This window comes from Bradyrhizobium sp. UFLA05-108, from assembly GCF_059803455.1.
Window position 1 is genome coordinate 1 of the sequence record NZ_JBANAZ010000032.1, and the last position, 57671, is coordinate 57671.

General features: G+C 63.3%; 50 protein-coding genes and 2 pseudogenes (1 of these 52 running past the window's edge). 18 read left to right on the top strand and 34 right to left on the bottom strand.

Going from position 1 to position 57671, the window contains the following annotated elements:
• The 3 genes from SO140_RS23070 to SO140_RS23080 all read right to left on the bottom strand — a co-directional run.
• Positions 1–333 (bottom strand): transporter substrate-binding protein (locus tag SO140_RS23070; RefSeq protein WP_498543169.1); only part of this gene is annotated, 333 nt, incomplete at its 3' end.
• A 31-nt stretch (positions 334–364) separates the two neighbouring features.
• Positions 365–1363, bottom strand: a complete 999-nt coding sequence (locus tag SO140_RS23075; RefSeq protein ID WP_449383879.1) for an acetamidase/formamidase family protein — start codon at positions 1361–1363, stop codon at positions 365–367.
• Positions 1364–1420: 57 nt separating this feature from the next.
• The gene (locus SO140_RS23080) at positions 1421–2938 is read right to left on the bottom strand and encodes an amidase (RefSeq protein ID WP_449383878.1); all 1518 of its coding nucleotides are present in this window, start codon (positions 2936–2938) and stop codon (positions 1421–1423) included.
• Positions 2939–3284: 346 nt separating this feature from the next.
• On the opposite strand from SO140_RS23080, the gene SO140_RS23085 reads away from it, so the two are divergent.
• Together SO140_RS23085 and SO140_RS23090 are read left to right on the top strand one after the other, a co-directional pair.
• The gene (locus SO140_RS23085; protein ID WP_449383877.1) at positions 3285–4466 is read left to right on the top strand and encodes a transporter substrate-binding domain-containing protein; all 1182 of its coding nucleotides are present in this window, start codon (positions 3285–3287) and stop codon (positions 4464–4466) included.
• 41 nt (positions 4467–4507) lie between these two features.
• Positions 4508–5062, top strand: a complete 555-nt coding sequence (locus SO140_RS23090) for an ANTAR domain-containing response regulator (protein ID WP_498541077.1) — start codon at positions 4508–4510, stop codon at positions 5060–5062.
• A 34-nt stretch (positions 5063–5096) separates the two neighbouring features.
• On the opposite strand, the gene SO140_RS23095 is transcribed toward SO140_RS23090, so the two are convergent.
• The 3 genes from SO140_RS23095 to SO140_RS23105 all read right to left on the bottom strand — a co-directional run bounded on the left by SO140_RS23095 (position 5097) and on the right by SO140_RS23105 (position 8980).
• The gene (locus SO140_RS23095) at positions 5097–6473 is read right to left on the bottom strand and encodes a CaiB/BaiF CoA transferase family protein (protein WP_449383875.1); all 1377 of its coding nucleotides are present in this window, start codon (positions 6471–6473) and stop codon (positions 5097–5099) included.
• Between the two features lie 580 nt (positions 6474–7053).
• Positions 7054–7932 (bottom strand): L,D-transpeptidase, encoded by an 879-nt coding sequence (locus tag SO140_RS23100; RefSeq protein WP_449383874.1) that lies wholly within the window; start codon positions 7930–7932, stop codon positions 7054–7056.
• 16 nt (positions 7933–7948) lie between these two features.
• Entirely contained in the window at positions 7949–8980 is a 1032-nt protein-coding gene (locus SO140_RS23105; RefSeq protein ID WP_449383873.1) for an amino acid ABC transporter substrate-binding protein, read from the bottom strand.
• A 1379-nt stretch (positions 8981–10359) separates the two neighbouring features.
• Here SO140_RS23105 and SO140_RS23110 point away from each other — a divergent pair.
• Positions 10360–10794 (top strand): hypothetical protein, encoded by a 435-nt coding sequence (locus SO140_RS23110; RefSeq protein WP_449383872.1) that lies wholly within the window; start codon positions 10360–10362, stop codon positions 10792–10794.
• A gap of 199 nt (positions 10795–10993) precedes the next feature.
• Here the strand turns inward: SO140_RS23110 and SO140_RS23115 are convergent, their stop codons facing one another.
• From SO140_RS23115 to SO140_RS23135, 5 genes are all read right to left on the bottom strand, one after another.
• Entirely contained in the window at positions 10994–11971 is a 978-nt protein-coding gene (locus SO140_RS23115) for a peptide ABC transporter ATP-binding protein (protein WP_449383871.1), read from the bottom strand.
• Positions 11968–13005: an ABC transporter ATP-binding protein gene (locus tag SO140_RS23120; RefSeq protein WP_449383881.1), complete on the bottom strand. Its 1038-nt coding sequence runs from the start codon at positions 13003–13005 to the stop codon at positions 11968–11970. Before SO140_RS23120 ends, SO140_RS23115 begins: the two co-directional genes overlap by 4 nt.
• A 28-nt stretch (positions 13006–13033) precedes the next feature.
• Positions 13034–13939 carry an ABC transporter permease subunit gene (locus SO140_RS23125; RefSeq protein ID WP_449383870.1) on the bottom strand — a complete coding sequence of 302 codons (906 nt, stop codon included), beginning with the start codon at positions 13937–13939 and terminating at the stop codon, positions 13034–13036.
• A complete protein-coding gene (locus tag SO140_RS23130) occupies positions 13936–14946 on the bottom strand; it encodes an ABC transporter permease subunit (protein WP_449383869.1) in 1011 nt (336 codons plus the stop codon). The genes SO140_RS23125 and SO140_RS23130 overlap by 4 nt, the downstream gene beginning before the upstream one ends.
• Positions 14947–15024: 78 nt before the next feature.
• On the bottom strand, positions 15025–16626 hold the full coding sequence (locus tag SO140_RS23135; protein ID WP_449383868.1) for an ABC transporter substrate-binding protein: 1602 nt from the start codon (positions 16624–16626) through the stop codon (positions 15025–15027).
• A 659-nt stretch (positions 16627–17285) separates the two neighbouring features.
• Here SO140_RS23135 and SO140_RS23140 point away from each other — a divergent pair.
• Both SO140_RS23140 and SO140_RS23145 read left to right on the top strand, forming a co-directional pair.
• On the top strand, positions 17286–18128 hold the full coding sequence (locus tag SO140_RS23140; protein ID WP_449383867.1) for a DUF1194 domain-containing protein: 843 nt from the start codon (positions 17286–17288) through the stop codon (positions 18126–18128).
• A 269-nt stretch (positions 18129–18397) separates the two neighbouring features.
• The gene (locus SO140_RS23145; protein ID WP_449383866.1) at positions 18398–18952 is read left to right on the top strand and encodes a thioredoxin family protein; all 555 of its coding nucleotides are present in this window, start codon (positions 18398–18400) and stop codon (positions 18950–18952) included.
• Between the two features lie 623 nt (positions 18953–19575).
• Here SO140_RS23145 and SO140_RS23150 read toward each other — a convergent pair.
• Together SO140_RS23150 and guaA are read right to left on the bottom strand one after the other, a co-directional pair.
• On the bottom strand, positions 19576–20625 hold the full coding sequence (locus SO140_RS23150; RefSeq protein ID WP_449383865.1) for a hypothetical protein: 1050 nt from the start codon (positions 20623–20625) through the stop codon (positions 19576–19578).
• A gap of 18 nt (positions 20626–20643) precedes the next feature.
• Positions 20644–22242: a glutamine-hydrolyzing GMP synthase gene (guaA, locus tag SO140_RS23155; protein WP_474797066.1), complete on the bottom strand. Its 1599-nt coding sequence runs from the start codon at positions 22240–22242 to the stop codon at positions 20644–20646.
• Positions 22243–22677: 435 nt separating this feature from the next.
• Here guaA and SO140_RS23160 point away from each other — a divergent pair, with 435 nt between their 5' ends.
• Positions 22678–22887 (top strand): cold-shock protein, encoded by a 210-nt coding sequence (locus SO140_RS23160; protein ID WP_027526965.1) that lies wholly within the window; start codon positions 22678–22680, stop codon positions 22885–22887.
• A gap of 341 nt (positions 22888–23228) precedes the next feature.
• On the opposite strand, the gene SO140_RS23165 is transcribed toward SO140_RS23160, so the two are convergent.
• Both SO140_RS23165 and SO140_RS23170 read right to left on the bottom strand, forming a co-directional pair.
• Positions 23229–24530, bottom strand: a complete 1302-nt coding sequence (locus tag SO140_RS23165) for an RsmB/NOP family class I SAM-dependent RNA methyltransferase (RefSeq protein ID WP_449382251.1) — start codon at positions 24528–24530, stop codon at positions 23229–23231.
• A 34-nt stretch (positions 24531–24564) separates the two neighbouring features.
• Complete coding sequence (locus SO140_RS23170) at positions 24565–24987, bottom strand: MAPEG family protein (protein WP_449382252.1); 423 nt, start codon at positions 24985–24987, stop codon at positions 24565–24567.
• Between the two features lie 200 nt (positions 24988–25187).
• Here SO140_RS23170 and SO140_RS23175 point away from each other — a divergent pair, with 200 nt between their 5' ends.
• From SO140_RS23175 to SO140_RS23185, 3 genes and pseudogenes are all read left to right on the top strand, one after another.
• Positions 25188–26036 (top strand): metallophosphoesterase family protein, encoded by an 849-nt coding sequence (locus SO140_RS23175; RefSeq protein WP_449382253.1) that lies wholly within the window; start codon positions 25188–25190, stop codon positions 26034–26036.
• 11 nt (positions 26037–26047) lie between these two features.
• A pseudogene (locus tag SO140_RS23180) lies at positions 26048–26239 on the top strand (transporter substrate-binding domain-containing protein); the annotation flags it as partial.
• Positions 26240–26298: 59 nt separating this feature from the next.
• A complete protein-coding gene (locus tag SO140_RS23185) occupies positions 26299–26643 on the top strand; it encodes a RidA family protein (RefSeq protein WP_284265801.1) in 345 nt (114 codons plus the stop codon).
• Between the two features lie 112 nt (positions 26644–26755).
• Here SO140_RS23185 and SO140_RS23190 read toward each other — a convergent pair whose 3' ends face one another.
• The 4 genes from SO140_RS23190 to SO140_RS23205 all read right to left on the bottom strand — a co-directional run bounded on the left by SO140_RS23190 (position 26756) and on the right by SO140_RS23205 (position 30431).
• Positions 26756–27196, bottom strand: coding sequence for a hypothetical protein (locus SO140_RS23190; protein ID WP_498543170.1), 441 nt, complete (start codon positions 27194–27196; stop codon positions 26756–26758).
• Positions 27193–28215 carry an NADPH-dependent curcumin/dihydrocurcumin reductase gene (gene curA, locus SO140_RS23195; protein WP_449382255.1) on the bottom strand — a complete coding sequence of 341 codons (1023 nt, stop codon included), beginning with the start codon at positions 28213–28215 and terminating at the stop codon, positions 27193–27195. The genes SO140_RS23190 and curA overlap by 4 nt, the downstream gene beginning before the upstream one ends.
• A 287-nt stretch (positions 28216–28502) precedes the next feature.
• The gene (guaB, locus tag SO140_RS23200; RefSeq protein ID WP_449382256.1) at positions 28503–29996 is read right to left on the bottom strand and encodes an IMP dehydrogenase; all 1494 of its coding nucleotides are present in this window, start codon (positions 29994–29996) and stop codon (positions 28503–28505) included.
• 186 nt (positions 29997–30182) lie between these two features.
• Entirely contained in the window at positions 30183–30431 is a 249-nt protein-coding gene (locus SO140_RS23205; RefSeq protein WP_449382257.1) for a hypothetical protein, read from the bottom strand.
• A gap of 162 nt (positions 30432–30593) precedes the next feature.
• On the opposite strand from SO140_RS23205, the gene SO140_RS23210 reads away from it, so the two are divergent.
• Positions 30594–32087, top strand: coding sequence for an MFS transporter (locus tag SO140_RS23210; RefSeq protein ID WP_449382258.1), 1494 nt, complete (start codon positions 30594–30596; stop codon positions 32085–32087).
• A gap of 410 nt (positions 32088–32497) precedes the next feature.
• Here the strand turns inward: SO140_RS23210 and SO140_RS23215 are convergent, their stop codons facing one another.
• The 4 genes from SO140_RS23215 to SO140_RS23230 all read right to left on the bottom strand — a co-directional run bounded on the left by SO140_RS23215 (position 32498) and on the right by SO140_RS23230 (position 35413).
• On the bottom strand, positions 32498–32959 hold the full coding sequence (locus tag SO140_RS23215) for a VOC family protein (protein WP_449382259.1): 462 nt from the start codon (positions 32957–32959) through the stop codon (positions 32498–32500).
• Positions 32960–33095: 136 nt separating this feature from the next.
• Entirely contained in the window at positions 33096–33506 is a 411-nt protein-coding gene (locus SO140_RS23220) for a GFA family protein (RefSeq protein ID WP_449382260.1), read from the bottom strand.
• 145 nt (positions 33507–33651) lie between these two features.
• Positions 33652–34332 (bottom strand): RlmE family RNA methyltransferase, encoded by a 681-nt coding sequence (locus SO140_RS23225; RefSeq protein ID WP_449382261.1) that lies wholly within the window; start codon positions 34330–34332, stop codon positions 33652–33654.
• Position 34333: 1 nt separating this feature from the next.
• Positions 34334–35413, bottom strand: coding sequence for a Ppx/GppA phosphatase family protein (locus SO140_RS23230; protein WP_449382262.1), 1080 nt, complete (start codon positions 35411–35413; stop codon positions 34334–34336).
• Between the two features lie 215 nt (positions 35414–35628).
• On the opposite strand from SO140_RS23230, the gene SO140_RS23235 reads away from it, so the two are divergent.
• Entirely contained in the window at positions 35629–37998 is a 2370-nt protein-coding gene (locus SO140_RS23235) for a xanthine dehydrogenase family protein molybdopterin-binding subunit (protein ID WP_449382263.1), read from the top strand.
• 167 nt (positions 37999–38165) lie between these two features.
• On the opposite strand, the gene SO140_RS23240 is transcribed toward SO140_RS23235, so the two are convergent.
• Positions 38166–38966 carry a hypothetical protein gene (locus SO140_RS23240; RefSeq protein WP_449382264.1) on the bottom strand — a complete coding sequence of 267 codons (801 nt, stop codon included), beginning with the start codon at positions 38964–38966 and terminating at the stop codon, positions 38166–38168.
• 103 nt (positions 38967–39069) lie between these two features.
• Here SO140_RS23240 and SO140_RS23245 point away from each other — a divergent pair, with 103 nt between their 5' ends.
• From SO140_RS23245 to SO140_RS23255, 3 genes are all read left to right on the top strand, one after another.
• Complete coding sequence (locus SO140_RS23245) at positions 39070–39567, top strand: YaiI/YqxD family protein (RefSeq protein WP_449382265.1); 498 nt, start codon at positions 39070–39072, stop codon at positions 39565–39567.
• Between the two features lie 2 nt (positions 39568–39569).
• A complete protein-coding gene (locus SO140_RS23250; RefSeq protein ID WP_449382266.1) occupies positions 39570–41381 on the top strand; it encodes an ABC-F family ATP-binding cassette domain-containing protein in 1812 nt (603 codons plus the stop codon).
• Positions 41382–41445: 64 nt separating this feature from the next.
• The gene (locus SO140_RS23255) at positions 41446–42525 is read left to right on the top strand and encodes a D-TA family PLP-dependent enzyme (RefSeq protein WP_474797063.1); all 1080 of its coding nucleotides are present in this window, start codon (positions 41446–41448) and stop codon (positions 42523–42525) included.
• 108 nt (positions 42526–42633) lie between these two features.
• Here the strand turns inward: SO140_RS23255 and SO140_RS23260 are convergent, their stop codons facing one another.
• From SO140_RS23260 to SO140_RS23295, 8 genes are all read right to left on the bottom strand, one after another.
• Entirely contained in the window at positions 42634–43854 is a 1221-nt protein-coding gene (locus tag SO140_RS23260; RefSeq protein WP_449382295.1) for a BaiN/RdsA family NAD(P)/FAD-dependent oxidoreductase, read from the bottom strand.
• Entirely contained in the window at positions 43851–44768 is a 918-nt protein-coding gene (locus SO140_RS23265; protein ID WP_449382268.1) for an SDR family NAD(P)-dependent oxidoreductase, read from the bottom strand. Before SO140_RS23265 ends, SO140_RS23260 begins: the two co-directional genes overlap by 4 nt.
• A gap of 119 nt (positions 44769–44887) precedes the next feature.
• Complete coding sequence (locus SO140_RS23270) at positions 44888–45367, bottom strand: MaoC family dehydratase (RefSeq protein WP_449382269.1); 480 nt, start codon at positions 45365–45367, stop codon at positions 44888–44890.
• 5 nt (positions 45368–45372) lie between these two features.
• Positions 45373–47088, bottom strand: coding sequence for an AMP-binding protein (locus SO140_RS23275; RefSeq protein ID WP_449382270.1), 1716 nt, complete (start codon positions 47086–47088; stop codon positions 45373–45375).
• Between the two features lie 132 nt (positions 47089–47220).
• Entirely contained in the window at positions 47221–48123 is a 903-nt protein-coding gene (mmsB, locus tag SO140_RS23280) for a 3-hydroxyisobutyrate dehydrogenase (protein WP_449382271.1), read from the bottom strand.
• Between the two features lie 13 nt (positions 48124–48136).
• Positions 48137–49207 (bottom strand): enoyl-CoA hydratase/isomerase family protein, encoded by a 1071-nt coding sequence (locus SO140_RS23285; protein WP_449382272.1) that lies wholly within the window; start codon positions 49205–49207, stop codon positions 48137–48139.
• The gene (locus tag SO140_RS23290) at positions 49204–50349 is read right to left on the bottom strand and encodes an isobutyryl-CoA dehydrogenase (RefSeq protein ID WP_449382296.1); all 1146 of its coding nucleotides are present in this window, start codon (positions 50347–50349) and stop codon (positions 49204–49206) included. Before SO140_RS23290 ends, SO140_RS23285 begins: the two co-directional genes overlap by 4 nt.
• A gap of 182 nt (positions 50350–50531) precedes the next feature.
• Positions 50532–52028: a CoA-acylating methylmalonate-semialdehyde dehydrogenase gene (locus SO140_RS23295; RefSeq protein WP_449382273.1), complete on the bottom strand. Its 1497-nt coding sequence runs from the start codon at positions 52026–52028 to the stop codon at positions 50532–50534.
• 102 nt (positions 52029–52130) lie between these two features.
• On the opposite strand from SO140_RS23295, the gene SO140_RS23300 reads away from it, so the two are divergent.
• Positions 52131–53039, top strand: a complete 909-nt coding sequence (locus tag SO140_RS23300; RefSeq protein WP_449382274.1) for a LysR family transcriptional regulator — start codon at positions 52131–52133, stop codon at positions 53037–53039.
• 144 nt (positions 53040–53183) lie between these two features.
• Here the strand turns inward: SO140_RS23300 and SO140_RS23305 are convergent, their stop codons facing one another.
• Positions 53184–53795: a TetR/AcrR family transcriptional regulator gene (locus SO140_RS23305; RefSeq protein ID WP_449382275.1), complete on the bottom strand. Its 612-nt coding sequence runs from the start codon at positions 53793–53795 to the stop codon at positions 53184–53186.
• A 59-nt stretch (positions 53796–53854) separates the two neighbouring features.
• Entirely contained in the window at positions 53855–54394 is a 540-nt protein-coding gene (locus tag SO140_RS23310; RefSeq protein ID WP_449382276.1) for a PaaI family thioesterase, read from the bottom strand.
• Between the two features lie 156 nt (positions 54395–54550).
• Here SO140_RS23310 and SO140_RS23315 point away from each other — a divergent pair, with 156 nt between their 5' ends.
• The 3 genes and pseudogenes from SO140_RS23315 to SO140_RS23325 all read left to right on the top strand — a co-directional run.
• Positions 54551–55321: an enoyl-CoA hydratase gene (locus SO140_RS23315; protein WP_498543171.1), complete on the top strand. Its 771-nt coding sequence runs from the start codon at positions 54551–54553 to the stop codon at positions 55319–55321.
• 307 nt (positions 55322–55628) lie between these two features.
• Positions 55629–56819: an acetyl-CoA C-acyltransferase gene (locus SO140_RS23320; protein ID WP_449382278.1), complete on the top strand. Its 1191-nt coding sequence runs from the start codon at positions 55629–55631 to the stop codon at positions 56817–56819.
• A gap of 110 nt (positions 56820–56929) precedes the next feature.
• Positions 56930–57671: pseudogene (locus tag SO140_RS23325) on the top strand (MFS transporter); it runs 423 nt beyond the window's last position.

Below are 57671 nucleotides of genomic sequence, written 5' to 3' on the forward strand. Positions count from 1 at the left end.
GCGCGAGGCCGAGGTGATGCCGCCATGGACGACCGCGACCTTGTCCTTCAGGGCCGCCTGCTGCGCGAACTGCGTGTAGAGCTGCATGTTCGACTGGGTGTCGTAGTTGATCAGCTTGAGCGGCCGGCTCAAGAGACCACCCGTTGCGTTGGCCTCCTCGATGGCAAGAGTCATCGCGTCGACCATCGGCTTGCCGTAGATGTCGAGGCCGCCGGAGAGATCGTGAATGCTGGCGACGTTGATCGGATCTTCCGCCCAAGCGCTGGAGGAAAACATCCCGGCGGCAGCGGTGGCCGCCGTACCCTGCAAGAACGTTCTGCGATTGAACCTCATAGCCCTAGTCCTCCTCGCGGTTGCCGCTGTTTCATGAAGTCAGGTATCTTTTCAGAATTGAGGCCCCCATCGTGTATTTCGGGTCGACCATGTTGCCGAGCCGGATGCGTCCGGCCTGGCTGAGCAGCATGTAGGCGTCGATCTCGTCGAAGCCGTAGTCGGCGCTCATCCAGCGAACCAACTCGCGATAGGCGATGCGCGCCGCATCCTCGAGCGGTCGGGCGCTGCCGATGGTCATGAGGAACTCCCGGGTCTCGAGCCGCGGCCACGCAAAGCTCCAGTCCTTGATGACGTCGATCTGCATCGTGACGGTGGCGCGCTGCTCGATCGCGACGCCCGACAATTCGCCGTCTCCCTGGGTGGCGTGGCAATCGCCGACATAGAGAAGACCACCTTTGACATGCACCGGGAAGTACAGGATAACGCCCGGAGCGACATCGGGCAGGTCCATATTGCCGCCGTGATAGTCCGGCTGCAGCGACGAGATTGCCTCGATCTCGGGCGATATCCCGATGGTGCCGATGAACGGTTGATAGGGCAGCGTGATCTTGTCGCTCCAGCGCACGCCGTCCTTGTCGACGTGCATGACCCTTACCCGCTCCGGCAAGGGCGGATTGAGCAATGCGGTTGAGGCAGTTCCGACAAGGCCGCCAAATTCCGGAATGATGCAGGTCTTGCCGGCCGGCTGCGCGCCGCGGGTCTCCACCGCATGAATATGCACGGCCAGGCAATCGCCCTTCCCGATGCCGTTGACGGCAATCGGGCCGCATTGAGGATTGAGGAAGGGAAACCGCAGCTTTGCGGTCGGACTGTCCTTCTCGCTGGTGATGACGCCGCCAAAGGCATCTTCGGTCTCGACGGCGACGACATCGCCGGGATCGATCGTCAGCGCCGGCTTTGCGTAAGGACCGTAAACGTAATGGAAAGGCCCCTGCTTTTCGATCGTGAGCTCGTGGCGTCGTCCCGCCCGGCCCTTGGCGAGGCCGCGCTTTGCCATGATGGAGGTCTCCAGCCAGGTTTCGTCGATCATTGCGCAATCCTCGGAGGCAATCGGCATGCAAGCACGCCAACGCCGGATTTGCCTGGTTCAGTTTAATTTCCACTCTCCGGCGGCTTCGATCGCCCGCGCCAGCCGTATCAGCGTCGCTTCCTCGAAGTGGCGCCCGACCAGCATCAGGCCGACCGGCAAACCATTGACGCGGCCGCATGGCACGGTGAAGGCAGGATGTCCGGAAACGTCGAACGAGCAGGTGTTGGCCTGCATGTTGAGGGCGACGTCGATCACGGTGTTGAGCGGCGCATCGGGCGGCGGGATCGGCGTCGCAGTAAATGGAATCGTCGGCATCGCCAGGGCGTCGAATTTTTGCAGCGCGTCATCGTAGGCCCGATGCAGCAAAGGCCGGAGATTTTGCGCCTTGGAATGATAGCGCCCGTGATAGTGGCGGTGCATATATTCGCCGAGCATCAGCACCAGCTTCACCGTCGGCGACACGTCATTGATCCGTGTTCCCATGCCGCGCGCAAGCGCCTCCTGCATCGAGACCGGATAATAGCCCTGGACGTTGTTGCCGACGCCGTAACCCTTCAGCATCATCTCGGCGGCGCCTTCCAGAATGACGCCGCTCCAGACATGCGGTCCATCGAGATGCCAGGGCACGGAGACTTCTTCGCTTGCGATGCCGGCTTTGCCTAGCGCCGCAATGGTTTGTCGCACCTTCTCGTTGACCGCCGGATCGCTCTCGGAATGGCCAAACCCCTCGCGCAGGACGCCGATGCGCAGCCCCCTCGCGGGATTGCCGAGCGCCGCCATATAGTCGCCGGTGCGCGCGGCAATGGTCCGTGTATCCCAGCCGTCATGACCGGCGATGACCGTCAGCAGGCGAGCGACGTCTTCGACCGAAGCGCACATCGGGCCGCAATGATCCACCGAGTAGCTGATCGGCATCGAGCCGGTGGTCGGCACCAGGCCCCAGGTCGGCTTCAGACCGTAAACGCCGCACCAGCTTGACGGCGTCCTGATCGAACCGCCCTGGTCGCCGCCGAGCGCCATCGGCACCTCACCCGATGCCACCAGCGCGGCACTGCCGCCAGAGGAGCCGCCGGCGCTGTGCGCAGGATTGTGCGGGTTACGGATCACGCCGCCGGCGCAGGTATGGCTCGCGCCTGAAAAGCAGAGATCCTCGCACGCAGCCTTGCCGGCGATCGTGCCACCGGCGTCGAGAATCCGCGTCACGACCGTGGCGTCGAGTTCGGGAACATAGCCTTCGAGCAACGCCGAGCCGTTCATCATCGGCACGCCGGCGACGCAGATATTGTCCTTGATCGCGATCTTTTTGCCGCTCAACAACCCCTCTGCGCCGGTACGGATGTTCGTCTTCCAATACCAGGCGCCGTAAGGATTTTCAGACGCCGCAGGCCGATAGCCCGGCGAGCGCGGCGCAATCGGCGCCAGCGCCGGAGGCACCAGCTCGTCCAGCCGGCCATAGGAAGCCAACGGTCCCTTGAAAGCCTGCTGAAATGCAGTGATCTCGTCAGTGGTGAGGACGAGGCCAAAGTCGGCGCCGAGATCCTCGATCTGCTCCAGCGTCGGAAGGCGAACGGCCATACTCCACCCTTCGGGTCGGGGAGACAAAATGAAAAAAGCCACCCGCGGCCCGAGAAGGGCCTCGAATGGCAACAGTGCCGATGCTATCAATGGTCGCGTAGGTTACGGTGCAGATCGAAACTTGGAGTCGTCACTCAGACGTCATCGGCTGCGCGAGAACTCTTTCGCAATGCACGCATTCACGTAGCAGTCATTGTGTCTTAGCGCCGCTGGCCTTGTCAATGCGAGGCCAGCACGTTTTTTATGCTGGTCGCATCAATGGCGTGCAGTGCTGATTGACGATGCAAGGAAGCAAGGCCTAGTTTCTTGCGACGAGATTGTTGCCGAACAGCGCCCTGGTTTCTCCATGAGCAAGCCGTCCATCCCTCTCGGCCTCGTATTCTCCCAGTCGGGACCCTATGCCATGATGGCGGGCGAAATGCGCAAAAGCGCAATGATGGCGGTCGACGAGATCAACCAGAGCGACGCCTTCGATTTCACGTTCACGCCGCACCTCCGCGATCCCTGCGGAGTCGTCGCCGAGTATCACACTGCGTGCGCCGATCTCATTCATGAGGAGCATGTCGGGCATATCGTCGGTTGTTACACATCGGCCTCACGCAAGCAGGTAATTCCGATCGTCGAACGGACCGAGCGGCTGCTCTGGCATCCGGCCCGCTACGAAGGATTCGAAAGCAGCGACAACGTCATCTATGTCGGCGCCGCGCCCAACCAGCATGTCGTGCCGCTGGTGCGCCACATGCTCGACCACATCTCCGCCGACGTATTCTGCATCGGGTCGAACTATATCTGGACCTGGGAAATGAACCGCGTCATCCGCGAAATCGTGACCAGCGCCGGCGGCCGCATCCTTGCCGAACGCCTGCTCGAACTCGGCGAGATCGCAGTGGACCACATCGTCACGGAGATCATCGACCGAAGACCGCCCGTCGTGTTCAATACGCTGGTCGGTGAATCCAGCTACGCGTTCATGCGTGTCCTCCATGCGGCGGCGACGCGTGCCGGCCTCTCGATCCCGATGCTGAGCTGCAGCCTGTGCGAGCCCGAACTCAAGCTGATCGGATCAGCGGCCTCGGTCGGGTGCATTACCTCATCAGCATATTTCGAGAGCATCGAGGGCGCCGAAAATTGCAGCTTTGTGGCGCGATGGAAGGCTCGTCATGGCGAAGACAGCAGCCTCTCGGTCGATGGACAGTCCACTTATGTCTGCGTCATGCTGCTTGCCCGCGCCATCCGCCGCGCGGGTTCGGCGGAGGTCGGCGCCGTGCGGCGCGCCGCGGCAAATCATCGCTACGATTCCCCGCAGGGTCCGGTTTGGGTGGATCCCGACAACAATCACTGCTTTCTCACGCCAAGGCTGGCACGCTCAATGCCTGGATGTCAGTTCAGTATCTTCTGGGAAGCCGATGCGCCTGAACGTCCGGATCCGTATCTTTCTAACCTGGACCTGAGCGCGTTCGGCAGGAGGTCGGGAAAGAGCAATGATGCGATAGCCAAGCGTTCGAACCATTTGCGTATCGTGAAATGACCAGACCATCCCCCTTTTCCGTCCGCGGCCGTCGCGCTCTCATGGTGATGAAAGATGAGCGCGAAATCCCGATCGTGCGTCGCCAGCTCAGCCGCCTCGGCATGACCATTTCCGAGCATGATCCGGCCGAGCCGCCGCCAATCCAGCCTTTCGACGTCATCCTGTTGGATGCAGACAGCATTCCCATCAAGTCTGACCACGCCACCCTGTGGAAGGGCAGCGTCCCGATCATAGCGCTGATCGGAACGGAAACGCCCAGTCGATTGAAGTGGCTGCTCGATCTGCGACCAGCCTCTTTTCTCGTCAAGCCGCTCCGCTCTGCCGGGCTTTACACCGCCCTGGTAATCGCGTTCGATTCAGCGCAGCGAAGACTGGAGCAAGTCGCGCACATCGAAAAGCTGGAGGATCGCATCAGGTCCCGGCGGGTTGTGTTCGCTGCCGTTCTGCAGGTCATGCGCGGTCACGACATGTCCGAGACGGAGGCGTTCGCGCTCATTCGGCAGACGGCAATGCGACATCGCACGACGATCGAGGTCTTGAGCGCGGAGATCCTCGCGGCTGGAGGAATGCCGAACCGGACTACGCGAACGGCATAGAATGGCACCAGGCTTCGCCCAAGGCTTCACGTTGCTACGGATTGGCCGGAGCAACCTGCGGCTCAGTGAATGGATCTGTGCGGTGCACTACCCCGTCGGCATACAATCCATCGATCTCCGCGTGCGATAGGCCCAGCATAATCGACAGAATATCGGTCGTATCGTCGCCGATCGACGGCGCGCCGCGCCAAATACGCCCTGGTGTCAGCGACATCTTCGGTACGACGCCGAAGACTCGGATCGGCACGCCCGACTGCCGGTCGAGCACCGGCACAGTCATATCGCGAGCCGCGTAGTGCTCGTCGCTGTATTGGTCGCGTACGTTGAACACGCGAGCGCAACCTATCTGGGCTGCGTTCAGCGCGGTCTCCACCTCAAGCGCCGTGTGTGCGGCACAATAGTCGCGCAGCCGTCGGTCGACCTCGCGCCCCTTCTCGGAGTTCACCGCCGCAGCATCCTTCGAGCATTCGTCGTAGCTGTATTCGACCGGGTCAAGACCGAGGAATTTGGGCACGCGCTTGTAGATCGCACCGCCGAGCGCCCCGATAAAGACCCAGCCGTCGCTGCATTTGAAAGTGTCGTAGGGTTGAAAACCCGCCGGCCGGTTGCCAGTATGCCCGTAGACCGTACCCTCACCGGTAAAAATCGGCAGCGTGTTGCCGTTGGTCTGCGCCACCGCTTCATACTGCGCGAGATCGATGACTTGACCTCGCCCGGTTTTCTTGACCTCCCAGAGCGCCATCATCGTCGCCGCCCAGCCGGTGAGCGCGGTCACATAGTCGCCGGTATAGGACTTCGCACGCTGCGGCGGACCGGCGGGGTCACCCGTCAAGTTCATCATGCCGCCATAGGCTTGCGCAATCGCGTCATAACCCGGTCGCCCGAGATAGTCTTGCTTTCCGTACTGACCATAGGTGCTGACCCGCACGATCACGAGGCTCGGGTTTACCGCGAGCGCCAACTCGTTGGTGATACTGTTGCGTTCGCATGTGCCAGGTGCCGAGGATTCCATCCATACGTCGGAAATCTTCCATAGCGCCATTAAGAGCTCTATGCCGCGCGCCTTTTTGAAGTCGAGCCCTAGCGACAATTTGTTCTTCGTGACTTCGGCCTCGTCACCGCCGTGGGGGCGCGGCCCCCGCTGCAATTGCGGCGCGGTAAAGCGAAACACGTCGCCTCCCGGCTTCTCGATGTGGATAACTTCAGCGCCGAACTCCGCGAGCTTGGTGCCAATATAGGGTTGAGCGATCAACTGCCCAGTGCCGACCGCGCGGATGCCCTCCAACGGCCCGAACGCTGGCGCGATGCACGGCGTCTTCGGTCGCTCCAGGCGCTTGATCCAAGTCGGGATAGAACCCCGAAGTTGCTCGATCTTACTCTCGTCGCGGATAATCCTTGGATCGTGAGGCATGCACACCCCCGTTGGTGAATGCACTGGTCAAACTTGGGTTCAAAGCGATTCTGGGCAGAGACAGGGAAAGCACGTGATCAATCTTCGCACGCTGAAGAATCAGTGAAATTTTTCGGACGTAACCCGTCAGTCGACGGCGTCCCGAATGCGGCTCCTTCGACGCAACATTATTGATTGCGGTTTTAGACGCAACATTATTGATCGCAGTTTTAAGTGTCCGGCGCCTCCGCCGCTTGCGCGACAGTGAAGGACACGACGGGCGTTGCGCGCCGATATGGCAATCTTGATGACATTCATACTCCCTTGGCAACTCGCGCCAAGAAGATGCGCCTACAAATTGGCGGTCAGAATGCGTCTAGGCAAGCCAAAAAGCTCTCTGCCACCTGCTGCGCGTGTGTCTCAACTGAATTCAAAGGATCAGGAAACGGAAGCGAGATATGTTATCGATGGCAGTCTGCTCAGACCTTGAAAGCAGACCATCGCTTTGCCAGGCCTGTTCCTGTGCCAACCAATGTGCCAGCGATCAAAAGGATGAAAGCCTAGCGGGAGGGAATTCGCGGAGCTTCCGAAATTCTCAAGTCTAGCTGACGAACACTACTCGCGTCTCCAGAGAAACGCGTCTGTATAGGTCCTCGACATCGTCGTTAACCAGCCGGATGCATCCGGAAGCGACGAGATGGCCAATGGTTTTCGGCGAATTCGTGCCGTGGATGAGCAGGCCAGGTTTGTCGAGCAACAGGGCACGTGCCCCCAGCGGACTGCCGGGTTGGCCGGCCGACGCAAGCGGCGCGTCTGTGCTCGCGCCTGAAGTCCTCCAGTCAGGCCATTCCATCTTGTGGATGATATGGAAGAAACTGCCTCCCCTGAGACATTCCTGCGCGACTCCGATGCCGTAGCGGCGCGCCGAGTTGTTCGAATCGATCAGATAAAGGAAGCGGTTTTCGCGGTCGATCACGATCGAACCTGGAACGACAGTGGTTCGATAGAAGACCACTTGCCGCTGAAGAGCAAACGGAAGACCTTCGCCCGTCGAGCCGCCATCGACGCCGGGCTTCAGGTCGGTCACGACGACGTCGTCGCCCACGCGCGCCACCTTCGATGATGCCGTCACTCCGGTTCTGGCCACGCCAGGGACCTTGCTTGGGACATATCCATACAACAAGGCTGCCGCGGCGATGACGACGACGAGAGCGGCGGTGCCGTAGGCTATCGGCTTCCAGCTTCTGTTCGTCGATAACACCTCGTTGATTTCAGCCGCAGACTTCGCTCCGTCGGCGACGAACTGGTCCTCAATCCGCCGGATGGCGTCCTCAAGTGCAGCCGCGTGCGATGCAGCAGCCTCGCGCGTCAGCCGCGATTTCCTAATGAGGCCGTAGGCATCCCTGTAGATCTCGTCGCGCGCCGCAGCATCCTTGCCTTCCACCGCCTTGGTCAGCAACGAGTAATAGTCCACGTCCATGGGGTAGCCTCTGAAACTATCTAACCGGAGGCGCGTACTGGATGCCGCCCTTCGTCCAAAGTGCATTCAGCCCGCGCGGGATGCTGAGCGGGGACTGAGTCCCAACGTTTCTCTCATAAATTTCTCCGTAGTTGCCTGTCGCGCGAAGGGCGCGCACGGCCCAGTCGTTCGAAAGGCCTAGTTGCTGGCCAAATTCACCCTCAATTCCGACTAGGCGTCGGACATTAGGATCAGAAGATTTCAACGCGTCGTCGATATTTGCCGACTTGACGCCGAGTTCCTCGGCGTTGATCAACGCATAAAGCGTCCACTTGACCAAGTTGAACCACTGGTCGTCACCCTGCCGCACGGCCGGTCCCAGCGGCTCCTTCGAAATTACTTCCGGTAGGATAACGTGGCTGTCGGGTGTCGCGAGCTTGAGCCGCTCGGCATACAGCTGCGAAACGTCGCTAGTCAGCACGTCGCATTTGCGGTCTTCGTAAGCTTTCCGACTTTCTTCCGCAGTACCAACAGCCAGGGTTTTGAGCGACATATCGTTGGCACGGAAATAGTCCACGAGGTTGAGTTCGCTCGTTGTGCCGGTCTGCGTGCAAACCGTCTTACCGCTAAGCTGAAGGGCTGTATCGACACCGCTCTCCCGACGCACCAGAAAGCCCTGTCCGTCGTAGTAGGCAACGCCAGCGAACATCAGACCGAGCGACGTTTCGCGCGACATCGTCCAGGTCGAATTGCGCGACAGCACGTCGATCTTGCCCGACTGCAGCGCAGGGAAGCGGGTCGCAGCGTCGAGTGGCGTGAACGTTACCTTGGCCGGGTCGCCAATGACTGAAGCTGCGATTGCCCGGCAGATATCGACATCCAGGCCAGTCCAATTGTTCTGGTCGTCCTGGCTCGAAAAGCCCAGCAATCCCTGCCCGACGCCGCAATTGAGCGTGCCGCGCTCTTGGATGGCCTTCAACGTCTGAGCGTTCCCGGGCGGGGTGTTTGTATTCAGTACGGCGATGATTGCCGCGGCCAGGACGACGGATCGGCTTGTGAATTTCGGCATTCCGGTTTTGCGATCTGGTAGGGCGCGAGTATCGGACGCTTTATACTAGTGACGCGGACGGATCTCTGAGGGTCATCGCTCAGTCTTTGCCGCGAACGAACGCAAGTCTTGATCTAGATCAAAGACGGCGCAAACGACGATCACCGTCCGTCCATCGCGCGATCGGACGTCCCTGATAGGCCGAGTCCCCACCTACCTATTCCTCCCGCTATCAAACCATTATGGACGAGGTTCCTGCCTCGCTAACGGGACCGAAAGCAGCCATGCGGCTTCGGGGCACTACGGAGCTTCTGCCAAGACCCGAACCACGTCCCGACTACTCCCGGAAACCGACATGGCAGCCGCGGTCTCCGTACGCGTTGGGAGCACCGCCGACGTTAACCCTGTCGGCAAATAGTCCGTACGTGGGTCGGCAGCCGCCGACAAGTTGCCTCATTGGTACGGAGACTTTTCACCGGCACTAACTCAGGTTAGAGGCGCATCATGCTGAGAATGGCGTCGTTGGGCCTCCTTATCCTGCTGGGTGTAGGAGTACTGTCAGCAATGGAGCTCAGAACTCCACCGCGGAGCGCAGTAGCGGTCGTCCAGCCCATTGCTATGCCAGCCATAGACATTTCCGATTCCCATAGTGCGTTGGCAAAAGCTGATCGCCTTGAAGTTGCCGCTGTGAACGCCGAGGTGCCAGCACAGGCTGCTTTGGTCGATGAACGCATTGCCCCGCCGAATGACCTCGGTATCCGTTCTTCGGAGCCTCCGAGGCCGGTCGCCCGTCGGCGGCACAATCCAGAATCGAAGAAGGTCGCAACCGCTGCACGACCCAAGTCGAAGCCAAGGGCAACCGCTGTCAGGCGAACTGCCATTTTGCAGCGTTCAAAGGCCGCCAGCGATACCGAGCCCTGTCGGCTCAACGCGTTTGGTGGCTTGCGCAAGGCTTTGAATTCAGCCGACTGCGAAATCTGATTCAGCGACTCATAAATCCTCGTCGAACGCCTTGCCTCCGCGCTGGCCAAGAAGCATCTGCGTCGTCTTGGGTATGTCCACGCTGCGTCTGGGTTGCCCCCGATAGCGGCATCGAAGGCGGACGACATCCCAGTTCGGCCTCATCCTTGCTGCAGACACGAGCCGTTTAATGCCGGGTTTGGGAGCGAGCTCTTTTTTGGACCGCTCAAGATACACATCTTACAAAGGAGCAGATCGGCCGGCCGGCACGCCCGTTAATTTGGTCCAGCGCTGGCTTGAGGCCTTCGGCGGCAAGGGCAAATCCTCGCGCGCCAGTGCGCCGGGCGCGACGCCTGCCGTCAGCCGAAATAGCTAATCGAACCGTCCAACGATAGCCATGAACGCCGGCGAACTTGGGTGGGCGAACCAACCGGACCACCATGTCCTCCAGCTCCAACGCCAGTATCGCCAAGAAAGCCCGAACCAAGGCTGAGGCGGATTTCGCCACTTGGCTCATGATGGCCAAGCTCGGTGGTTTCGATGACCTGCCGTCAAATGCCCAGAGCTTTCTGACCAGCTATCGAACCCGACTCGAGACGATGAGCGAGGCCGAGTCCACGGCGCTGGCTATTCGCGAGGTCTACAGCGCATATTACAGCGCAATGGGAGGCGTAGGTACGGCGCCCGAACCAAAGGCTCGGACGCCAACGACAGAGGGCAAAGTCGTGGGGTCCCAGAGACCGACTAAACAGCGGCCTGGCCTATCGGCTGCGCGTCACTCGACGAGGCCGATGACCCGAAAGTCCTTCCTGACGCTGCTGGTTTTCGCGAGCCTGGTGGCACTAATTGTCGTATTCAGTTTGCTGGCGCAGTAACACCACCCGCGGGCACGAAAGTTCCCGGACCGCCGCTTTGGCGCACCGGTGTTGCAACTTAGGCGGAGAAGACCGAGGCTGCTCAAGCTTGGCCCGCATCGCTTCCAGTCAGAGTCGGCAGCACCTACGAGTCTAGGTATTTCGTGCAACGAATCTAATACCGACCACCGTTTGGTGAGATGCCTTTGCGGACCGATCGTTAAGCCGCGTGAGCTTCCAGGAAGCGCTCGGCGTAATGGCAGGCGACGAGGCGGCCGTCAAGCGGGCGCAAGGGTGGACGCTGCGAGCGGCAGAGGTCGGTCGCATGGGGACAGCGGGTCGAGAAGACGCAGCCCTTTGGTGGTTCGAGCGGCGAAGGCACCTCGCCCTTCGGCACGACACGCTGGCGTTTGCGGCCAAGGCCCGGCGTCGCGTCGAGCAAGGCCTGAGCATAGGGGTGCAGCGGCCGCGCAAAGATGCGCTCTTTCGCTCCGTGCTCGACTGCGATTCCCAGATACATGATCATCACGTCATCTGCGATGTGACGCACCACGCCGAGATCGTGCGAGATGAAAAGATAGGCCAGCCCTAGTTCGCGCTGGAGATCGACCAGGAGGTTAATGACCTGCGCCTGCACCGACATGTCGAGCGCGGAGACCGGCTCGTCCGCAACCAGCAACTTCGGCCGCAACATCAAGGCGCGCGCGATCGCGATGCGCTGGCGCTGGCCGCCCGAGAACATGTGCGGATAGCGGCCGTATTGCTCCGGCCGCAGCCCTACCCTCGCCATCATGTCGAGCGCCTGCGCCCGCCGCTCCTGCTTCGAAAGCCTGGTGTTGATGATCAGCGGCTCTTCCAAGATCGCGCCGACGCGCTTACGCGGGTTGAGCGACCCATAGGGGTTTTGAAACACGATCTGCACGGCCCGGCGCAACGTCTTTGCGGCGCTGGCCGAGAGATTGATAGCATCCACCCCATCGAGCATCAGTGTGCCGGCGCTCGGCTTCTCGATGAGCGTCACGAGCCTTGCGAGCGTCGACTTGCCGCAACCGGACTCGCCGACGATCGCCAGCGTCTTGCCGGCCTCGAGCGCGAACGATACTCCGCCCACGGCCTGCAGATGCGCGCGGGGGCGGAACCAGCCCTGCTTCATCTCGTAACTGCGCTTGAGATCGGTGGCAGTGACAAGCGCTGTCATGACACGATCTCGCGCTTGAGGATCGCTGCCCCGCCGGCGTCGGCCCGATCGGCCGCGATGCGCTCATCCCGTGTCGGATCGCCGAGCGGATAATGACAACGGATCAGGCCGTCCATCCAGGGGCGCAGGTCGGGACGCGCCTTGTCGGCCAGCGGCGTTGCATAGGTGCAACGTGGATTGAACAGGCACCCCCGCGGCCGATCGTAAACCCCGGGCACAACGCCCGGAATGGTAGCGAGCCGTCCGCCATCGCTCGCCTCCGGGCGCGCCGCCAGCAAAGCGGCCGTGTAAGGATGCTGCGGCGACGCGAACAGGCCTTGTGTCGGGCGCTGCTCCATGATCTGCCCCGCATACATCACGGCGACGCGCTCGGTCGTGTCCGAGACTACGCCCATGTTGTGCGTGATGAGGATCAGCGCCATGCCGCGATCGCGTTGCAGGGACAGCAGAAGATCGAGGATCTGCGCCTGGATGGTGACATCGAGCGCTGTCGTCGGCTCGTCGGCGATCAGGAGCTTCGGATTGCAGGCGATCGCCATCGCGATCATGACGCGCTGGTTCATGCCGCCCGAGAGTTGGTGCGGATAGGCCGACAGCCGCTTCTCGGGAGACGGAATGCCGACTTGCTCGAGGAGTTCGACCACGCGCCGCCGCGCGGCCTTGCGATCCATCCCTTCGTGGATGTGTAATGTCTCGGCCAGCTGATAGCCTATCGTGAAGGACGGATTGAGCGATGTCGTCGGCTCCTGGAAGATCATCGCGACGTCCTTGCCGGTGAGCGCGCGGCGCTCGCGATCGGTCAAGGTCAGCAGATCCCGCCCCTCGAACCGCAGCCTGTCGGCCGCGACGCGCCCCGGGTATGGTACCAGTCCCATCACGGCCAACATGGTGACACTCTTGCCGGATCCGGATTCTCCGACGATCCCCAGCACCTCGCCTCTTTCCAGCTTGATGTCGATGCCATCTACAGCGCGCACCATCCCACTTTGCGATGGAAACGCGACCGATAGATTTTCAATCTCGAGGAGCGGCATCAGATCGTCTTTCAACAGTGATCATGCGCTATCGCTTGAGCTTGGGATCGAGCGCGTCACGCAGTCCGTCGCCGAGAAGGTTGAAGGCCAGCACGGTTACAAGGATCGCCAGACCTGGAAGCGTGACGACCCACCAGGCCCGCAGCACAAATTCGCGCGCATCCGCTAGCATGGTGCCCCATTCGGGCAAGGGCGGCTGCGCGCCCAGACCGAGAAAGCCGAGCGCGGCCGCGTCCAGGATCGCCGTCGAGATGCCGAGCGTCGCCTGGACAATCAGCGGCGCGATGCAGTTCGGCAACACCTCCTTGAACATTAAGCGGAGCCGTCCGGCGCCAGCGACTTTGGCCGCGGTGATGTAATCTTTCGAGACTTCGCTGATCACGGCAGCGCGCGCGATCCGCACATAGTGCGGCAGGAGCACGATCGCGACCGCAAGCATGGCATTCATCAGGCCGGGCTCAAGGATCGCGACGATCACGATCGCGAGCAAGAGGCTTGGCAGCGTCAACGTGATGTCCATCAGCCGCATGATCGCGATCTCGATGACGCCGCGAAAAAAACCCGCGACCAGCCCAAGGATCGTCCCGGCGACGACCGACAGCGTCACCACCGCGATTCCGATCAGAAGCGAAAGCCTTGCTCCGTGAATAAGACGGGAAAGAATATCGCGGCCGATCGCGTCGGTGCCGAGCGGATAGGCGATCGATCCACCCTGCTGCCAGAACGGAGGTTTCAGAAAGGCCGCATTGTTGGTGACGATCGGAGAATGCGGCGCAACGAAATCGGCGAACAGCGCAAGAAGGATCAGAACCACGATCACGGCGAGACCCGCCACGGCGCCGAAATTTGTCTTGAAATCGAACCAGAATTCCAACAGCGGATGCGGCGGAGCGCCGGCTGCGACGACGGGATTTTCGAGCGCTTCAGCGGTCATCTCGTGTACCGGATGCGGGGATTGATCAGCCCGTAGGTGACGTCGACCAGCAGATTGACGATCATGACGATCGCGCCGATCAACAGCGTGCCGCCCTGCAACACCGGATAGTCGCGGCGGTTGATACCCTCGATCAGCCATTTGCCCACGCCGGGCCATGAGAAGATGGTCTCCGTGAGGATCGCGCCCGTAAACAGGACACCGACCTGCAGCCCGATTACCGTCACCACCGGAATCAGTGCATTGCGCAGCGCATGGATCGCGATCACCCGGAAACGCGGCAGCCCCTTGGCGCGGGCGGTACGGATGTAATCTTCGCCCAGAACCTCCAGCATGGCGGACCGCGTCATGCGAGCTATCACGGCGAGCGGCACGGTGCCGAGCACGATCGTCGGCAGCACGAGATGTGACAAGGCCGAACGAAACGCGCCGAAATCGCCGTCCAGCAGCGTATCGATCAGCAGGAAACCGGTCACTGGTTCGACAAAGTACTGCACTGCGATCCGGCCCGACACGGGAGTCCATCCGAGCTGCACCGAGAAAAGCAGGATCAACAGCAATCCCCACCAGAAAATCGGCATCGAATACCCGGTGAGCGATATCCCCATCACGCCATGATCGAAGATGGAGTTGCGGCGAACCGCGGCGATGATGCCGGCCGGCAATCCGAGGCACAATGCAAACAGGATCGCGCAAACAGACAGCTCGATCGTAGCCGGAAACAGCATCCGAAATTCAGAGATCACCGGCTCATGGGTGACGATCGAGCGGCCGAGGTCGCCATGGGCCATCCGTGATAGATAGAGGCCGTACTGCACCAGCACGGGCCGATCGAAGCCGTAGTCAGCGCGCAATTGCGCGAGCCGGGCCGGATCGATGCCGTGTTCGCCCGCCATGGTCTCGATGGGGTCGCCGGGGATCAAGCGGATCAGCACGAACACAAGCAACGTGATCCCGATGAAGGTCGGAACCACGAGACTCAGCCGGGTAAGAGCGAACCGGAGCATGCCGTCCTCAGTCATCTCGAAGGAAGGAGAAGGGCAAGAAAAGCGGTGGAACGGCGAAGGCCCCCCCGCTCTGGTCTTCTACTCCTTGACGTCGACGCCATAGAAGTTGTGGCGTCCGAACGGCGACAGCTTGAAGTCGACAACCCTCTTACTGACGGGCTTCAACTGCACCGCGTGCGCGATAGTGAACCACGGAGCCTGTTCCTTGAAGATCACCTGGGCCTGCGCATACAACCTGGCCCGCTCGGCCTGATCGCTGACGGCCTTGGCCTTCACGACCAGATCGTCGAACGGCTTGTAGCAGAACTTGGCGATATTCGAGCCAGATGCCGATTGCGCCGAGTCGCAGCCCAGCAGTGTGTGCAGGAAGTTGTCAGGATCGCCGTTGTCGCCGGTCCAGCCCAGCATACCCATCTGGTGCTCGCCGGCCTGCATCCGCTTGCGGTATTCGCCCCATTCAAAGGACTTGATTTCGGCCTTGACGCCGATCTTGGCGAGGTCGGCCTGCATCAACTCCGCTATGCGCCTGGCGTTCGGATTGTAGGGGCGCTGCACCGGCATGGCCCACAGATCAGTTTCGAAACCATTGGGAAATCCTGCATCGGCCAGAAGCTTCTTGGCGGCCGCCGGATCATAGGGATCATCCTTGACGTCGTCGTTATACGACCACATCGAGGGCGGGATGGGATTTTTGGCCGCGATGCCGGTCGACAGATAGACGGCGTCGATGATCGCCTTCTTGTCGATCGCCATGCTAATGGCCTTGCGCACGCGCACGTCGTCAAACGGCTTCTTCTGAGTATTGAAGGCCAGATAGCCAACGTTCAGGCCCGGCTGTTCCAGCACCGTGGCGTTCGGATCCTTTTTGATCGCGTCGATGTCGGCCGGGTTCGGATAAGGCATCACGTCGCATTCGCCCTTCTGGAGCTTAGCCCAGCGAACGGATGCATCCGGCGTGATCGCGTAGACGAGGTCGTCGATCTTCGCCTTTCCGCCCCAATATCCAGGGAACGCCTTGTACCGGATCACGGCGTCCTTCTGATACTGCACCAGATAGAATGGTCCGGTGCCGATTGGATCCTGGTCGATCTTCTCGGGCGTGCCGGCCTTCAGCATTGCATCCGCATATTCCTTCGACTGGATGGCCGCGAAAGGCATCGCGAGGTCGGCGAGAAATGGTGCTTCCGGCTGATTGAGCGTCACCTTGATGGTGAAGTCGTCGACCTTCTCTACCGACTTCAACAATTTCGGCATCCCCATATCGCCGAAATACGAATGGTTCGGACTCGTCACCTTGAAGTACGGATTGTCCTCCTTCCATTGCCGCTCGATCGAAAATATGACGTCGTCGGCATTGAAGTCGCGCGTCGGCTTGAACGACCTGGACGTCGAATGCCACTTCACGCCCTTGCGCAGGTTGAAGGTATAGGTGGTGCCATCCGGCGAGATCGTCCATTTTTCCGCGAGGGCCGGCACCACTTGAGTGCCGCCGCGCTCGAACTCGACGATGCGATTGTAGATCGGCTCATTGCCGTCGAACGACGTGCCGGTGGTGTTGACGCCTGGATAGAAGTTTTCCGGACTGCCTTCCGAGCAGAAAACCAGGGTTTTGGCGGAAGCAGCCGAAGCAAACACAAGCGCCGAAGCGCAGACGGCGGCGAGCAGAATTGATCTGTCCACTGTTGGAACTCCAGGTGAATTCTTGGTCGCGGTCGATTCAGGCACAAAAGGCTGAACGAGCTTGCTATCGGGTACTGCCGCTGTCAATGCGTCCCGAGGTGATGCGCCACCGGACTCCGAAGCAGACGATGCTGCGGGGACGCGCGAATCCGGTCCGTAAAACCTCCCTCAGAATCTCCACTGATCTTCCCAGGCGGCAAAAGTCGATAGCGGTACAAAACGCCGATCACAACGCAAACACTCCGGAAGTAAGGGTCGTCGCCACATTCGCGCCTTTGCTTCCGATCCCGGTCAATGATCAGGAAAACCGTGGTTGGCTTGTGAGGTGATAGCTCGCACCGCTCACCAGACCACCTCGATCCGCTTTGCGCCAACAGCTTCACCTCTATTCGATCGACGGAATGGTGCGCAACCAGGCAACGAGGGCGTCGAGATCCTGCTCAGTCATCTTGCTAACTGGAATCTAGGAAAGCTCATCGGTGTCCGGACAGGCAAAGCCTTTGGGGTTGGCGCGATCCGGAAGCACGAGGCAGTTCCGGGCTTCTACTCATCGTCCTGAGAAGCCTCGACCGCTGCGAACGAGGACGACAATTGCTGTTTCCGCTTTTCGGAGCGTGTTTTGGGTGTCACCATGCTCGTGAAACGACGGGAGGGCCGCAATGCGCTGGTGTGTCTCGGTCGGGGCGGTGCTTGTTGCGGGGGCGATGGTCGGAGGTGACGTTGCTGGCATTGCCGCGCCGACCCCGAACTCTCGATTCGCCGACGCCAACCACAGTGTACAGCCCGTCAATGTCGAGCTCGTTATCGCCGTCGACGTCTCCTATTCGATGGATATGGACGAACTTGCCATTCAGCGCGAGGGCTATGCACAGGCCATCGTCTCGAAAGACTTCCTTCAGGCACTGAGGGCCGTTCCGGGCAGCAAGGTGGCCGTGACCTATTTCGAGTGGTCGATGTCAGGCGACGAGAAGATCATCGTTCCCTGGCGCATGATCGACGGCCCGGAATCGGCGGATGCAGTAGCCGCCGAGATCATGAAAACCCCGGTTCGCCGAGGTTCGAGTACCTCGATTTCCGGCGCGATTAATTTCGCGGTGCAGCTGTTCGAAGAGAGCCCCTATCGCGGGTTGCGGCGCGTCATCGATATTTCCGGCGATGGGCCGAACAACGATGGAGCGCCCGTAACCGGCGCGCGTGACGCTGCCCTGGAGAAAGGCATCATTATCAACGGCCTCCCGATCATGGTGAAAGAGCCATCGCTCTCGACGACCGATATCGAGAATCTCGATCTTTATTACGAGGACTGCGTGATCGGGGGGCCGGGCGCCTTCATCATGACGATCAAAGATCGCGAAAAATTCCAGGAAGCGATCCGGACCAAGCTTGTTCGCGAAGTTGCGGGCCTCGCGCCAGAGAGCGGGATCGTCCCAGCCGCTGAGAAAGAGCCTCGGGTGCCCTGTCTGATCGGCGAAAGAAAATCGCAGGAGCGCGGCCGGCGGTGAGTGTCGAGACCATCATTCAGAGCCGCCGGACGGATAGACTTTAGACAGCAGTTTATCATGGTCGCCGCCCCACGCGCCGGAGCATTGGAGGTGCTAACGTCCGTTCGTGGCCCACATCGACGAACTCCCGCGCTCGTCCAAATGGCAGTGTTCCGGGTCGACCGGAAATGGCTGACGTATGGCCAAAACGACGCGGCTGGCGAGCAGGTCTTGGAAATTGTGCCCCAGCAGGCCGTCGTGAGCATATATTGGGCATAAGGAGGTGCGATATGGCAACATCAGCTACCCAAGTCGCTTTTGATACGCCAGCGGCGGTGTTCCAGCTTCCGGCCACCGACGGCAAGACTTACGCACTAGACGACGTTGCGGGCGCAAAAGGCACAGTAGTCGTCTTCATCTGCAACCATTGTCCCTATGTTAAAGCGGTGATCGACCGCATGGTTTCGGACGCCCGCGTGCTGATGTCGGAGAGCATTGGCTTTGCGGCGATTTGCTCGAACGATGCGGCGAGCTATTCCGAAGACTCATTTGAGAATATGAAGCGTTTCGCGAAGGCTCATGATTTCCCGTTTCCATATCTCCACGACGAGACCCAGAGAGTCGCTCGGGCGTATGGGGCGGTCTGTACGCCGGACTTCTTCGGCTACAATGCCGACCGCAAGCTCAAGTATCGCGGCCGGCTCGACGAAGGGCGCACAACTCCGCCTCGCGCGGGGGCGCCCCGCGAGCTTGTCGAGGCCATGCGCGCGATTGCGACCACAGGTCTGGCGCCGGCTGACCAAAAGGCGTCTATTGGCTGCTCGATCAAATGGAAGGACAAATGAAGCCGATCCCTGTCAACGGGTTTCGCATTGAGACCGCCGCGTGCGGCATTTGCTGCACATGTGCGATTTGACTAGCGGCATCTCGAGGGCGCCGCGGCTGCTGCCGGGGTCGCATTCGCCGGCAGAGAACGTCACGAGGGCGAGTGCCTTCGTCCGCGTGTTTGCTTTGCAAAGATGAGGACCGACACGAAAGCGGCGAGCGCAAGGCTATCGACTACTAGCGTCAATATTTCCATTGCATGGCAATATGGCGTTGTTCCTGTCGCGCCTTTTCGGCGATTTGGCGCGCATATCGCCGGCGCTCGCCAGACGGATTACCGAGCTGATCCAGCGCACGGGCACTGCGAACCGTCGTGAGGCTTCTACAATGAAGGGCGCAAGCACATTGCTAGCCTGATCCTTCACTGGCTGGCCAGCGAATTCGTCCCCGGCGAGAACGGCACTGCTGCAGATCGGCGCGGGAGGCTAGGCGGGAAAGATTAAGAAATGACGCCGCAGAAAGGTATCATTATCGTTGCAATGGCCGAGGGGCGCCAGGTCGAGCAGGACTCGACGGCATCCTGTGCATCGTTGCCAGCACAACCTGACGAGTCCACCCTACGGGCCGTCATGTCAGGCGTCGGTCATCCCGCCATTCGCGCAAGGCGCGAGCCAACAAATCGCGGATTCCCGGCGTCACCCATGTCCACAATACTGAACCAACGATCGGCTCCTGCATCGAGCCAATTCACGATAGCTGAATCGAAATGCATAATGAAGGCGTCTTCCTGCTCCCTATGACCTGTCTTGAGGTCGAAATAATCGACCTGGCAGGCCGGGAAAAATTCGTTCAGCAACCGATCGAATTTCTGCAAGAGACCCTGCCGGCTCGCATCTCCAGTGGGAAATTCAGAGTGGGCAGAGAAAGAGCCGTACAGGCAGTCGTCAACTGTACCGGCCTCGTAGATGGTTCTGCCAAGTACACCATGCGGGCGCTCAGCATCGCCGTTGGGATGTTTCCTTATCGGATAATGGAATCCGCTGGTATGAAAACTAATCAAGTGGCCGCCGATTTCACGAAGCCGGAGCGGTTCCTGCGTCAGCCGTCCGAGGGCTTCCGCAGTCAGCCCATCAAGGACCATGTGCAAAAAATCCGATGTCAGGCTCTCGACCGTTGGACAAACGCGATAGCCCACTGTTCTGAACTGATCATCCCAAATTGGCTGTATCAAAGTCGACCCAGGAAATGCCGCTAGAGCGGCTGCGAGCAAGCGCCTTTGCGTGTCGAGGCGGCTTTCAAGCCAGACATCGTAAAAGGTTGTCGAACCGCTTAAGTCGCGACACCCTTCTCGCTGCATCTCCTCAGGCGCCGGCAGTGGCGGGCACACTCCGTCGATCGTGATCCCGAAATAGTTGCAAACCTGCTCGATCGACATGCCTCCATGCAATGGAGGACCAAAGCCAACATCCAGAAGGCGGGTCCCATCTGCAACACCGGGTTCGTTGGTCAAAGTCACCGAGAAATTTCCGCCCCGATAGCGGATATACACTTCCTTGCCCTCTTGCGTTTCACCCCAAAACTGCGCTGGCGCATATCCTCCGCCAGATAGTCGCGCGAGGTCGAGGCTCAGCGGCTCCACCTTGGGTGGCGTGAAATACCGAGAGTGCGAGTATTTGGATCGCCAATGATTCATTCTAGTTGCCGATCGACTTCACTCCCACTCAATCGTCCCCGGCGGCTTGCTCGTCACGTCGTACACCACCCTATTCACGCCCTTCACCTCGTTGATGATGCGCGTTGCGGTCTCGCCCAGAAACTTCATGTCGAACCGGTAGAAGTCCGCGGTCATGCCGTCGGTGGAGGTGACGGCGCGCAGGCCCACGACGTAGTCGTAGGTGCGGCCGTCGCCCATGACGCCGACGGTCTTCACCGGGAGCAGCACGGCAAAGGCCTGCCAGATCTCGTCGTAGAGGCCGTGCTTCCTGATCTGGTCGATGTAGACGGCATCGGCCTTGCGCAGGATGTCGAGCTTGTCGCGCGTGATGTCGCCGGGGCAGCGGATGGCGAGGCCCGGGCCCGGGAACGGGTGGCGGCCGACGAAGATTTCGGGCAGGCCGAGCTCGCGCCCTAACTCGCGCACCTCGTCCTTGAAGAGCTCGCGCAGGGGCTCGACGAGCTTCATGTTCATGCGCGCAGGGAGACCGCCGACATTGTGGTGCGACTTGATCGTCACCGAGGGGCCGCCGGTGAAGGAGACGCTCTCGATCACGTCGGGGTAGAGCGTGCCTTGCGCGAGGAAGTCGGCGCCGCCGATCTTCTTGGCCTCCGCGTCGAACACGTCGATGAAGAGGCGGCCGATGGTCTTGCGCTTCACTTCCGGATCGGTGACGCCATCGAGCTCACCGAGGAACTGTTTTGACGCGTCCACGTGCACGAGCGGGATGTTGTAGTGGCCGCGGAACAGATCGACCACCGTCTTGGCCTCGTCGAGACGGAGGAGACCATGATCGACGAACACGCAGGTGAGCTGGTCGCCGATCGCCTCGTGGATCAGCACCGCGGCGACGGCTGAATCGACGCCGCCGGAGAGGCCGCAGATCACCCTGCCCTTGCCGACCTGGTTGCGGATCTTCTGGATCGCCTCCTCGCGGAAGGCACGCATGGTCCAGTCGCCGGATAGGCCAGCGATCTTGCGCACGAAGTTGCGGATCAGCTTGGCGCCATCGGGCGTGTGCACCACCTCGGGATGGAACATCAGGCCGTAATATTTACGCTTCTCGTCCTGGATGATGGCGAACGGCGCGTTCGGCGAGGTGCCGGCCACCGTGAAGCCCGGCGGCATCCTGGTGATGCGGTCGCCATGGCTCATCCAGACCTGGTGCTTGCCGCCGAGCTTCCAGGTGTCCTCGAACAGCCTGCTCTCGGCCTTCACCTCGACATCGGCGCGGCCGAACTCGCGGTGATGGCCGCCCTCGACCTCGCCCCCGAGCTGGGCCGCCATGGTCATCTGGCCGTAGCAGATGCCCATCACGGGCACGCCGGAGGCGAAGATGAGTTGCGGGGCGCGCGGCGAGCCCTCTTCGTGCACCGATTCCGGTCCGCCGGAGAGAATCACCGCCTTCGGCTTCATCTCCTTGAAGGCTTGTTCGGCCTTGTTGAACGGGACGATCTCGCAATACACGCCGTCCTCGCGGACGCGACGCGCAATGAGCTGCGTCACCTGGCTGCCGAAGTCGACGATGAGAATCTTGTCGTGCGCCGAGGCCACATGGGGCGACGACGGGGAGCGGTCGTTCTGTGCTGCTGTCATGGCAAGCAAATACGCGAGCGGGGACAGCCCCGCAATGCCGGAAACCGGCTTTCCCGCCGGATTTTTGGGCCGATTTCGGGGGAAAATAGCCGCGTCGGCAACAGGTGAGCGAAGACTCACTTGCGCCGTTCCCACCCGACTGCGCTGAGCCGTGCCGGCAAGGACGGTAGCCAAACAAGGACGGTATACCCAAGATGCAGCGCAAGATAGAAAAGTCATACGATTCCCGACCCGCGGGCGGCGCCTTGAAGTAGCCTGAATATCTCGTTATATTTCAAGCATCGATACTTGGCCGAACGACTGGGCCGCTTCGCCTCGTTTTTGACGGGCGCGCACGCTTCAGATGATTTCTCCAAAACATCGACCAATCCGGATCATGGGCGCATTGATGCGTACCGGTCCACGTGCGTACTTCCCAAATTAAAGGATATTCCCATGGCTATGGGCACCGTGAAGTGGTTCAACAATCAGAAGGGCTTCGGTTTCATCCAGCCGGATGACGGCGCGAAGGACGTTTTCGTTCACATCAGCGCGGTCGAGCGCGCGGGTCTCAGCACCCTCAACGAAGGCCAGAAGGTCTCGTTCGACATCGTCGCAGACCGCCGCAGCGGCAAGTCTTCGGCCGACAACATCCGCGCCGGCTAGTCCGCCCGCGCGACGCACTAGCGCGCTCTGTCCACGGACGTACTGGCAGAGCGTAAGCGATCAAGCCCCGGCACCGAGCTTCGGTGTGCGGGGCTTTTGCTGTTGCCACGGGACAGCGCCGCCCGCTTTCCGCGGTCATTCCCCGCGAAGGCGGGGAATCCAGTGCGCCGCGGCCTATCAATTCAATACGGACGTCTCGGAGTACTGGATCGCCCTGTCCCGGCTGCGCCAAAGGCTTCGCCGGGCGCTCCGGTGTTGGGCCGGCGAAGCTTCAGCGAAGACGGCAAGCAGGGCGATGACAGTTGTGATTGTGGATCCACATCGCGCTTGGGCGGTGTGGGTTACGCTGCCTTCTTCAGCACCGACACGAAGAAGCCATCAGTGCCTGTGCGCCTTGGCGTCATCAGCCAGCCTTCGTCGGATTGCAGCGCGGCCTCGGCAAAGGCTTCCGCCTTGTCCCAAAGCACGCTCGCAGTCTGCTCACTCGGCACGACCGAGAATTCCGGATGGCGCGCCACGAATGCCCTCACCTGCTCGCCGTTCTCCTCCGACAGCACCGAGCAGGTGACGTAGGCGATGCGGCCGCCCGCCTTCACCAGCGGCACGGCGCGCTCGAGCACCTCGGCCTGGTCCTTCAGCCGGATCTCCAGCGCACCCGGGCGCATGCGCCATTTGGCGTCGGGGTTGCGGCGCCAGGTGCCGGTTCCCGTGCAGGGGGCGTCGATCACGACGAGGTCCGCCGAGGCGCGAATCTCGGCGAGCGGATCGGCCTCGCCCTTGGGCGTGCGGATCTCCGCATTGTGGACGCCTGCGCGCGACAGCCGGTCATGGATCGGGGCGAGCTGGCGCTTGTCGCGGTCGGTCGCGATCAGGCGCCCCTTGCCCTGCATGAGGGCCGCGAGCGCCAGCGTCTTGCCGCCCGCACCGGCACAGAGATCGATCACCTGCTCGCCGGGCTTTGCCGCCGTGAACAAGGCTGCAAGCTGCGAGCCTTCATCCTGAACTTCAATGGCGCCCTTGATGAAATCCTCCTCGGCCTGGATGCCGGGATTGCGCGCGTCGGCGCCAAGCTCGATGCGCAGGCCGTTCGGCGACCACGGCGTCGGCTGCGCCTTCAGATGAGATAATCGGCCGAGGACCTTGTCACGACTGCCTTTCAGCGTGTTGACGCGCAGATCCAGCGGCGCGCGGCTCGCCATTGCCGCGGCTTCGGCCGCGCGGGTCTCGCCGAACACTTTTGCAAGGTGCGGATCGAGCCAGTCGGGATAGTCGCCGGCAACCGCTGCCGGTGCATCCTCGAGGGAACGCGAGGCGAGCGCGGCCGCTTCCGCCTCCGTCAGCGGCGCCGGCGCATAGCGGCCGCCGTCGAACAGCGCCGCCATGGTCGGGGTATCCATGTCGCGCTCCAGGCGCAGCATGCCGATCAGGCGGGCGCGCGCCGTGTCGGACTCCATGAGATACGCACTCGAGGCGTAGCGGCGCAGAACGTCCCAGACGAGGCCGGCGATCGCGGCGCGGTCGCCGGAGCCGGCAAAGCGATGCGCAGTGCCCCACTCCTTCAGCGCCTTCGCCGCGGGCACTCGGTCTCTCTCAATGGTGTCGATCAGTTCGATGGCCGCGGACAGCCGGGCAGCAGGGGTCATTTCACTCTTTCAGATCAAGTCTGACGACCAAGCGTCAGATCAACAACAGAATCTTCAGCGCGAAGTAGACCCACATCGCAAGCAGCACAAGCATGCCGGCGAGCCAGACGGTCGAGCGCTGGCCGAGGTCGTTGGAGTTGACGAAGACGCCGGCATGGACGAACCGGGCCACCACGAATACCCATGACATCAGCACGATGAAGAGATCGGCATGGCGCAGCGGCAGCGCCAGTGCGATCAGCACGTAGAACAGCACCGGCAGTTCGAACTGGTTGGCAAAGCAATTGGCGATCTGTGTGGCGCGCTTCGGCCAGTTCGGCTCGCCGAGCGCGATGTCGCGGATTTTGGTCTCGCCGGAGACCAGCGTCTCGCGCCGCGCCAGCGCCATCCAGATCAGGAGCGCGAAAGTCAGCGCGACCTGAGCGAAGACCGGCAGCAAAACCATTTGAACGGACATCGGAATCCTTTCCGCCTGGTGCGGAGGCAAGACCGTCATTAGCCGGCGCCGCTAGCCCTGACAATCAACGACTTGAACCGCCGTTCCCGCATCTGCCACCAACTATCGATAGTTTAAGCGATTTTGGCCTTCGCCGCCGCGCGCGAGCCGCGTGCTGTGACCGTCACGGTTCCGACGTCTGTCGGGACTAACATGGCGCCATGTCCGAATTCCGCCTGACGCAGATCTCAGACACGCACCTTGGCCGCCGCTTCCCGGGCCTCATCGCGAACTTCCAGCGGGTCGCTGGGCACATCGACGCCGCCCGGCCCGATCTCGTCGTCAACACTGGCGATGTGTCCTTCGACGGCCCGACCAGCCGCGACGACATGGAGTTTGCAAAAACCCTTCACGACGCGCTGCCCGCGCCGTGCCGCTATCTGCCGGGCAATCACGACATCGGCGACAATCCGACCGCGATCGGGCCCGCACCCGCGCCTCCGGTGGACGAAGCGCACCGCCGGCAATTCTGCTCCGTCTTCGGCCACGACCATTGGCAGTTCGAGGCGGCCGGCTGGTGTTTCATCGGCCTCAACTCGCTGGTGATGAATTCGGGACTTGGGTTCGAGCCCGAGCAGTTCGACTGGCTCGCCTCGCAATTGTCTCGCGCAGACGGCAAGCCGATCGCGCTTTTTGTGCACAAGCCGCTGTTCTTGAACAGACCCGACGACCCCGAGACCGTCGACACCGCGATCCGCTACGTGCCCCAGCCGGCGCGGCAGCGCCTGATCGAGATGATGGCTGGCGCCGATGTCCGCCTCGTCGCCAGCGGGCACGTCCATCAGCGGCGCGATTTCACCTATGGCCGCACAAGGCATGTCTGGGCGCCCTCCGCCGGCTTCGTGATCTCCAGCGATACGCGCCAGGTGCGGATCGGGATCAAGGAGACCGGACTGGTCGAATACCGCTTTCAGCCCGACGGTTTTGAGGTGCGCCACGTCAGGGCGGCCGGACAGGTCGACGTCGACATCGAGGAATTGCTGGCGCAGATGGGCCAGCCTCATCCCTAGGCCGCGCTCTTCAGAACGCGACCAAGGAGGTCGAGCTGAAATTCCTGATCCGCCAGTCGCCGGCCCATGTCGGCGTGCGCCAGGGTGAGCAGAACCTGCTCAACTGGATCAACACCGACATCTTCACGAACAAGCTCAACGGCAAGCTCGGCGCGCTGCATCTCAAATGGTTCAAGGAAGAACAGTTGCTGCCGACATTGTAAGCTTGGGCAACGCTCCTGCGCGCCGTGCGCGGGAGCTCACCTTCACGAGGAGAATTCAGATGATCAAACGTTACGTCGTCGGCCCCCGTATGAGCCAGGCCGTCGCCGCCGGCGGCATGGTGCACATTGCCGGTCAGGTCGCCGATGACCGCAAGGCCGGCATCGTGTCGCAAACCCAGCAGGTGCTCGCCAAGATCGACGCGCTGCTGAAGGAAGCCGGCTCCGATCGCTCCAAGCTCGTGGCGGTCAACGTCTTCCTGCCGCACATCACCGATTTCGACACCATGAACTCGGTCTATGACGCCTGGATCGATCCGGCCAATCCGCCTGCGCGCGCCTGTGTCGAAGCCCGTCTCGCAGATCCCGATCTGCGCGTCGAGATGACCGCAGTCGCCTTGCTCTAAAGGCCCTTTGTTCCAGCCTTCGGCCGGCGTCGGCGACGACGCGGCCCTGAGGCCATCCATGCATACCGCACTTTTTCACGAGATCCTGGTCGAGCGCGGCAGCGTCTAACGCTTACGCGACATCCCTCAGATCCTGCTGGATCGCGGCCAGCAGCGATTGCAGGGCGTCGCTGTTCACGGGCTTTGCACTCGCGACCACCCGCGGCGCGGGGCGCTTGGGAAAGACCGGCCGGGCCGGAAATGGCGGCGGAGACAGCGCTGCGGCTGCCGTGCTTTCGGCCTCATCATCGCTGTGAACGAACTTGCCATGCAGCACGTCGTCGTGACGGCCCATGATGAACATGGTCGCCCAATAGCCGGCGGCCAGCACAATTACGCTGAAAATACCAATCTCTAACATCATCGCACCAAAATATGCGCGATGATTCAATGCCTTCGCCGGCCCGTCAATGAACGGAGGGTCACACCTGCGGCTTTTACGGGCCGGTGTTGCCGATTGGTGACTCTTTGTGAACCAGGCGCCGGCGCGCGGAGGCCGGCGACCGCCCATCAAGTCTTATCCGGCCCGACCCGAACGAGTTGCTTGCCGAAATTGGCGCCCTTCAGGAGGCCCATGAAGGCGCCGGGCGCACTGTCCAGGCCCTCGGTGACGAACTCCTTGTACTTGACCTTGCCCTCGCGGACCCAGGCGGACATGTCGCGCAGGAAGTCGCCGTGGCGGGCGGCAAAGTCGCTGACGATGAAGCCGCGGAAGGTCAGCCGCTTGGTCAGCGTCGCGCGCATCATGCTGGCTGCCCATTTCGGCGGCTTGGCCTCGGTGTCGTTGTAATGCGCGATCAGGCCGCAGACCGGCACGCGAGCGAAGGCATTGAGCTGCGGGAAGACCGCTTCGAACACCGCGCCGCCGACATTCTCGAAATAGACGTCGATGCCCTTGGGGCATGCGTCCTTCAGCCTGGCCGCGAGATCGGTTTCGCGGTGATCGACGCAGGCATCGAAGCCGAGCTCCTTCACAACGTAGTCGCACTTGTCCTTGCCGCCGGCGATGCCGACTGCACGTGCGCCCTTGATCTTCGCGATCTGGCCGACGGCCGAGCCCACCGCGCCGGAGGCGCCGGCCACGACGACGGTCTCGCCGGCTTGCGGCTTGCCGATGTCGAGCAGGCCCGTATAGGCGGTCATGCCGGGCATGCCGAGCACGCCGATCGAGGTCGAGATCGGCGCCAGCTTCGGATCGACCTTGATCAGTCCCTTGCCGTTCGAGACCGCATGCGTCAGCCATCCGGCGCGCGTGCGCACGATGTCGCCCTTGGCGAAATCGGCATTGTTGGAGGCTATCACCTCGCTGACCGTCTCGCCCTCCATCACGCCGCCGATCGGCACCGGCGCGGCATAGGACGGACCTTCGCTCATGCGCCCGCGCATATAGGGATCGAGCGACAGCCAGATCGTGCGCAACAGCACCTCGCCTGCGCCCGGCGTTGGGACTGCGAATTCCTCGATGCGGAAATCAGACGGCTTTGGCTCGCCAACGGGACGCGCGGCGAGAACGATGCGCTTGCCTTGGGACATGATGGCTTCCTCACTGTTTTATTCGTCATAGCGAGCGAAACGGAGGGAACGAGGCGCGTCAATACAAAAGGACTAGATTGGGGGATGACGGTGGCGCGCACGCGCTCACAATATTCTCGGTGTCATCGCCCGCCTTGTGCGCAATTGCGCACTGGAGCGGGCGATCCAGTATTTCAGAGGCGGTGATGGATACGGAGAAGCCGCGGCGTACTGGATGCCCCGCTTGCGCGGAGCATGACAGCGATACGCGAGGCGAGCGCGCGAAAACCAGCGCGCAGCCCGGACGCCTAACCCCCGCCCGGATAGTTCGGGGCTTCGCGCGTGATGGTGACGTCGTGGACGTGGCTTTCGCGCAGGCCCGCGCCGGTGATGCGGACGAAACGCGCCTTCTCATGCAGATCCTTCATGTCGCGCGCGCCGACATAGCCCATCGCGGCGCGCAGGCCGCCGGCGAGCTGATGCATGACGTTACCGACCGGCCCCTTGTAAGGCACCTGGCCCTCGATGCCTTCGGGCACGAGCTTCAGGGTGTCCTTGATGTCCTGCTGGAAGTAGCGATCGGCCGAGCCGCGCGCCATCGCGCCGACCGAGCCCATGCCGCGATAGGCCTTGTAGGAGCGGCCCTGCCACAGGAACACCTCGCCGGGCGTTTCGTCGGTGCCAGCGAGCAGCGAGCCGACCATCGCAATGTCGGCACCGGCCGCGAGCGCTTTCGCGAGGTCGCCGGAGAACTTGATGCCGCCGTCGGCGATCACGGGAATGTCCGCCTTCTTCGCCGCTTCCACCGCATCCATGATCGCGGTGAGCTGCGGCACGCCGACGCCAGCGACGATACGCGTGGTGCAGATCGAGCCCGGGCCGATGCCGACCTTGATGCAGTCCGCGCCCGCATCGATCAGCGCCTGCGCGCCGTCTTCGGTCGCGACGTTGCCGGCGACGACCTGCACCGAGTTGGACAGACGCTTGATGCGGTTGACGGCATGGAGCACGTGACGGGAGTGACCGTGCGCGGTGTCGACGACGACGAGATCGACGCCGGCGTCGATCAGCCGCTCGGTGCGCTCGAAGCCGGTATCGCCGACGGTGGTCGCGGCAGCGACCCGCAGGCGGCCCTGCGCGTCCTTGCAGGCGAGTGGATGGGCGACCGCCTTCTCCATGTCCTTGACGGTGATCAGGCCGACGCAGCGATACTGGTCGTCGACGACGAGCAGCTTTTCGATGCGATGCTTGTGCAGCATTCGCCTCGCTTCATCCTGGCTGACATTCTCTCGTACCGTGACGAGATTTTCGTGCGTCATCAGCTCGGAGACTTTTTGCCGGCGGTCGGTGGCAAAGCGCACGTCGCGGTTGGTGAGGATGCCGACCAGCTTGCCCGGCGTGGTCTTGCCCGCGCCGGTGACGACGGGAATGCCGGAGATGCCGTGATCGCTCATCAGCTTGAGCGCGTCGTCCAGCGTGGCGTCGGGGCTGATGGTAAGCGGGTTCACCACCATGCCCGACTCGTATCGCTTGACCTGCCGCACCTGCGCGGCCTGCCCTTCGGGATCGAAATTGCGGTGGATGACGCCGAGGCCGCCGGCCTGCGCCATGGCGATCGCCATGCGGGCCTCGGTGACGGTGTCCATGGCGGAAGCCATGATCGGGATATTGAGCGGAATGGCGCGCGTGACGCGAGAGCGGATGTCGACCTCGGATGGAAGCACGTCCGAGAGGCCCGGCTTCAACAGCACGTCGTCGAACGTAAAGGCTTCGCGGATGCCTTGAAGTTGCACCGTGGCCATATGCCAACTCCTTCCTGCGGCCGTGCCGCAAATGCTTATGGATGAGCGCCGCCCTCGGCGTACCTTGCGGCAGCACCGTCGAATCGGAGCCCATCGGTGGGGTTGACGCCGGTCGATAGCACGGCCGGGTGACGAATCAAAGCAATTCGGCCCGATTGCCAGCCATGCACAGGCTTTTTTGCGCCTTTAGCGCGGATAACCTGGCGGCGGGCCGTGCTGGCGAATCGCGTCCACGACCTCCCGATGCCGCCGGTCCTCCCGCTTCATGTGCACCGCGATGACCGCATGCGCCGACGGGACCAGCAGCAAAATATGGAAAACCAGGCCGAAAATCACGCAAACCACGCACAGGACGAGGTTGAAGATCGCCGAGAACGGCTGCCCGTTCAGGAGCAGCCCGATCGGCGGAAGAAGCGCGGCAAGGATGTAGATCATCGCGGGATCTCCAGCAGGCGCTGCAACCCGGGACACAGTCTGGGGGCCGCACCGTCACGCAGGATTTAGGTGCTATGCGCGGTTCCGCAATGGTCTCGAAGCAGCGACGGTGTTAAGCCGCATCGCTCACCTCTCCTTCCGATTTTCCATTAAATATCCGTCATGTCGGTCAACAAGCAACGCGTGATCCCGCTGATCGTAGCGACCGCCCTGTTCATGGAAAACATGGACTCGACGGTGATCGCGACGTCCCTGCCCGCGATCGCCGCCGACATCGGCACGAGCCCGCTGACGCTGAAGCTCGCGATCACCTCCTATCTGTTGTCGCTGGCGGTGTTCATCCCCGCGAGCGGCTGGACCGCCGACCGGTTTGGCGCGCGGCTGGTGTTTGCCATCGCGGTGGGCGTGTTCATGGTCGGCTCGGTCGGCTGCGCGCTGTCGGGCTCAGTAGTCGACTTCGTGTTCGCGCGCATTCTCCAGGGCATGGGCGGCGCGATGATGACGCCGGTCGGGCGGCTCGTGCTGCTGCGTTCGATCGACAAGAGCGACCTCGTCAACGCCATGGCCTGGGTCACCGTTCCCGCGCTGATCGGTCCTGTGGTCGGCCCGCCACTCGGCGGCTTCATCACGACCTACGCGTCGTGGCACTGGATTTTCCTGATCAACCTGCCGATCGGTCTGCTCGGCATCTTCATGGCGCTGCGCTACATCGATCCGATCAAGAGCGAGGCGCAGGAGCCGTTCGATCTCAAGGGCATGCTGCTCGCGGGCATTGGACTTGCCGGTATTGCCTTCGGCCTGTCGGTCGCGGGCCTCAATCTGCTGCCCTGGAGCACCGTGCTCGCGCTGGTCGCGGGCGGCGCGATCTCGATGACGCTCTACGTCGTGCATGCGCGGAAAACCGGATCGCCGGTGCTGGACTTTTCGCTGCTGAATCTCGCGACGCTGCGCGCGGCCGTCATCGGCGGATTCATGTTCCGGCTCGGCATCGGCGCGCTGCCATTCCTGCTGCCGCTTCTGATGCAGATTGGCTTCGGGCTGACGCCGTTCCATTCGGGCCTCGTGACCTTCGCCTCTTCGCTTGGCGCCATGGGCATGAAGACGCTGGCCGCGCGCCTCATCCGCGCCTTCGGCTTCCGCAACCTGATGACGGTGAATGCGATCATCAGCGCATTCTTCCTCGGCGTATGCGCGCTGTTCACGGTGACGACCCCGCTGCTCATCATCATGGTCATCCTCGTGGTCGGCGGTTTCTTCCGCTCATTGGAGTTCACCGCGATCAACACGGTTGCCTATGCGGAAGTCGAGGCTCCGCAGATGAGCCGCGCGACCACGCTCGTCAGCGTGAACCAGCAACTCGCCGTCTCCGCTGGAGTCGCGGTCGGCGCCTTCTCGGTGGAATCGACGATGTGGTTCCGCCACGTCACCGAGATCGACGCCACCGTGTTCTGGCCCGCTTTCATCGTCGTCGCGCTGACGTCGGCGGCCTCGAGCTGGTTCTTCTGGCAGATGCCTCAGGACGCCGGCCACGAGATCTCCGGCCGCAAGGCGGTCGAGATCGCCAGCCGCAAGGGCGCCGCCAAGAGCGCGGCGAGCGCCGCCGTCAAGGCGGCGACGGAGGATACGCAGGACATGCGGGATCAGCGCCTGGGGTAGGCGAAAGCAGAGTGCCAATCCCTCATCCTGAGGAGCGCGGAACGCGCGTCTCGAAGGATGAAGGCCCCGCCGGTGGCCTCGCCCTTCGAGACGCCGCTACGCGGCTCCTCAGGGTGAGGGTCAGCCGCCTGAATTCACTACTCTCGCGCAGCGTCGAGCCGTTTCGGAAGCGGCTCGCCAAAAATCCGGAAAATAACCCATGCAAAGTAGCAGGGAGCGCCGCGACCTACTTCGTATTTTTCGAACTCGCTTGACGCGTCGGGCAAATCATTGGCAATATGCGACCGTGGCGCAATTCGCGAAAGTCTAAAGGACCCGTCCGAAAGCGGCATTCAATTGGGCGTAGGGCAGCGTCGGCGCACGGGTTAGGCCGAGCGCCTCGGCGCCTTGAGCTTGATCATTTGAAGCCGTTACCCGTTCTGCGTTCCATCCACGTAGCCGCCGCCAATCTGTGTTCCTGGAGCGAGCAGCCCTTTGCCGGGAACATGATTGATCTCCAGCCTCGTGCCGTCTGGATCCTCGAACAGCACCGAGTAGTAGCCGGGAGCAAAACTGTCGTCTCGCGGTTCGTGGATGATATGTACGCCGATCTTTACGAGGAAGTCATACGCCTCGTCGACATCGGCACGCTCTCGCGCGCGGAAACAGTGGTGATGCAATCCAACGGAGCCCTGGCGGAATCGTTGGCCAACATACTCCTCCGCGGGCGCATGAACGCCAAATCCCGTACGGCCGCCGACACAATAGAAGGTGTTCACCGTGTCGGCCACGATCGTAAGGCCCATAAACGGTAGTAGTTGTCCGTAGAAGGCACGTGCGGCTGGAAAATTTCCAGCCGTGATGAATGTGTGGGCAACGCCATTGATTTGCATGCTCGGTCCTCCCGCAAATATCCATTTTCGCAATGATCAATTTTACGAACAATAGTCTGGGCATGCTTAGGTCCGCTGCACCTCAGATAGCGGCGCAATAGCCGACCTCGCCAGAAGTTCGAGTTGGGCCATCCCACTACGACCGTCCTCGTGGAAAGTGTTGAACGGGCTCAGGGATCACAACCCAATCGTGCTTGCCTTCCTCCCAAACTGACCGAACGGGAGCCGGGTATGTTGGATCGCATATCGCCCCGACAACGATCCCGATCAAGGTGGGATGCTTTCCGGCACGGGCATAGACGGTAGACCCGCAGGTTGGGCAGAAGAATGTCTCGAACGTGCTACCTGTTGCAGTCGGCCTCTCATAGCGGGTCGCCTCGCCTGTGATCTTGACGCTATCATTGGAGTAGTAGGCTAGTACGCCGAACGGCGACCCGCTTCGCCGCTGACAGTCGCTGCAATGACAAGCGACAACCGACGAGCTCGGGCCCGGTAAATTCACGGAGAGCTGCCCGCACTGGCACTTGGCATCCATCGTAGACTCCATTGCTTCCTTCCTGGCACAGTAGCGCTGGGCACAAGGTCCGCAATGGATCAAAATGAAGGGCTCAACGTCAGTAGCGGATCTCAATGAAGTCTCTGTCCGCTACTTCGCTGACGCCACGAGCGGGCTGGTGAATGACGGTCGCGCCCTAGTTGTTGCCGCGGAACCCCGTCGCCAGCACGTAGCGCTCCGACGAGTCCTGCCTACTCGCCGCCGGCTTGACGTGCCGCACGGTCGCAAAATCGCGCTTGAGCTGGGCGAGCAGCTCGGCGTCGGCGCCGCTCTGGAATGTCTTGGCGAGGAACGTCCCACCGGGCTTCAGCACGTCACAGGCAAAGGCCGCTGCTGTCTCGACGAGACCCACGATGCGGAGCTGGTCGGTCTTGCGGTGGCCGGTGGTGTTGGCGGCCATGTCGGACATCACGATGTCGGCGCCGCCGCCCAGCATCGCGGTGAGCTTGTCCGGCGCCGCGTTGTCCATGAAATCGAGCTTCGCGAAATCGACGCCGGGAATCTCCGGCATCTCCAACAGATCGATCGCGACGACCTTGCCCTTGCCGTCGACCGAGCCGACGCGCTTGGCCGCAATCTGGCTCCAGCCGCCGGGCGCGGCGCCGAGATCGACCACGGCCATGCCGGGCTTGAGAAGGCGGAATTTGTCGTCGATCTCGAGCAGCTTGAACGCGGCCCGCGAGCGATAGCCTTGTGCCTTGGCCTTGGCGACATAGGGATCGTTGAGCTGGCGCTCCAACCAAAGCTTCGACGACAGCTTGCGCTTGCCGCCGGTCTTGACCTGGACGTGCAAGCGGCCGGTGGTGTCTTTCGCCATCTCACCAGCTCCTGAGCGCGCCGTCCTCGCGCATCATCTCGACCAGCATGCCCTCGCGAAGGCCGCGGTCAGCGACGCGCAGGCGCGGCAGCGGGAAGGCGCGGCGGATGGCATCGAGAATGGCGCAGCCGGCGAGCACGAGATCGGCGCGCTCGATGCTGATGCAATTGTTGCCCGCGCGCTCCTCATAGCTCATGCCGAGCAGCCTGTTGATGGTTGCCGTGATGTCGGCATCGTCCATCCAGATGCTGTCGATGCGACGGCGATCGTAGCGCGCGAGATTGAGGTGAATGCCGGCGAGCGTCGTCACCGTGCCCGAGGTGCCGAGCAGATGCATGTCGGCGAGATCGCGGCCATGCTCCTCGGCAAAGGGGGCGACATGCCGGGCGACCTCCTCTTCCATCGCCGCATAGGTCTTCCGCGTCACGTCGCGGCCGCCGAAGTGCTCGGCCAGCGTGACGACGCCAAGCGGAATCGACATCCAGGCCTTTATGCGCGGCTGCGGATTCTCGTCGGCCGGGTCGCGCTCGATACGCACCAGCTCGGTCGAGCCGCCGCCGATGTCGAACAGGATCGCGCCGCGCCCCCTGGGGTCGACCAGCGGCGAGCAGCCGAGCACGGCGAGCGCGGCCTCGGTTTCGCGGTCGATCACCTCGAGCTCGATGCCCGTCTCTGCCGCGACGCGACTGCGAAAGCCTTCCGCGTTCGACGCGGCGCGGCAGGCCTCGGTGGCGATCAGCCGCAGCCGCTTGGCCTTGCGCAGCTCGATCTTGTCGCGGCAGATGCTGAGCGCCGCGATGGCGCGCTCGATCGCGGCCTCGCTGATGCAGCCGGTGGCCGAAACACCCTCGCCGAGCCGGATGATGCGCGAGAAGGAATCGACCACGCGAAACCCGTCATTGGTCGGACAGGCGATCAGCAAGCGGCAGTTATTGGTGCCGAGGTCCAGCGCCGCGTAGACGCCGGTTCCCGACATTTGCGCAGGGACGGCGGTCGGTTCGACGGCCAGTGCCGCCGCAGCCATCGTCCCCAGCTCTCCGTGCGGCGCAAGGCCGTCGCGGAGCCGCGTGTGGTCATTCATACAAACTGTCTTTCCACGGCCCGAAAGGGCCGACCCGGAATTGCTTTTTCGCGGGAAACTTTAGCAGCGCTTGGGCCTCGCGCAACAACCCATCACAATGGGACCATGCCTATTCGTGCGTTGTCGTGAACGGGCCCGTGCGTTATCTGAACGGGGGTCCGGGCCTTCCGCCGCCCGCGAAACCCGCGCAAAAGCCGGCTTTTCAGGTCATTTCAATGCAAGAACACACCAAATCGTCTTCGCTCGAAAACGCTATTGCACTGCAAAAATACGGCGTCGGACAGCCGGTCCGGCGCAAGGAGGACGATACGCTGGTCCGCGGCTTGGGCCGCTATACCGACGATTTCAACCTGCCGGGCCAGGCCTATGCCGTGATCGTTCGCTCGACCCACGCCCATGGCGTGATCCGTGGCATCGGCACCGAGGCGGCCAGGGCGATGCCGGGCGTGCTGGGCGTGTGGAGTGGCACCGACCTTGACGCCGCCGGCTACGGCCCGTTCACCTGCGGCCTGCCGCTGAAGAACCGCGACGGCTCGCCGCTGCTCCAGACCAACCGCCAGCCGCTTGCGACCGACAAGGTCCGCTTCGTCGGCGATCCCATCGCCTTCGTGGTGGCGGAAACGCTGGCCCAGGCGCGCGATGCCGCGGAAGCCGTCGAGGCCGACATCGAGCCCCTGCCCGCGGTCACCGATCCCGAGGAAGCCGCGCAAACAGGTGCGCCGCAGCTTTACGACCACATCCCCGGCAACGTCGCGCTCGACTATCACTTTGGCGATGCCGAGAAGGTCGAGGCGGCCTTCGCCAGCGCCGCGCATGTGACCAGGCTCGACATCGAGAATACCCGCGTCGCCGTGGTCTCGATGGAGCCCCGCGTGGGGCTCGCCTCCTACGACAAGAAGACTGAGCGCTACACGATCCAGGTGCCGACGCAGGGCGTTTCGGGCAACCGCGCCAATCTCGCCAAGAACCTCAAGGTGCCGAACGACAAGGTGCGCATTCTCACCGCCAATGTCGGCGGCTCCTTCGGCATGAAGAACATCAACTACCCCGAATACATGTGCATCCTGTTTGCGGCGAAGACGCTGGGCCGTCCGGTAAAGTGGACCGACGAGCGCTCGACGAGCTTCCTTTCCGACAGCCACGGCCGCGCCCAGAAGATCCACGCCGAGCTGGCGCTCGATGCCGAGGGTCATTTCCTCGCAGCAAAGCTCTCCGGCTACGGCAATCTCGGCGCCTACATCACCGGCGTCGCGCCGAGCCCGCTCTCACTCAACACCGGCAAGAACTTTTCCAGCGTCTACCGCACGCCGCTGATGGCGGTCGACATCAAGACGGTGTTGACCAACACCACCTTGATGGGCGCCTATCGCGGCGCCGGCCGGCCCGAGGCGAACTACTACATGGAGCGGCTGATCGACCGCGCCGCCGACGAGATGGGGATCAGCCGGCTGACCTTGCGCAAGCGCAACTTCATCAAGCCGAACCAGATGCCGTTCCCGGCTTCCTCCGGCGTGACCTATGACAGCGGCGACTTCCAGGCCGTGTTCAACAAGGCGCTGGAGCTGTCGGACTATGAGAGCTTCTCCAAGCGCAAGAAGGAGAGCAGGAAGAGCGGCAAGCTGCGCGGCATCGCCATCGGCTCCTATCTCGAGGTCACCGCCCCTCCCGGCGTCGAGCTCGGCAAGATCGTGTTCGATCCCGATGGCACGGTGCAGCTCATCACCGGCACGCTCGACTACGGCCAGGGCCACGCGACGCCGTTCACGCAGGTGCTGTGCGCGCAGCTTGGCGTGCCCTTCGAGAACGTGAAACTCGTGCAGGGTGACAGCGACATCGTGCACACCGGCAACGGCACCGGTGGCTCGCGCTCGATCACCGCGAGCGGCATGGCGATCGTGGAATCCTCCCGCCTCGTCATCGAGAAGGGCAAGCGCGCCGCGGCGCATTTCATGGAGGCGTCCGAGGCCGACATCGAGTTCGCCGACGGCCGCTTCACCATCGCGGGCACCGACCGCAGCATCAACATCATGGACTTGGCCAAGCGCCTGCATGACGGCAAGGTGCCGGAGGGCGTGCCCTCCTCGCTCGACGTCGACCACACCACCGAGCCGGTGCCGTCGGCCTTCCCGAACGGCTGCCACGTCGCGGAGGTCGAGATCGATCCGGACACCGGCGTGGTGGAGATCGTGCGCTATAGCGCGGTGAATGATTTCGGCACGGTGATCAATCCGATGCTGGTCGCGGGCCAGCTCCACGGCGGCGTCGTCCAGGGCATCGGCCAGGCGCTGATGGAGCATGTCCGTTACGACGAGAGCGGTCAGCCGATCACGGGTTCGCTGATGGACTACGCGCTGCCGCGCGCGGAGGACGTTCCGTTCATGAGCGTCGGTGATCACCCGGTGCCGGCCACGAGCAATCCGCTCGGCACCAAGGGCTGCGGCGAGGCTGGCTGCGCGGGCAGCCTGTCGACGGTGGTGAACGCGGTGGTCGACGCGCTCTCCGACTACGGCATCAAGCACATCGACATGCCCCTGACGCCGGAGCGCGTGTGGCGGGCGATTCAGGACGCGAAGGGGACGGCGTGAGGGACGGCATTTTCGCCTCACACCTACCACTGTCATCGCCCGGCTTGCCCGGGCGATCCAGTACGCCGCAGCCGTCGTAATAGATCTCGATGTCTCTGGAATCCTGGATGCCCCGCCTTCGCGGGGCATGACAGCGAGTGAGAGGCACCCACCTGCCCCTTCCCGCGTTACGCCGCCGCCTGCTCCCGCGGCTGGTAGATCGCGATGTGCTGGCAGTGGGCGAGCGGTGTGTTGCCGTTGGCAACGACCAGCGCGTCGAGCTCGACGAAGCGGTGGCCCTTCTTCTCGTAGTTCGCGGTGACCCTTGCCCGCGCCGTGATCTCGTCGCCGGCGCGCGCGGCCGACAGCAACTGCATGCGGCTGCCGACATGGATCCATGGTCCGAGAACCGTGTTGTCGACCAGCACGCGATTCATGACGCGCTGGATCAGACCGGGATGACCAAGTCCTTCCCGCGCGAAGATCGGATCGGCCTCCCTGACCTCAGCGAGATACTCCGCAGCCGTCTCTCCCGCCCAGCAGCGCGGCGCGGTGCCGAACCATCTGCCAACCTCGAAGGTGACCGCATTGACGGGCTTGCGCTCGGCCACGGCGGGGACCTCGAGATAGTCGGCCAGAACGAGCGCGGGAGCGGACTCGGGCAGTGACGCCGCTCCGGTCGCGCAGAGCTCTCCGCGTGAAAACACCTCGATCGTGAGCACGCCGTTGTGCTCGACCGCGTCGACGTCGGCCGTCTCGCCGTCATAGACGGGCTTGACGAAGCGCGCCTCGATCAGGCCGCGGCCGAGGAAATCGCGGCCCCAGCGGGCGACCGGCACGTGCATCATGTAGGCAATGACGTCAACGCCGGGGACCAGCCCGCCGGAAAAGCCGAAGCGGCGCGCCACGGTGTCGTCGTGCATCTTGTTTTCAGATTGTTTGGCGGTGTTGTAGGCCTCAACACGGTAGGTTTCGAGCCGGGTCGGCATGCTGTCGCCCTGATTTTTGCTGCTTCAGAGGCCGATCGTAGGCCTGCAGGAACCCCGGTCAATCCCCTCGCCTTTGAGCGGCGAATGCGGTACCACGCGGCCGATGACGAGCCCTGCAGCCACGCCCCGCATCTATGTCGACGCCGACGCCTGTCCGGTCAAGGACGAGATCTATCGCGTCGCTGTCAGGCATGGCGTGCCCGTGAGCGTGGTCGCGGGTAATTTCATCCGTGTGCCCCAGGACCCGCTGATCGAGCGCATCGCCGCGGGCGCAGGGATGGACGCTGCTGACGACTGGATCGCGGAGCGGGCCGGTGACGGCGATATCGTGATCACCGCCGACATCCCGCTCGCGAGCCGCTGCGTGAAGACGGGGGCCGACGTCATCGCGCCGAACGGCAAGCCGTTCACCGAGGAGTCGATCGGCATGACGCTCGCGGTGCGCAACCTCATGACAGATCTGCGCTCGGCTGGCGAAGTCACCGGCGGCCCGAGATCGTTCGCGCCGCGCGATCGCTCCGCATTCCTGTCCGCGCTGGACCAGACCATCCGCCGCATCCAGCGCCGCCGAGCCGAGCAGGCCGCAACGGTCAAGGGCTGAGCATGGCGCCGCCGCTGATCCAGCTGAAAGACATCCGCCTCACATTTGGCGGCACGCCTCTGCTCACGAGCGTCGAGCTCAACGTCGCGCCGTCCGAGCGGGTCTGCCTGATCGGGCGCAACGGCTCCGGCAAATCGACACTGCTCAAGATCGCGGCCGGTCTCGTCGAGCCGGACGGCGGCACGCGCTTTGTGCAGCCCGGCTCGACTATCCGCTATTTGCCGCAGGAGCCGGATTTCGGCGATCATGCGACGACACTCGCCTATGTCGAGGCCGGGCTCGCGCCCGGCGATGACCACCATCAGGCGCGCTATCTGCTGGAGCAGCTCGGGCTCACCGGCGAGGAGAATCCGGCCAATCTCTCCGGCGGTGAGGCGCGCCGCGCGGCGCTGGCGCGGGTTTTGGCGCCCTCGCCCGATATCCTGCTGCTGGACGAGCCGACCAATCATCTCGACCTCACCACCATCGAATGGCTGGAGCAGGAGCTCAACAGCCGGCGCAGCGCGCTGGTGCTGATCAGCCACGACCGCCGCTTCCTCTCCAATCTCTCGCGCTCGACCGCATGGCTCGATCGCGGCAGGATCAAGCAGATCGATCGCGGTTTTGCCTCGTTCGAGGCCTGGCGCGACGAGGTGCTGGCCGAGGAAGAGCGCGACCAGCACAAGCTCGACCGCAAGATCGTCGACGAGGAGCACTGGCTGCGCCACGGCGTCTCGGGCCGGCGCAAGCGCAACGTCAAGCGGCTCGCCAATCTGCATGCGCTGCGCGCGCAGCGCCGCAATTATCGCGGCACGGCAGGCAGCGCCAACCTCGCCGCCGCGGAAGCAGAGGCCTCCGGCAAGCTGGTGATCGAGGCAAAGGGCATCACCAAGGCCTATGGTGAGCGCAGGATCGTCGAGAATTTCTCCACCCGCATCCAGCGCGGCGACCGGCTCGGCATCATCGGGCCGAACGGCGCCGGCAAGACCACGCTGGTCAATCTTTTGACCGGCGGGACAGAGCCGGACTCCGGCACCGTGCGGCTGGGGGCCAATCTCGAGATGGCGACGCTCGACCAGCATCGCGAGAGCCTCGATCCCAAATCGACGCTCGCCGAGGCGCTCACCGGCGGCCGCGGCGATCACGTCGTGGTCGGCGGCAAGCCGAAACACGTGGTCGGCTACATGAAGGACTTTCTGTTCGCACAGGAGCAGCGGGGCACGCCGCTGGAAGTGCTCTCGGGTGGCGAGCGCGGCCGCCTGATGCTGGCGCGCGCATTGGCGAAGCCGTCGAACCTCCTGGTGCTGGACGAGCCGACCAACGATCTCGACCTCGAAACGCTCGACGTGCTCGAGGAGATGCTCGGCGATTACGAGGGCACGGTGATCCTGATCAGCCACGACCGAGACTTCCTCGACCGCGTCGTGACATCGGTGATCGCGCCCGAGGGCAACGGCCGATGGATCGAATATGCCGGCGGCTACAGCGACATGCTGGCGCAGCGCGGCGCCGACCTGAAGCGCGAGACAGTGAAGGCGCAAGCTCCCGCCGAGAAGAAGGAAGATCGCCCCGCTGCCCCGACGTCCGCGCCAAAACGGCGGCTGAGCTTCAACGAGAAGCACGCGCTGGAAACGCTACCGAAGAAGATCGACACCCTGCATGCCGACATCGCAGAGCTTCAGCACGTGCTTGACGATCCCAATCTCTACGCCAAGGATCGCAAGAAATTCGACGATACATCTGCCGCGATCGCCAAAGCGCATGAGGAACTTTCCGCCGCGGAAGAACGCTGGCTTGAATTGGAAATGCTCCGCGAAGAGATCGAACAGGCATAGCGCGTATTCCGCAAAAATGGGCACCGGTTTTGCGATGGAAATACGTGCCAACTAAAGGATTCCCATGACAACGCCCCTCGCCGCCAAGATCGCTCGTGAATATGGCACGCCCTGCGCCGTCATCGACATGGACAAGGTCGAGCGCAACATCGCGCGGATCCAGAAGGCCTGCGACGACGCGGGCGTTGCCAACCGTCCACACATCAAGACGCACAAGAATCCGACGCTGGCAAAGATGCAGGTCGCGGCCGGCGCGAAAGGCATCACCTGCCAGAAGCTCGGCGAGGCCGAGATCATGGCCAATGCCGGCATCGACAACATTCTGATCAGCTACAATCTGCTTGGCGAGGAGAAGATGGCGCGCCTGGGGGCGCTGCAAACCAAGGCCAACATGACGGTGGCAGCCGACAACTCCACCGTGATTGCGGGATTGCCCAAGGCGGCCGCGGCCTCTGGCCGGCCGCTGTCGGTCGTCGTCGAATGCGACACGGGGCGCAAGCGCGCGGGCGTCGAGACACCGGCCGAGGCGATTGCGCTGGCGCGCGAGATCGCCGCCTCCAGGGGACTGCAATTTGCCGGCTTCATGCTCTATCCGACCGAGACCGGCTGGGCCGAGGCGCAGAAGTTCTACGACGAGGCACTGGCTGGCGTGCGCGCGCAGGGGTTAGAGGCCACGATCGTCTCGACCGGCGGTACGCCGAACCTCGTCAATATCGGCAAGCTCAAAGGAGGCACCGAGCACCGTTTCGGTACCTATATCTACAACGACCGCATGCAGGTGGCGGCCGGCTCCGCCACCTGGGACGACTGCGCGCTCCAAATTTACTCCACCGTCGTCAGCCGCGCCGCGCCCGAGCGCGGCATCCTCGATGCCGGCTCGAAGACGTTGACCACGGATACCGGCGGGCTCGACGGCCATGGCCTGATCCTGGAGCACCCCGAAGCCAAGATCGCGCGCTTCGCCGAGGAGCATGGTTTTCTCGATCTCTCCCGCAGCAATACGCGGCCGAATGTCGGCGATGTCGTCCGCATCGTGCCCAATCATGTTTGCGTCGTCGTCAACATGATGGACGAGGTCGTGATGGTGCGCGGCGACGAGATCATTGGAACGCTGCCAGTGGCTGCGCGCGGGAAGCTTAGGTAGGCGCCCCCGGGGGGATTCAGCCGTAGGGTGGGCAAAGGCGCGCAGCGCAGTGCCCACCATCTCTCAAAGATTGCGACAGAAGAGGTGGGCACGCTCCGCTTTGACCACCTACGATTTCGAGAGCCACTTCAACACGCCCCGCCCCGCGGCAACGCCGGTCGCGAACGACGCCTGCAAGAGATAGCCCCCCGTGGGCGCTTCCCAATCCAGCATCTCACCGGCGGCGAAGACGCCTGGCAATTTGCGGATCATGAAGTCCGCATTGAGTTCGTCGAACGAAATGCCCCCGGCGCTGGAGATCGCACGTGCGATTGCGGCCACGCCGATGAGCCTGACCGGCACGGCATTGATCAAGTCGGCGAGCCGCTCGGGCGGCTGTGATGAGAGCGATAGGCCCTCCTTGATCGCTGCCTCTTGCAGCAGGCCAACGGCAACCGGCGAGAGCTGAGCAGCTTTGCGCAGGAAGTTGGAGACCGACTGTTTGCCGCGCGGAGCGGAGAGCCGGTTGGCGAGCTGGCCTCGATCGAGATCTGGCCGCAGTGCGACGTGCAGAACCGCCTCGCCTTTACCCGCAATCGTCTCGCGCAATTCGGCCGACAGCGCATAGATCGCGCCGCCTTCGATGCCGGTACGGGTGATGATCGCCTCGCCGCGCACCGCGTGTCCGCCGAAGACGAGGGCAATGCCTTTCAGCGGCTGGCCTTCGAAGCGCGTCCGGAACACCTCGGACCAGGCGACATCGAAGCCGCAATTCGCAGGCCGTAACGGTGAAATCGTCACACCCTTCCCGGCAAGCGTACTTGCCCAGCCGCCGTCAGAGCCGAGGCGCGGCCAGCTTGCGCCGCCCAGTGCGAGCACGGTGGCGTCGGCCCCGATGGCGGAGGGGCCCTTCGGCGCCAGAAACAACAGCGGCCCCCCATCATCCCATCCGGTCCAGCGGTGGCGAAACGCAAACCGAACGCCGCCGGCGTCGAGCCGGCGTAACCAGGCCCGCAGCAGGGGCGAGGCCTTGAACGCCCTCGGAAACACACGCCCGCTGGTGCCGACGAAGGTCGGCTCACCCAGCGCCTCGCACCATTCACGCAACGCGTCCGGCGGAAACGCGTCGATTGCGGCTTGCAGCTTCCGTGCCGCCTCGCGGTAGCGTGCGATGAACTGCGGCAGCGGCTCGCTATGCGTGAGGTTGAGCCCGCCGCGGCCGGCCATCAGGAATTTGCGCCCCGCAGAGGGCATGGCGTCATAGACGGTGACGGCAGCGCCGCCCGCTGCCAACACCTCCGCCGCCATCAGCCCGGCGGGACCGGCGCCGATGACAGCGACGTTGGTCAGAGTTTTACCCCCGCGCGCGCGGCCGCCTGTGCGACGTACTTCTGCGTCTGCTCGAATGCGCCTTGCAGCGCCTTGGCCTTCGACATGTCGCTGATCTCTGCAAAACGCGCGGCGATCGCGTCCGGCGTCCAATCCGACTGCGCCAGGTTGATCCCTTCGCTCTCGACGATCCTGATCACCGCGAAGGAGCCCGCGCCGGCGCCCATGATGGTGCGGGTCGGGGCGTCCTCGCTGAGCATGTATTCGACTGCCGGCGTGATCGCCTCCGGTCTCATCAGTTGCAACGCCTGCGGCGGCAGCAGCTCTTCGGTCATGCGGGTGGCGGCCGTCGGCGAGATGATGTTGACGCGGATGTCGGTCTTGCGGCCCTCTTCGGCCAGTACGTTCATCAGGCCGACCATGCCGGATTTCGCCGCGCCGTAATTGGCCTGCCCGAAATTGCCATAGAGTCCGGACGACGACGTCGTCAGCACGATGCGGCCGTAGTTGCGGTCGCGCATGCCGGCCCACACCGCTTTGCAGCAGTAGAAGGTGCCGACGAGATGCACGTCGAGCACCTTCTGGAAGTCGGCCGCTTCCATCTTGCCGAACGACTTGTCGCGCAGGATGCCGGCGTTGGCGCAGAGCAGATCGACGCTGCCCCACTCCTTGGTGGCGCGCTCGACCATCGCAGTGACCTGCTCGAAATTGGAGACATCGGCGCCGTCGGCCATCGCGGTGCCGCCCGATTTACGGATCTCCTCGACGACGGCCTCGGCCGGCGACAGCGAGGCTCCGGTGCCGTCGCGCGCGCCGCCGAAATCGTTGACCACGACCTTGGCCCCGCGGCTCGCGAGCCCCAGAGCATGCGCCCGCCCCAGACCATTGCCCGCGCCGGTGACGATGGCGACGCGTCCGTCAAACCTGATTGCCATGGGAATGCTTCCTGGATGTTAGATCGTCATGACCGAGCTCGACCCGGCCATCCATCAGAATTGACAGGCCTTTGAGCAGCGATGGATTGCCGGGTCAAGCCCGGCGATGACGGGTACGTTCAGGCGAAATAGATCAACCCGAGCCATTCGGCGACCAGCGCCGGCTTGTCCTCGCCTTCGATCTCCACCGTGACATTGGTGCGAGACTGCAATTCCGTGGGCTTGCGGAGCTTGGCTTCGGCGAGCACGAACCGGCCGCGGACGCGCTTGCCCGAACGCACCGGCGAGATGAAGCGCAGCTTGTCGAAACCGTAGTTCACGCCCATCGTGGTGCCGATGATCGCCGGCATCACCTCGTAGGACATGATGGACAGCAGCGACATCGTCAGGAAGCCATGCGCGATCGTGGTGCCGAAAGCGGTCTCCTTCTTGGCGCGCTCGGGATCGACATGGATGAACTGGTGATCCTCGATCACATCGGCGTAGGTATCGATGCGCGGCTGGTCGATCAGGTGCCACGACGACACGCCAACCTCCTTGCCGACCAGGGCCTGATAGGCCTCCAGCGTGATCGGCGGCTTCTTCCAGACTTCGTTCATTCGCTTCAGGTCTCGCTTCTTGCTTTGGGCAGCTCAGGAAAATCCTCCTCGCGGAATTCCCGGCCGCGCAGCGGATCGCCGCGATCGTCGTCGCGTTCGAGCCTGCGTAGCTGCACGCGGCGGATTTTTCCAGAGATCGTCTTCGGCAGCTCGGTAACGATCTCGATGCGGCGGATGCGCTTGAATGGCGCAAGGCGCGCGTGCAGATGTTTGAAGATCGACAGCGCCGTTTCCGGCGAACGCTCGGCGCCCGAGGTCAGCAGCACGAAAGCCTTGGGGATGGCAAGCCGGATCGGATCCGGGCTCGGCACCACGGCAGCTTCAGCGACCAGCTCATGCTCGAGCAGCACGCTCTCGAGCTCGAACGGGCTGATACGGTAGTCGGAGGATTTGAAGACGTCGTCAGAGCGGCCGACGAAGGTGAGATAGCCCTCTTCGTCAGCGAACACCACGTCGCCGCTGCGATAGAGCTCGCCCTCGACGCCCGACAATTTGCCGTCGTCGCCCTGATAGCCCTGCATCAGCCCGGCGGGACGGCTGTCGCCGAGCACGAGCGTCACCTCGCCCTCCTTCGCGGGATTGCCGTCGGCATCGCTGATCTGCACGCGAAAGCCCGGCAGCGGCCGGCCCATCGAACCGATCTTGACCTTCTGGCCCGGCGAGTTGCCGGCAAGCGCCGTCGTCTCGGTCTGGCCGTAGCCATCGCGGATGGTGAGGCCCCAGGCGGCTCGCACCTGGTCGATGACTTCAGGATTGAGCGGCTCGCCGGCGCCGCAGGCTTCACGCAAGGACACCTTGAACGCGGCGAGGTTCTCCTGAATGAACAGCCGCCACACGGTCGGCGGCGCGCACAGCGTGGTGACGCCGCAGCGGCCGATGGTGGCGAGGAGACCTTTTGCGTCGAAGCGCGGCTGGTTGACCACGAAGACAGTGGCGCCGGCATTCCACGGCGCGAAGAAGCAGCTCCAGGCGTGCTTGGCCCAGCCGGGCGAGGAGATGTTGAGGTGGACGTCGCCGGGCTGCAGGCCCAGCCAGTACATCGTGGAGAGATGACCGACGGGATAGCTGCGCTGGCTGTGCCGCACGAGCTTTGGCTTTGCCGTGGTGCCCGAGGTGAAATAGAGCAGCATTGGATCGTCGGCGTTGGTCGGCCCGTCGGATGCAAAGCTCTCCGAGGCCTTCGCCGCCTCGTCATAGGAGAGCCAATCATCGGCAGCCCCGACGACGATGCGCACGAGCCCGTCCGCACCGAGGCCAGCAAACTTCGCGACCTGATCCTGCGCCGCGACCACCGCCTTCGCCTTGCCGCGATCGAGACGATCGCGCAGCTCATCCGCTGTGAGCAGCGTCGTGGCTGGAATCACGACGACGCCAAGTTTCATCGCCGCAAGCATGGTCTCCCAGAGTGGAACGACGTTGCCAAGCAACAGCAGGAGATGATCGCCGCGCTTCAGGCCCTGCGCGCGCAGGAAGTTGGCAACCTGGTTGGAGCGGCGCGACAGCGCGGCAAAGGACAGCTTGGTCTGCCGATCCTGCGCGGCATCGACGATCCAGAGCGCGGGCCGATCCCTGCTTTCATCGTTCACCGCCAGCTCGGCATCGAACCAGTCGAGCGCCCAGTTGAAGGGAACCGGATCGGGCCAGCGGAAGCCTTTGACCGCGGCAATGTGATCCGTGCGGTGCTCTAGCAGAAACGCGCGCGCTTCCTGAAATGTCGTCATGATCCGAGTCCGTCGAATTGACCTTCGAGCGTAGCTCGGATGGAGCAAAGCGCAACGCGAGGCCGGCTACGCGATTCGAAGAAGCCGTCCCGGATTTCGCTTCGCTCCATCCGGGCTACGAGCAAAGCCTCGCTATTGTCCAGCGAGGCTGCGAACGTGCTTGATAATTCCGGAAAAATCCACCCCGCCGTGACCGGCTGCGTCGAAAGACTGATAGATCTCCTGCGCATGCTTGCCGAGCGGGGTTGCGGCGCCCGCGGCCTTCGCGGCGTCCTGGGCCAGGGTCAGGTCTTTCACCATCAGCGCCGAGGCGAAACCAGGCTTGTAGTCGTTGTTGGCGGGCGAGGTCGGCACCGGTCCCGGCACCGGGCAATAGGTCGTCAGCGACCAGCACTGTCCCGACGAGGTCGAGGCCACATCGAACAGCGCCTGGTGTGAGAGGCCAAGCTTCTCGGCGAGTGCAAAGGCCTCGCTCACGGCGATCATGGAAATGCCGAGGATCATGTTGTTGCAGATCTTTGCCGCTTGGCCGGCGCCGGCGCCGCCGCAATGGACGATCTTCTTGCCCATCTTCTCGAGCACAGGTCTTGCCGCCGCGAAGGCCTTCTCGTCGCCGCCGCACATGAAGGTAAGCGTCGCACCCTTCGCGCCACCGGTGCCGCCGGAAACCGGCGCATCGACCGAGAGCACGCCCTGCTTGCCGGCAAGCGCATGTGCCTGCCGCGCACTCTCAACGTCGATCGTCGAGCTGTCGATGATCAGTACGCCCTTGCTCATCGCCGGCACAATGTCGTTCCAGACCGCCAGGACATGCTTGCCGGCCGGCAGCATGGTGACGACGACATCGGCACCCTTCACGGCACCGGCTGCGCTCTCAGCGATGCTGGCGCCGTCGGCCTTGGCCTGGTTGCGCGAGGCCTCGACGAGATCGAACGCGACCACCTTGTGGCCGGCCTTGACCAGGTTGGCCGCCATCGGGCCGCCCATGTTGCCGAGACCGATGAATGCGATCGTGGCCATCTTCGTTTCCTCCACTTGAAAGCCGTTGTTAATTGAATTTCAGTTCGTCGGTGCCGATCTCGGCGAAGTACGGCGCGACCATGTCAGGCGTGACATTCTCAATCCGCGGCGGTGACCATTTTGGATTGCGGTCCTTGTCGATCACAGCGGCACGCACGCCCTCGCGGAAATCATCGCTGCGGAACACTTCGAGCGCGGCCCGGTATTCGCGGACGAGGCATTCTTCCAACGTCGACACCTTGCGCGCTAGCCGCAACAGCTTCAGCGTCACCACCATGCCGCGCGGCGATTTCTCGCCGAGTGTCGCGAGCGTGGACCGCGCGAAATCCGAGCCGTCGCCCTTGAGTGCAGCGACGACGTCTTCCATGCGATCGAAGGCGAACAGTGCATCAATCGTCGCCTGCTTTGCGGCTACGGGCCCTGCGGTCTCGTCGGTTGCAAAGTTGCCAATGAGCTTGCTCACCTCAGCCGCGGTTACGCCCGGACGAGCCTTCGTGAGCGCCTCGCGCAGCTCCGGCAGCTTCGCGGCGGGCACGACAGCATCGGCAAACTTCGCGTAGACCGCATCCGGCCCGTTCATGGTCTGGCCGGTCAGGCCGAAAAACGTGCCAATCTCACCCGGCGCGTGCGACAACAGGTAGGTGCCGCCGACATCGGGGAAGAAGCCGAGGCCGACCTCGGGCATCGCCAGCTTGGTGCGATCGGTGACGACGCGATGGCTCGCATGCGCGGAGAGGCCGACACCGCCGCCCATCACGATGCCGTCCATGAAGGCGACGTACGGCTTTGAAAACTTCTTGATCCGTGCGTTGAGGATGTACTCCTCGCGCCACAGGATTTTTCCGAGATCGCCATCGACCTTCGAACTCTCCCAGAGCGCGCGGATGTCTCCGCCGGCGCATAGGCCGCGCTCGCCGGCGCCCTCCAGCAGAATCACGCCGACGGCCGGATCGGACTCGAAACGGTCCAGCGCCTTGTCGATGTCGCGAAACATCTCCAACGTCACCGCGTTGATCGCCTTGGGACGGTTGAGCCGGATCACGCCAGCCGAACCTTCGACACGCGCGATCAGATCGCCCTCTTCCACCGCAACCGTCATCGCGCACCCTCGATCAGCTTGCGCGCCACGATCAGCCGCATGATCTCGTTGGTGCCTTCGAGGATCTGGTGCACGCGCAAATCGCGCACGATCTTCTCGATGCCGTATTCGCTGAGGTAACCGTAGCCGCCGTGAAGCTGGAGCGCATGGTTGGCGACCTCGAAACCGACATCCGTGCCGAACCGCTTTGCCATGGCGCAGAGCATGGTGGCATCAGGGTCTTTCCGGTCGAGCGCCGCCGCAGCACGCCACAGGAGCGTGCGGGCGGCCTCGAGCTCGATAGCCATGTCGGCAAGGCGGAATTGCAGCGCCTGAAATTCGTCGAGACGTTTTCCAAACGCCTTGCGTTCCTTCATGTAGGCGCGCGCCTTGTCGAGTGCGGCCTGCGCGCCACCGAGCGAGCACGCCGTGATGTTGAGGCGGCCGCCGTCGAGGCCGGCCATCGCGATCTTGAAGCCGATGCCCTCCTCGCCCAGCCGGTTCTCCACGGGCACCCGCGCGTTCTCGAACGTCACGGCGCGGGTCGGCTGCGCGTTCCAGCCCATCTTGCGCTCGTTGGCGCCAAAGGAGACGCCCGGCGTCTTGCCGTCGATGACCAGCGTCGAAATGCCGCCCGGACCGTCGCCGCCGGTCCGCACCATCGCAACGAGCACGTCGGTGCCGCCGGCGCCCGAGATGAACTGCTTTTGGCCATTGAGAACGTAGTGATCGCCGTCGCGCTCCGCGCGGGTGCGGAGCGCCGCCGCATCGGAGCCTGCGCCCGGCTCGGTCAGGCAGTAGCTTGCGATCAGCTCCATGGTGCAGAGCTTTGGCAGCCACCTCTGGCGCTGGGTGTCGCTGCCGAAGGCATCGATCATCCAGGACGCCATGTTGTGGATGGAGATGAACGCCGAAGTAGTCGGACAGCCCGTCGCGAGCGCCTCGAAGATCAGCGCCGCATCGAACCGTGTCATGGCGGAGCCGCCGACGTCGTCGCGGATGTAGATGCCGCCCATGCCTAGCTTTGCGGCCTCGCGCATCACGTCGACGGGGAAATGCTTCTCCTCGTCCCAGCGCAGCGCATGCGGCGCGATCTGCTCCGCCGCAAACGCCAACGCCATGTCGCGAACCGCGACCTGATCCTCGTTCAGAGCGAACTGCATCTCAATGCCCCCGCCGGCTAGGGTCACCTCTCCCCTCCGGGGAGAGGTCGATTTGCGCAGCAAATCGGGTGAGGGGGTGCTGCTCCAACGAGAGACCGTAACCCCTCACCCGGCGCTTCGCGCCGACCTCTCCCAAAGGGAGAGGTGATTTCCCGATGCCGCCGGAGCTCACGCCAGTCGCACTACTTCATCAGCGGGATCGAGAACTCCGCGCCCTCCTTGACGCCGGACGGCCAGCGCGAGGTCACCGTCTTGGTCTTGGTGTAGAAGCGGATCGAATCCGGGCCGTGCTGGTTGAGATCGCCAAAGCCCGATTTCTTCCAGCCGCCAAAGGTGTAATAGGCGATCGGCACCGGAATCGGCACGTTGATGCCGACCATGCCGACGTTCACCTTGGCCGCGAAGTCACGCGCGGCATCGCCGTCACGGGTGAAGATCGCAACGCCGTTGCCGTAGTCATGATCCGACGGCAGGGCAAGCGCCTCGTTATAGTCGTGCGCGCGCACCACCGAGAGCACGGGGCCAAAAATCTCTTCCTTGTAGATCCGCATGTCCTTGGTGACGTTGTCGAACAGCGAGCCGCCGAGATAAAAACCCTTCTCGTAGCCCTGCATCTTGAAGCCGCGGCCGTCGACCGCAAGCGTCGCGCCTTCCTTGATGCCGATGTCGATGTAGCTCTTCACCTTCTCGACAGCCTCGCGCGTCACCAGCGGACCGTAATCGGCTGACGGATCGATCGAGGTGCCGATCTTGAGCGACTCGACCCGCGGGATCAGCTTCTCCATCAGACGGTCGGCAGTGGTCTTGCCGACGGGAACGGCTACCGAGACAGCCATGCAACGCTCGCCGGCGGAGCCGTAGCCGGCACCGATCAACGCATCAACCGTTTGGTCCATGTCGGCATCGGGCATCACGATGGCGTGATTCTTGGCGCCGCCAAAGCACTGGCAGCGCTTGCCGGTCTGGGCTGCGCGCTCGTAGATATATTGCGCGATAGGCGTCGAGCCGACGAAGCCGATCGCCTTGATATCGGGATCGTCGAGGATCGCATCGACCGCTTCCTTGTCGCCGTTGACGACGTTGAGGATACCGGCCGGCAGCCCCGCTTCCATCATCAACTCGGCGAGCCGCATCGGCACGCCGGGATCGCGCTCGGAGGGCTTGAGGATAAACGCGTTGCCGCAGGCGATCGCGGGCGCGAATTTCCACATCGGGATCATCGCCGGGAAGTTGAATGGCGTGATGCCGGCGACGACGCCGAGCGGCTGGCGCAGCGAGTAAATGTCGATCCCGGGCCCGGCGCCTTCGGTGTATTCACCCTTCATCAGGTGCGGAATGCCGCAGGCGAACTCGGCGACCTCGAGGCCGCGCTGGATGTCGCCCTTGGCGTCGGGCACGGTCTTGCCGTGCTCGCGCGCCAGAAGCTCGGCGAGCTTGTCGTAATCGCGCTGCACCAGTTCAACGAATTTCATCATCACGCGGGCACGACGCTGCGGATTGGTCGCGGCCCATTCCGGCTGCGCAGCGCGGGCATTCTCGACGGCTGCACGGACTTCCGCTTTCGACGCCAGCGCCACCCTGGCCTGGACGTCACCGGTCATCGGCTCGAAGACGTCCGCGGTGCGGCCCGAGGTGCCCTTGACCTCCTTGCCACCGATGAAATGTCCGATTGCGCGCATGGAAATATCTCCCTGAGACCGAGCCTGATCGCTTTGACAAATCCTATTGACCTGCATTTTATAGGATTCAAGTCTGAGATAATGCACCATAGATGTGCGAAAATGCTGGATCAAGGCGCGATCGATTGGGACGACTTCCGCTTCGTGCTGGCCATCGTACGGGGCGGCTCGGTGTCGGCTGCGGCAAAACAGCTCGGCGTGGATCATGCGACCGTGATCCGTCGGGTCGACCGGCTGGAGAAGCATCTCTCGGCAAAACTGTTCGACCGGCGGAAGACGGGCTACCTGCTCACCGAGGCCGGCCAGCGCGTCGCCGACAGCGCGGAGGCGATGGAATCGACCATCGTCGCCAACCAGGAGCAGGTCGGCGGATCGCTGGCGCGGCTGACCGGTACCGTGCGGATCGGCGCGCCCGACGGGTTCGGCACCGCCTTCCTCGCGCCGCGGCTCGCGCCGTTCGCGGACCGGTATCCCGATCTCGATCTGCAACTTGTGGCTACGGCTCGGCTTTTCAGCCTCTCCAAGCGCGAGGCCGACATCGCGATCAGCCTGACCATGCCGAAGGAAGGCCGCATCGTCGGCCGCAAGCTGCTCGACTACCGCCTCGGGCTCTATGCCGCCCCCGCCTATCTCGATCGCTTCCCGGAGATCACCTCGCGCGAAGCTCTGCTACAGCATCGCTTCGTCGGCTACATCGAAGAGCTGCTGTTCACGGCGGAGCTCGATTATCTGCCGCAGGTGTCGCCGAAGATTTCGGCACGTTTCCGCAGCGCCAATCTGATCGCGCAGCTCAACGCCACGCTTGCAGGTTTCGGCATCGCCGTGCTGCCGCATTTCATGGCGGCCGATTATCCGCAGCTCAGGCCGGTGCTGCCTGCGGAGATCTCGATCACCCGCACCTTCTGGATGCTGATGCATGCCGACAGCAAGGACCTCGCGCGGATCCGCGCGGTCGCCGATTACATCTGTGAGATCGTGGAGCGCGAGCGGGCGCTGTTTGCGGGACGGTGAATTGGGGATCTCGTAGGGTAGGCAAAGCGACTTGTCCGCCGTAGCTCGAAGAGCGAAGGCGGAAGCGTGCCCACCTCATTTCTCGCCGGGGGGACAGAAGCTGTGGGCACGGCGCTGACGCGCCTTTGCCCACCGGCATCCCGCCTAGTTCTGCTTCGGCTTCCTGGCCGCCGGTTCACGACGCGCGTTGTCGAGCGCGGTATCCTTGCCGACCTTCAGCACCTCGTCGGACAGCTCGCTCGAGCCGGCAATCCGCGCCAGCAGCATGGTGCCGGCCATCGTCGCAAGCGTCGCGATCGCCTGCTTGCGCGCGGCCCTTCGAGGCACGCCGGTGACGTGATCGGCCAGCATTTCGATCATCTCGTCGAGCTTGCCGGCAAAGGCTTTGCGTGTCTTCGGGCTCTCGCGGGCGATCTCGGCGCCGAGGGCTGGGATCGAGCAGCCATGGCCGGGATCATCGCGGTGCAGCGCGGAGAGATAGCTCTCCGCGATCAGCGGCAGCCGCTTCTCGGGAGCGACCTCGCCGGTCATCTTGCGCCAGTGGTCCATCGAGCGATCCATGGCATAGGCAAAGGCCTCGATCACCAGCGCCTCGCGGGAATCGAAATGCGCATAGAATCCGCCATGGGTCAGGCCCGCCTCCTTCATGAGGTCGGCGACGCCGATGCCGTGGGCCCCCTTCTCGCGCAGCCGCACGGAGGCCTTCCTCACGATGCGGTCGTGGGTTTCCTGCTTGTGTTCCCTGGAATAGCGCATGCTGGTCTCATTGGATGTCGGAAATCATCTAATAACACGCCACTTGCGAAAATGGAGCATTAATTCGCTGTCAGGTTATTGCCGATCATTGCAAAGGTCGCGGTTGCGTGCACCGCAAGGTCGCCCTTGCCATTGCGGACGAAGCCTTCGGTGTAGCTGGTCTGACGTCCGAGCTTGATCACCCTGCCTTCCGCCGAGATCAGTCCCGAGCGTACCGAGAGCGGGCGCAGGAATGTCAGCTTCAGATCGAGGGTGACCGAGCCCTGGCCGGCTTCCAGCCTGGTCGTGATCGCGCAACCCATGGCGGTATCGAGCAGCGCGGCGGCGGTGGCCCCATGCAAAAGCCCGATGGTGTTTTCGAGGTCTTCCCGCGGCTCCAGTTCCATGACGATCCGGCCCGGCTCGACCACCGTCATGATGAAGCCGATCAGCATCGCGAGCGGCGGACCGGGCAGCCGGCCGTCGCGGATCCCCTCCATGACTTCGATCCCGGATAATCCCATCGCAGCCTTGGCGACCGGCCTCGGCGCCTGCCAGCCCACCACCCGCTCGCGCCGCAGCGCAGGCGAAAACAGCTCGAACGTATCGGACGCACTCACGACCGCCTCTTTTATATGACATACATCATACTATAGGGCGGATTTCGTCCTTGGCAACTCGATCTCGCCAGCGCTTGACAAGCCCTGCGTTCGGACCGGAAGTGACGCTGACCCGTGCGCCCCGCACTCGTGTCCACCAACGTTCGAGTTCCCACGATGGAAATGCTCAATGCCCACTGCGGCGTGACGCGCGATGTGCGCGGCGTCGTCCACGTCACGATCTGCAATGCCGGCTCGCTCAACATCTTGAGCTCACCCGTTACTGATGCCATGCGTGACGGCTTGCAGCGCCTCGCCGCCGACCGCAGCGTCCGCGTGCTGGTGCTGCGCGGCCAGAGCGAGAAGAGCCTGATCGGGGGCGCCGACATCAAGGAGATGGCGAAGCTCGACCAAGCGTCTGCCGAGGCGTTCATCTGCCGCCTGCGCGATCTCTGCGAAACCGTACGCAACTTCCCTGCCCCTATCATTGCGAGGATGCCGGGTTGGTGTCTCGGCGGCGGGCTCGAGGTCGCGGCGGCCTGCGATTTCCGGATCGCCGCGCATGATGCGCATTTCGGCATGCCAGAGGTCCGCGTGGGCATCCCCTCCGTGATCCATGCGGCGCTGTTGCCGCGCCTGGTCGGCTGGGGCCGTGCGCGCTGGCTGGTGATGACGGCGGAGAATATCGATGCGCCGACGGCGCTGGCCTGGGGCCTTGTCGACAAGGTCGCTCCGGAGGGCGGACTCGACGATGCGGTCGAGCACACGGTGAAGGCGCTGCTCGCCTGCGGCCCCGAAGCGCTGCGATCGCAGAAGGCGCTGCTGCGGCAATGGGAGGAATTGCCGCTGACCGAGTCGGTCAATCTCAGCGTCAAGGCGTTCGGCGAGTCCTTCCTGACGGATGAGCCGACGCGACTAATGCGGGAATTCGTGAATCGGAAGCGGTAAGTCGCCTCCCCCTCGGTGATGTCATGCCCCGCCACCGGGTCTCGCCTTCGGCGAGCCCGATGACAGGCTCCAGCGGGGCATCCAGTACGCCGCGGCCTCTCCAATATCCTTGCGCTGCCTCTGGAATAGTGGATCACCCGCTTTCGCTTTCGCCGGTGATGACGGCGTTGTTTGTGGCGCGGCCGCACGACGAAGGCTAAAAATCTCATCCCACACACGATAATTTGTCATGACTGGCACGGTTGCATTTTTTGCGGCGCATCATATGATGATCGTAATCTTACAACGTCATCCTAGGGAGCCCGCCATGGCCGCCGATCCCGTCGTCATCGTCTCCGCCGCCCGCACCCCGCTCGGCCGCTTCATGGGCGAGCTGTCGCCGCTCGCTGCGCACAAGCTCGGCTCGCACGTGATCTCCGCGGCACTGGAACGCGCCAAGCTGGCGCCCGAGAAGGTCGACGAGGTCTTCATGGGCTGCGTGCTGCCCGCCGGCCAGGGCCAGGCGCCGGCCCGCCAGGCGGCGCGTGCTGCGGGCCTGCCCGATGCCACCGGCGCGACCACCGTCAACAAGGTCTGCGGGTCCGGCATGAAGGCGACCATGCTCGCCCACGACATCATCCGCGCGGGCTCGGCCGACATCGTCGTCTCCGGCGGCATGGAGAGCATGAGCAATGCGCCTTATCTCCTGGCGAAGGCGCGCGGCGGCTACCGCGCCGGCCATGACCGCATCATCGACCACATGATGATGGACGGACTGGAGGACGCCTACGAGACCGGCCGCTCGATGGGCGACTTTGGCGAGGCCACCGCGGAAGCCTATCAATTCACACGCAGGGATCAGGACGCCTTTGCAATGGAGACGCTGAGCCGCGCGCGCAAGGCGGTGGAGAGCGGCGCGTTCAAGGCCGAGATCGCACCGATTACGCTCAGCGAGAAAGCCGGTCCTCGCGTCATCGCCAATGACGAGCATCCGCTGAAGGTCGATCCGGCGAAAATCCCCGGATTGAAGCCGGCGTTCCGCGCCAACGGTACCATTACGCCGGCGGCCTCCTCCGCCAATGCCGACGGCGCGGCCGCGCTCGTGCTGACAAGGCGCGCGCTTGCCGATCGCAACGGCTTGTCGGTGCTGGCCGAGATCAAGGGCCACGCCACCCACAGCCAGGAGCCGCAATGGTTCACCACGGCGCCGATCCCGGCGATCCGCAAGCTGCTGGACAAGATCGGCTGGGGCGTCGATGACGTCGACCTCTTCGAGATCAACGAGGCGTTTGCCGTTGTCGCCATGGCCGCGCAGCGCGATCTCGGCATTCCCAGGGAGAAGCTCAACGTCAATGGTGGCGCCTGCGCGCTCGGCCATCCCATCGGCGCCACCGGCGCGCGGCTGATCGTGACGCTGTTGCATGCGCTGGAGGCGCAGAATCTGAAGCGCGGCGTCGCGGCGCTGTGCATCGGTGGCGGCGAAGCCACCGCGATCGCGGTGGAACGTTTTGTGCGCTAGGCACAATGTCCGAAATTGAGGGAAGTCTGGCATTTTAGCCGCGCCTGATCCGTGGCAAGATGCCAGACTGAAAACAGACCACGCAGATTTCTAACCGACGTGGGGGCCCAATGATTTCGAACTGGCTCGCGGCAGCACTTGGCCGCCGTAACATCCACTACGGCTGGGTGATGGTCGGCGTGACCTTCCTCGCCGCGCTGATCAGCGCCGGCACCGTCGGCGCGCCCGGCGTGTTCATCGTGCCCCTGCAAAAGGAATTCGGCTGGAGCACCGCGGAGATTTCCTCCGCGCTCTCGATCCGCTTCATCCTGTTCGGCCTGATGGCGCCGTTCGCGGCCGCCCTCCTCAACCGCTACGGCCTGCGCAACGTGACACTGACGGCGCAGCTCATCGTCGTCTCGGCGCTGGTGGCTTCGCTCGCGATGACACAGGTCTGGCAGCTCATGCTGCTGTGGGGCGTCGTGATCGGCATCGGCACTGGCATGACCGCGCTGGTGCTCGGTGCCACTATCGCCACGCGCTGGTTCGCCGCGCGGCGCGGCCTCGTGGTCGGCATCATGACCGCGAGCGTTGCCACCGGGCAACTCGTGTTCCTGCCTCTGCTTGCGAGCCTCACCGAACGCTTCGGCTGGCGCCTTGCGCTCAGCTTCGTCTGCGTAATGCTCGGCGTCTCCGCCACCGCCGTGGCGCTCGTGATGCGCGACCGCCCGAGCGATGTGGGCCTGCGCCCGTTCGGCGACGAGGGCAGCGAACCACTGCCCACGCCGCCGGTCAGCCACGCGCCGATCACGGCTGTTGCACTCGGCACGCTGCGCGATGTCTCGACGTCCAGCGCATTCTGGATCCTGTTTG

Coding starts and splice junctions, on each gene's coding strand:
- SO140_RS23075 (WP_449383879.1), bottom strand. CDS start 1,363: ATGATCGACGAAACCTGGCTGGAGACCTCCATCATGGCAAAGCGCGGC.
- SO140_RS23080 (WP_449383878.1), bottom strand. CDS start 2,938: ATGGCCGTTCGCCTTCCGACGCTGGAGCAGATCGAGGATCTCGGCGCC.
- SO140_RS23085 (WP_449383877.1), top strand. CDS start 3,285: ATGAGCAAGCCGTCCATCCCTCTCGGCCTCGTATTCTCCCAGTCGGGA.
- SO140_RS23090 (WP_498541077.1), top strand. CDS start 4,508: ATGGTGATGAAAGATGAGCGCGAAATCCCGATCGTGCGTCGCCAGCTC.
- SO140_RS23095 (WP_449383875.1), bottom strand. CDS start 6,473: ATGCCTCACGATCCAAGGATTATCCGCGACGAGAGTAAGATCGAGCAA.
- SO140_RS23100 (WP_449383874.1), bottom strand. CDS start 7,932: ATGGACGTGGACTATTACTCGTTGCTGACCAAGGCGGTGGAAGGCAAG.
- SO140_RS23105 (WP_449383873.1), bottom strand. CDS start 8,980: ATGCCGAAATTCACAAGCCGATCCGTCGTCCTGGCCGCGGCAATCATC.
- SO140_RS23110 (WP_449383872.1), top strand. CDS start 10,360: ATGTCCTCCAGCTCCAACGCCAGTATCGCCAAGAAAGCCCGAACCAAG.
- SO140_RS23115 (WP_449383871.1), bottom strand. CDS start 11,971: ATGACAGCGCTTGTCACTGCCACCGATCTCAAGCGCAGTTACGAGATG.
- SO140_RS23120 (WP_449383881.1), bottom strand. CDS start 13,005: ATGCCGCTCCTCGAGATTGAAAATCTATCGGTCGCGTTTCCATCGCAA.
- SO140_RS23125 (WP_449383870.1), bottom strand. CDS start 13,939: ATGACCGCTGAAGCGCTCGAAAATCCCGTCGTCGCAGCCGGCGCTCCG.
- SO140_RS23130 (WP_449383869.1), bottom strand. CDS start 14,946: ATGCTCCGGTTCGCTCTTACCCGGCTGAGTCTCGTGGTTCCGACCTTC.
- SO140_RS23140 (WP_449383867.1), top strand. CDS start 17,286: ATGCGCTGGTGTGTCTCGGTCGGGGCGGTGCTTGTTGCGGGGGCGATG.
- SO140_RS23145 (WP_449383866.1), top strand. CDS start 18,398: ATGGCAACATCAGCTACCCAAGTCGCTTTTGATACGCCAGCGGCGGTG.
- SO140_RS23150 (WP_449383865.1), bottom strand. CDS start 20,625: ATGAATCATTGGCGATCCAAATACTCGCACTCTCGGTATTTCACGCCA.
- guaA (WP_474797066.1), bottom strand. CDS start 22,242: ATGACAGCAGCACAGAACGACCGCTCCCCGTCGTCGCCCCATGTGGCC.
- SO140_RS23160 (WP_027526965.1), top strand. CDS start 22,678: ATGGCTATGGGCACCGTGAAGTGGTTCAACAATCAGAAGGGCTTCGGT.
- SO140_RS23165 (WP_449382251.1), bottom strand. CDS start 24,530: ATGACCCCTGCTGCCCGGCTGTCCGCGGCCATCGAACTGATCGACACC.
- SO140_RS23170 (WP_449382252.1), bottom strand. CDS start 24,987: ATGTCCGTTCAAATGGTTTTGCTGCCGGTCTTCGCTCAGGTCGCGCTG.
- SO140_RS23175 (WP_449382253.1), top strand. CDS start 25,188: ATGTCCGAATTCCGCCTGACGCAGATCTCAGACACGCACCTTGGCCGC.
- SO140_RS23185 (WP_284265801.1), top strand. CDS start 26,299: ATGATCAAACGTTACGTCGTCGGCCCCCGTATGAGCCAGGCCGTCGCC.
- curA (WP_449382255.1), bottom strand. CDS start 28,215: ATGTCCCAAGGCAAGCGCATCGTTCTCGCCGCGCGTCCCGTTGGCGAG.
- guaB (WP_449382256.1), bottom strand. CDS start 29,996: ATGGCCACGGTGCAACTTCAAGGCATCCGCGAAGCCTTTACGTTCGAC.
- SO140_RS23205 (WP_449382257.1), bottom strand. CDS start 30,431: ATGATCTACATCCTTGCCGCGCTTCTTCCGCCGATCGGGCTGCTCCTG.
- SO140_RS23210 (WP_449382258.1), top strand. CDS start 30,594: ATGTCGGTCAACAAGCAACGCGTGATCCCGCTGATCGTAGCGACCGCC.
- SO140_RS23215 (WP_449382259.1), bottom strand. CDS start 32,959: ATGCAAATCAATGGCGTTGCCCACACATTCATCACGGCTGGAAATTTT.
- SO140_RS23220 (WP_449382260.1), bottom strand. CDS start 33,506: ATGGAGTCTACGATGGATGCCAAGTGCCAGTGCGGGCAGCTCTCCGTG.
- SO140_RS23225 (WP_449382261.1), bottom strand. CDS start 34,332: ATGGCGAAAGACACCACCGGCCGCTTGCACGTCCAGGTCAAGACCGGC.
- SO140_RS23230 (WP_449382262.1), bottom strand. CDS start 35,413: ATGAATGACCACACGCGGCTCCGCGACGGCCTTGCGCCGCACGGAGAG.
- SO140_RS23235 (WP_449382263.1), top strand. CDS start 35,629: ATGCAAGAACACACCAAATCGTCTTCGCTCGAAAACGCTATTGCACTG.
- SO140_RS23240 (WP_449382264.1), bottom strand. CDS start 38,966: ATGCCGACCCGGCTCGAAACCTACCGTGTTGAGGCCTACAACACCGCC.
- SO140_RS23245 (WP_449382265.1), top strand. CDS start 39,070: ATGACGAGCCCTGCAGCCACGCCCCGCATCTATGTCGACGCCGACGCC.
- SO140_RS23250 (WP_449382266.1), top strand. CDS start 39,570: ATGGCGCCGCCGCTGATCCAGCTGAAAGACATCCGCCTCACATTTGGC.
- SO140_RS23255 (WP_474797063.1), top strand. CDS start 41,446: ATGACAACGCCCCTCGCCGCCAAGATCGCTCGTGAATATGGCACGCCC.
- SO140_RS23265 (WP_449382268.1), bottom strand. CDS start 44,768: ATGGCAATCAGGTTTGACGGACGCGTCGCCATCGTCACCGGCGCGGGC.
- SO140_RS23270 (WP_449382269.1), bottom strand. CDS start 45,367: ATGAACGAAGTCTGGAAGAAGCCGCCGATCACGCTGGAGGCCTATCAG.
- SO140_RS23275 (WP_449382270.1), bottom strand. CDS start 47,088: ATGACGACATTTCAGGAAGCGCGCGCGTTTCTGCTAGAGCACCGCACG.
- SO140_RS23285 (WP_449382272.1), bottom strand. CDS start 49,207: ATGACGGTTGCGGTGGAAGAGGGCGATCTGATCGCGCGTGTCGAAGGT.
- SO140_RS23290 (WP_449382296.1), bottom strand. CDS start 50,349: ATGCAGTTCGCTCTGAACGAGGATCAGGTCGCGGTTCGCGACATGGCG.
- SO140_RS23295 (WP_449382273.1), bottom strand. CDS start 52,028: ATGCGCGCAATCGGACATTTCATCGGTGGCAAGGAGGTCAAGGGCACC.
- SO140_RS23300 (WP_449382274.1), top strand. CDS start 52,131: ATGCTGGATCAAGGCGCGATCGATTGGGACGACTTCCGCTTCGTGCTG.
- SO140_RS23305 (WP_449382275.1), bottom strand. CDS start 53,795: ATGCGCTATTCCAGGGAACACAAGCAGGAAACCCACGACCGCATCGTG.
- SO140_RS23315 (WP_498543171.1), top strand. CDS start 54,551: ATGGAAATGCTCAATGCCCACTGCGGCGTGACGCGCGATGTGCGCGGC.
- SO140_RS23320 (WP_449382278.1), top strand. CDS start 55,629: ATGGCCGCCGATCCCGTCGTCATCGTCTCCGCCGCCCGCACCCCGCTC.